Here is a 57418-nt window from a genome sequence, read left to right on the forward strand (position 1 = left end):
GACCCGCAAGAACGAATCGCTCAGTGAGCCGGTACGTTGCTTTTGCGATATCCTGCGGGCCATGGCCGATCACCCCGGCGAGACACCTCAGGCGCCGGTCTAGGCACCATGAACGCCTCTCGACGCGCCGGTTCGGCATGCCCGCCGGGTCGGTGGACGTGGCCCTTGTTGTGACTTGTCGATTTCTCGCGGTAAAGCCGAAAGTTTATTTGCGCCGGTGCAACCTGGATTGTTGCGGGGCAGCGTGGCTCGGCGTATGAAGGTGAGAGGCAGTCGTTTGCCTCCAGGATCGCTTCGCCACACAAAGGAATGTCCTCATGCGCAAGAAACAACCGTTCCCCGCTTTCCCCATGAATCCCGCCGACATGTTCGATGTCTGGAAGGTCGGCATCACGGCTTTCGAGCTGTGGTCCACGTCGCTGTCGACGATCGCCATGCGCAACAACCTCTGGTCCACCCAGGCGCCCACCGACGCCAGGATGATCAGGGAGAACCAGCGCATGGTGACCGAGAAGCTCGAGGCCTGCATGGAGGTCGGCTTCGAGATGCAAAAGGCCATGCTGGGCATGGCCACCGGCCAGTTCTCGCCCTGGTGGATAACCAGCCAGCGCACCATGAAGCCCCTGCATCGGCGCACCACCGCCAATTCGCGGCGGCTTTCCAATGGTCGCTGAATGGCCGATAGGCTGGCGATGTATTGAAGTTTGCGCCTCAGGCCGCCATTGACAGAGATGGACAGCAGTCAATCAGCCAAGGAGAGCGTCATGAAGGTCGTAACACTGCAAAGCCCCGGCGGGCTGGATCGCCTCGAAGTCGCTGAGCGGGACGCACCCGGCGATCCCGGTCCGGGCGAGATCCGCGTGCGCATTCATGCCAGTTCGCTCAACTATCACGACTATGGCGTGGTCTCGGGGGCGATGCCTACCGAGGATGGACGCATTCCGATGTCCGACGGCGCCGGTGTCGTAGAGGCGGTCGGCGAGGGCGTCGAGGAGTTCCGGGTCGGTGACGACGTGGTCTCGGGCTTCTTCCCTTCCTGGCAGACCGGCCCGGCGATGGTCGGCGACTTCAAGACCGTGCCCGGCGATGGCGTCGACGGCTATGCTCGCGAGCAGGTGGTGCGTCCGGCGAGCTGGTTCACCCATGCACCGGCGGGCTACAGCCATGCCGAGGCGGCGACGCTGACCACCGCCGGGCTCACCGCCTGGCGCGCACTGGTGGTCGACGGCGGCATCAAGCCCGGCGACAGCGTGCTGGTGCTGGGTACCGGCGGGGTGTCGATCTTCGCGTTGCAGTTTGCCAAGCAGATGGGGGCGACAGTGATCGCCACCTCGTCCTCCGATGACAAGATCGCCAAGCTGCGCGAGCTGGGTGCCGACCACACGCTCAACTACAAGAGCGAGCCGGAGTGGGGCAAGCGCGTCAAGCAGCTCACCGAGGGGCGTGGCGTCGACCACGTCATCGAGGTCGGCGGTCCTGGCACGCTGCCGCAGTCGATCGAGGCGGTGCGTATTGGCGGGCATATCGCGCTGATCGGTGTCTTGACCGGGCGTGGCGGCGAGGTGCCCACCGCCAAGCTGATGGCCAAGCAGGCCTCGCTCAAGGGGTTGATCGTGGGCAGCCGTCAGGAGCAGATCGAGATGATTCGCGCCATCGAGATCAGCGGCCTGCGGCCGGTAATCGATCGGCGCTTCGCACTCGACGAGATCGCCGACGCGTTCCGCCATCAGGAAGGCCAGAAGCACTTCGGCAAGATCTGCCTGGAATTCTGACCCGTCGCTCCGGGCCGTGGGATCCAGCAGGCAGTGATGCTGGGCAGCTGGCGGCAGAATATCGTGAATGACCGGCAAGGTCCGTGTCTCGACACGGACCTTCGTTGTTTCCACCACCCGCCGACGACTTCATCAAGCGCCTTTATTGATCGCTGGCAGTCGCCGCGGCCTGTCGTTCGGCATGGCGTTCGCTGAGAAAGTGGCCGAGCGGCTCGAGGCCGTCGATGTGCTCGCTGAGCGTCTTGACCGCGACCAGCAGGGGGACGGCGACGATCATGCCGACGACGGACCAGAGCCAGGCCCAGAACGAGATGGTCAGAAAGACCACCACGGTGTTGAGCCGCAAGCTGCGGCCGACGAAGTAGGGGGTGATGAGCTGGCCCTCGAGCGTCGTCAGGAAGAAATAAGTGCCGGCGACGATCGGTGCCCAGCCGATCCAGTCGAACGACACGATGGCGACCATGGTCGCGATGACGATGCCGGCCAGGGCGCCGAGATAGGGCACGAAGTTGAAGAGGAAGGCGATGATTCCGAAGACCAGCGGGCTGGGCATGCCCATGGCCCACATCGCTATCGCGATGACGAAGCCCAGGCCGGCATTGATGACGGTGATCGTGAACAGATAACGCGACAGCTTCCGCTCTATGTCGTGGGTGATCCGCACGGCGCGTTTCTTGTCGCGCAGAGTCGGCATGATATGCACCAGCTTCTCGTAGAACATGTCGCCCGAGGCGAGCAGGAACAGCAGGAGCACCAGCGTGAACAGGAACTGCGTCATGACGGTGGGCACGAGGGCCGCGAGTTTCTGGCTGAGGTTGTCATCCTGCGTTTCGACCTGCTGGACCCTCGATGAATCGGAATCCGCCATCGAGTCGAGCTTTTCCTTGGCTTCGAACAGTTCGCTGAACGGGCCGGTTATCTCGTTGAGTCGGCCTTCTATGCGCATCTCTATCTGCGGCGCATTGTTGATCCAGCCGCTGACGGGCACCGCCAGGGCGGCGGCGATCGCGAACAAGCCGGCGAGTAGCGAGGTGATGATGATCAGTGCCGAAAGCCCCTGGGATAGACCTCGGCGGTCGAAGAAACGGCGTATCGGGCTGAAGACCATCGACAGCAGAAAGGCCAGGACCACGGGCACGAGAAACAGCTGGGCAAAGCCGAGCGCGAATACCGAAAGATAGATAAATATGCCGATGCCGACCCAGGTGGGTAGCGTGCTTGGCCAGCGCTGGTTGGGCGACGGGGTGCTGTTGCTTTCATGGTTGCCGTTGCTAGGTTCTGAAGTCATGGAGCGCTTTCTGGAAAGTGGTTGGCGCGGCCGGCTAGGCCTCGGGTTATCAAGCCGAAGTCTAGCCTAGTTGAACCGACGCGATTTTCACTAGCACAGGATAGGCCGGCGCCCTCTGACCGTGGAATTTATCGAGCATCGCCACCCGCGACATCCCGCAAGCCCGGGCAGGTCGCTGCATGGCGGGGCCAGGACGAGTCATGGTCGCGACGGTTTCGCCGCGAGCCGAGAAATCGGGCGAATGATGCGCCCTGTCTAGAGCGGCTTGCCGGCGGGCTCGCCGTGCGCTGCCAGGGGCGTGCCGGTGGCCGGTGCGGCCTGGCCGCGGCGAATCCCGAACCAGCCCGTCCATGGCCCCAGCAGCGCGAGCAATGCCGAAAACAGGATGCCGGTGTAGTTGAACAGCGCCCAAGGCGCATAGTCGAGGGTGGCCACGCCCAGCGTTGCGGCCATGTACACGGCGGATACGGTCCACGGCGCCAGTGGCTCGGGGATCATGCCGCCATCCTCCAGGCTGCGCGACAGATTAAGCGGATGCAGGTCGGTCTTGGCGTACTGTTGGGCGAACAGCTCGCGGGTCAGGAAGAAGGTCACGTAGCTGTTGCCGGTGGCGAGAATGATGCACATGGCGGCGGCCAGCGAGGCGAGAATCGTGCCGGTCGCCGAACGCACGTATTCCAGCGTCCTGTGCAGCACGACCCTCAGGATCCCCGAGGCCTCGAGCGCCGAGGCGAAGAAGAATGCGCAGAACACGAACAGCACCGAACCGTGCATGCTGTAGATGCCGCCGCGGTTGAGCAGCGTGACCAGCGCCTCGTTGAGCGTGGCGGTCTGCAACGCCGGCTGGGTCGCGCCGAGCATCGCCACGTCAAAGCCTTCCACCGCCGCCTGGGCGATCAGCGCCAGCGGCATTTGCTGGACGGTGAGCGCGAGGAGTACGGCGCACAGTGCGGCCAGGAACAGCACCACCAGGGTGGGTTTCTTCCACAGCGAACCGCCGAGGATGATCAGGGCCGGCAGCAGCAGTATCGGGCCGAGGTAGAAGAGCGACTCGAGCTGCAGGGTGGTCTGCACGATGGTGTCGGGCTTGTCACCGGCGACATCCATGTTCAGCCCCAGCATCAGGTAGACCAGCCCGGCGACCAGGCAGGCTGGCAGCGAGGTGTACATCAGGTGGCGGATGTGCCGGTAGAGGTCCACGCCCACCACCATCGAGGCCATGATGGTGGTGTCCGATAGCGGCGACAGCTTGTCCCCGAAGTAGGCCCCGGAAATGACCGCCCCCGCGGCGATCGCCAGGTTCACGTCCATGGCCGCGGCGATGCCCATGATCGCCACGCCGATGGTGCCGGCCGAGCCCCATGAAGTGCCGGTGCAGGTGGAGACGATGGCGGTGCCGAGGAACGCCATGATGTACAGGTAGCGCGGGTCGATCAGTTCGAGCCCGTAGTAGATGAAATAGGGAATCGTGCCGCCGATCATCCAGGTGCCGATGATCAGTCCGATGCTGTAGAGCACCAGGATGGCAGTCAGTGCGGTGCGGATCTTGTCCGCCATGATGCCCATCACCTCGTCCCAGCGATGACCGTGGAAGAGGGCGAACAGCGTCGCCACCACGCCGCTGCCGATCAGCACCAGTTCGGTCGGGTAGCCGGCGAAGACGATACCGTAGACGATCAGGAAGGCGACCAGCGCCAGCAGTGCCAGGGAGGCCGGAAAGCTTGGTTGTTTTTGTGTCGATGCCGTCATGATGATGCACTCCGTCGGGGTGGGTTACGTGCGGATGGCGTTGAATCCTCGTTGCAGGTCCTCGAGCAACAGTTCGCTATCTTCCAGGCCGACAGCCAGCCGAATCAGCGGCACGCCGCTGCCGTCGGGGCGCAGCGGCGAGATTGCCAGGCTCTCGTAGCCGCCCCAGCTCACGCCGATCTTGAAAATCCGCAGGCTGTCGATGAAGCGCGCGATGCGGGCGTAGTCAGGGGCGGCGAGCTCGAGACTGAGCAGGCCGGCGTAACCGCTGAGCTGGTGCCGGGCGAGGCGCTGCGCATCGCCGCTCAACCGGCTGGGGTGATGGATTCGGGCGACCTCGGGCTGGCGCTCGAGATAGTCGATGACGCGCAGGGCGTTGGCCTGATGCTGCTGCATGCGGATCGGCAGCGTGCGCAGCCCGCGCAGCACCAGGAAGGCGTTGTGCGGCGAGAGGGTGGCGCCCAGCAACTGATGACCGCGTTCGAAGATCCGGTCTATCAGCGCGTGTGGGCCGACCACTGCGCCACCCACCACGTCGCTGTGTCCGCCGAGGTATTTCGACAGGGTGTGTATCGCCAGATCGATACCCAGCGTCAACGGTTTCTGAAACAGCGGGGTGGCCCAGGTATTGTCGATGGCGGTGAGTATGCCGCGCTCGCGGGCCAGCTCGGCGATGCCGCGCAGGTCGGCGACCTGCATCAGCATCGACGACGGGCTCTCGATGTAGATCAGGCGCGTCTCGGGGCGCAGCGCGCGCTCGATCTCGTCCATGCCGCCGGCCGTGGTGTGATACTCGATGCCGAACCCGCGCAGGTGTTCGAGCAGTTCCACGGTGGGGCCATAGGTCTGGTTGACCAGCAGCACATGATCGCCCTGTCCGAGCAGCGTCATCAGCGTCGCGCTGATCGCGCCCATGCCCGAGGCGAAGGCCTTGCAGTGCTCGCCGCGCTCGAGTGCGGCGAGCTTGTCCTCGAGCAGCTTTACCGTGGGGTTGAGCCCTCGGCTATAGACGAAGTGTTCGCGCTCCTTGAGCTGGGAATGGCTGAAGGTCTCGAGATCGGGAAAGGTGAATAGGCTGGTCTGGTAGATGGGCGGGATCATTGCTCCGTGGTGAGCTTGATGATCCTCGAAGGCGTGGGTGCAGATTTCGGAGTCTCGAACGTTCACGCGGGGCCTCGATTGTTTGCCATAGGCTGTCAGCCTGTCTGATAGGTAGAATTAGCACAGCACCGGGCCGGGATCAATTGAACCTGCCGGGATTTGCCGCTAACGTCGGATCGACCATTTCTTCAGCCGCGCCGAGCGTCCAGCCAACAGCATGAAACGACTCTACTTATCGGATACCGTCGCCGGCGAGATCGGCGCCTACATCGCCGAACATCAGTTGGTGGCCGGTGACCGGCTGCCCTCGGTCGGCGAATGGATGAAACGTCTGGATGTAGGACGCTCGACGCTACGCGAAGGACTCAAGAAGCTCGAGGCGGAGAGTGTGATCGAGGTGATCAACGGCAAGGGTATCTTCGTCGCCGAGCAGAAGACTTTCCAGCTGTTCTCGGCGCTCGCGGTGGGCGATGCACGCACTCATCTGCTCGAGATGCTCGATGTCCGCCAGGCGCTCGAGGAAAAGGCGATCGCCCTGGCGACCCGACATGCCAGCGAGGCACAGCTCGACGAGATGGACGGACACTTGAAGGCCTACCAGGAGGCTCGTGAGGCCGACGATTTTCTCGCCGTCCACGAGGCCGATGCCGCGTTTCATCTGGCCATCTATCGCGCCAGCGGCAATCGCGTGCTGACCGAGCTGATCCGCGTGATCCATGCCGAGCTCTACGTTTCCTGGGACGTCCCGGCCGATCGCCATCAGGTCTTCGATGCCAGTTTTCCCCAGCATCTGACCCTGATGGCGGCCATGCGGCGGCGCGATGTGGCGGCGGCCGTCGCGGCGTTCGAGGAGCTGATCGCGGCGACCCGGCGCAATGTCGAGGCGATGGCCTGACGCGGAGAACCCCATCCGGGACCCTCACCGGGCCGGGCGCCCGGTGAGGCAGAGCCTCACAACCGCGAGGCGGGACGCAGGTCGTAGTCGAAGTACTGTTCCATCAGCTCGACGAAGGTGCCGTCGGCGTAGACGCCATCCAGCGCCCGGTTGAACGACTCGGCGAGCGCTTCGTCGCGGGGACGCACGGCGATGGCGTTGCCGCGGCCGAAGATCGATTCGGGGCTGTTGATGCGCGGCCCGACCTGGACGAAGCCGGCGTCGCCCGCGCCGATGTCCAGGGTATCCAGCGCCACCGGGTAGTTGATGAAAGCCAGGTCGATGCGCCCGGATTCCAGGTCCAGGGCGACGTCGGCGGCGGTATCGTAGCGGCGGATGTCCAGGCTGTCGCTGTAGCGCTCGGTGACGTAGTTGTCCTGGGTGGTGCCGCGCTGGATGCCTACCGACAGCCCTTCGAGGGACTGCGGGTCGTCGAGTGCGATGTCATGGCCGGCGCGAGCTACCCACACCTTGGGCGACATGGCGTAGGGATCGGTGAAGCGCACCTGCTTCTCGCGGGCCGGGGTGATGCGCATCGACGACAGGATGGCGTCGTACTTGCGGGCCAGCAGCCCGGGGATGATCCCGTCCCAGCCCTGCACGACCCATTCGCAGTCCAGCTTGGCGCGTCGGCAGAGTTCGTTGCCCAGGTCGATCTCGAACCCTGCCAGCTCGCCGTCGGCGTTGCGGTACTCGAACGGCGGGTAGGGCACGTCGACGGCGATGTGCACATGGCGCTCGTCATCACCCCGGTCGGCGGCGAGCGCCACGGAGGCGCCGGCCAGGGCGGTGCCGACACTCAGGCCGGCAATGGCCAGCTTGAGCGTCGTTGTGGGCGATGGACGTGGGTCCAGCGTGGGCGAGGATGCCATGGCGATTTCCTTGTTGTCTGCGAGGGTGTATTCGAGACGGCCCCCGGGGGCCGGATCAGGCGGTCTGCTCGCTGCGGCGCTGGCGCAGGCGATGGCGAATCGCGAAGGCGACCGACACCGCGGCGAGGATCAATAGCGTCAGCGAGATCGGCCGGGTGAAGAACAGCATCCAGTTCTCGTCGGTCATCAGCGCGCGGCGCAGGTTGGTCTCGGCGATCGGCCCGAGGATCACCCCGAGCACCAGCGGCGCCAGCGGGTAGTCGAGCTTGCTGAGGATATAGCCGAAGATCCCCACCCCGAGCAGCAGATAGATGTCGGTGACGCGGTTGTTGAGGGCGAAGGCGCCGACCACGCAGCACACCAGCACCACCGGCACGATCACCGAGCGGGGCACGTCGGTGACGCGCAGGAAGAAGCGCATGCTGAACAGGCACACCACTAGCACCATGAACGCGGCCAGCAGCATGGCCATGAACATGCCGTAGACCAGGTCGCCGTGGTCGAGGATCAGCCGCGGACCGATGCCGATGCCATGCACCATCAGCGAGGCCATCAGCACCGCGTCGACGGCGCTGCCCGGGATGCCCAGCGCGATCATCGGGATCAGCCCGCCGCCGGAGGTCGCCGAGTTGCCGGACTCCGAGGCGATCACCCCCTCGGGTGCGCCGGTGCCGAACTTCTCGGGGGTTTTGGAGGCGCGTTTGGCCTGATCGTAGGCCAGCAGGTTGGCGATGCTGCCCCCGGCGCCGGGTACCGCGCCGATGAACACCCCGACCAGCGACGAGCGGATCAGGTTGACCGGGTAGGCCAGCGTCTCGCGCAGCGCGTCGAGCGGCTTGAAGACCACGTTGGCGGGAATCAGCTGCTTGCCGTGCTTGATCTGGTCGGCGTCCTCGACCTCCTGGAGCAACTGGCTGACGGCGAAGATGCCGATCAGCACCACCAGGAAGGGGAAGCCGTTGGCGAGCAGGTCGAAGTCGAAGGTGAAGCGTGCCACGCCCATCATCGGGTCGGCGCCCACGGTGGCGATGAACAGCCCCAGCAGGCCGGTCATCAGCCCCTTGAGCATCGACTTGCCGACCAGGCTGGCGACCACCGTCATGGCGAAGACGATCAGCGAGAAATACTCCCAGGCGCCCAGCTTGACGGCGATCATCGCCAGCGGCGGGGCGGCGATGATCAGCACGATTGCGCTGACCAGGGCGCCGAAGAACGACGCCCAGATACCCAGCGCTAGGGCGCGCCCGGGCTGGCCGCTGCGCGCCATCGGGAAGGCGTCGAAGGTGGTGGCCACCGATGACGGCGTGCCGGGAATGCCCAGCAGGGCGGCGCTGATCAGCCCGCCCGAATAGCCGCCGACGTAGACCGCGAGCATGGTCGCCACGCCCTGCAGCGGGTCCATGGTGAAGGTCAGCGGCAGGGTCAGCACGATGGCCATGGTGATGGTGAAGCCGGGAATCGCCGAGGCGATGACGCCGGCGACCACGCCGAGCAGCATGGTGGCCATGGTCGGCAGCGTGAACAACTGGTCCATGCCGGCGAACAGCGCTTCCGTCATGTTGCTTCTCCTCTCGAGGGCGGTCGCGAAGCCGTGTGATCAGCCGGGAATCAGCCGAACGGGCCGCGGGGAAGGCTGATGATGAAGACATCCCGGAACAGCCAGTCGATGCCGAACGAGAACGTCACGGCAATGACCGCGGCGATCGCCAGGCTACGCGGGCGGCGTACGCCGAGCGCGAGCTGAACCAGAACCAGGAATGCCAGCGAGGCCAGGCGAAAGCCCAGCATCGGCACGCCGACGATGTACAGGGCGAACAGCGCCAGCACGCCGAGCGCCAGTCGGTGGCGCCACAGCCAGCGCTTGACCAGCCCCGCTGAGGCACGCGGCGCACCGCGATAGCGTCGCCACTCCTGGGCCATGATGCCCAGGTTGATCACCATCAGGACGGCCAGTACCAGACGCGGAAAGCTGCCCGAACCGAGGGGTTCCCACATCGACGAGGGCAGCGCCCCGGCTTGGACGAACAGCGCGCCGAACAGCACCACCAGCACGCCGTTCAGCAGCAGATGGGCGAGCGCATTGGCGCGCCGGGTATCGGGGTCGGCGACCCGGTCCGACGACCGGGTCTGCTGCGAGGGAGCCTGCGAGCTCATTTGGCCAGCTTCCCTGACAGCCGCTCGATGGTTTTGTCGGTGGTCTCGAGGTAGTCGGCGAACGCCTCGGGGCCTTCGAAGTGCACCTGGGCGCCGGCGTTGTGCACCGCCTGGATGAACTGCTCATCCCCGGAGAGTTCCCGCATGGCGTCGGCGAGCACCGCGACCCTGTCCTCGGGGGTACCCTTGGGAGCGATCAGGCCGCGCACGATATTGAGGCTGAGCGAGTCGTAGCCGAGCTCCTGGAAGGTCGGCACATCGGGGCTTTCTTCCTGCCGTTCGGTGCTGCCCACCGCCAGAAAGCGCAGATCGCCGTTCTTGACGAATTCGCCGCTCGAGGCGATATCGCCGATCGCCGCGTCGATATGGCCGCCCACCAGAGCGCGGATGCGCGATCCGGTGCCCTCGAAGCCGACATAGCGGAACGACAGGTTCTCGGCGTCTTCCATCATTGCCGCGTGGACATGGGGAATGCCGCCCAGCGTCACGCCGACGCGTATCTCGCCGGGGTTATCCTTTGCATAGTCGACGAACTCGCCGAAGGTCTGCCAGGGGCTGTCGGCGTTGACCGTCAGGTACTGCGGCGAGGCGGTCATGGCGGCGACCGGGGTGAAGTCATCCCAGTTGAGCTGGGTCAACTGGGTATGGTTGGCGACCAGCAGGCCTTCGTGGATCTGGCCCACCGTGTAGCCGTCGGGATCGCGCTTGGCAAGCTCCTGGAGCCCGGTGGTGCCGCTGACCCCGGGCATGTTGATCACCGGCATCGGCTGGCCCAGGTACTCCTCGGCATGGTTGGAGATCACGCGCATCAGGGTGTCGCTGCCGCCACCCGGCGACCACGGCACGATGAATTCCACCGGCTTGTCGGGATAGCTATCGGACTGGGCCAGCGCCGTGGCGGTGGCGCCGAGCGCGGTGCCCAGGACCAGGCCGCCGATGGCCAGCTTGAGCCGCGTGGGACGGGGCTCGCTCGGGTGCTGCGGAGTCGGTAATGACATGGCTGTTTTGTCCTTGTAGGTCATCGTATCGATTCATTGCGTCGTTGCTGGCCCTCGAGGGCCTTGCTTGGTTCGTGCGGCGTGCCGCCGAACCGCGAACGGGCCGGTTCCGCTCGCCCTAGCCGAGTAGCAGGGCGCCGTAGCCGAGCCCGAAACACACGACGAGTGCCGGGTGAACCCGGGTCGCCAGGAGTAGAACGCCGGCCACGCCAGCGATGATCGCGGTGTGGACCACGCCGGCGGTGTCCAGCCCTTCGTCGAGAAATCGCCAGGTCAGGTAGGCCATCAGCGTCATCACCACCGGGCGCACCCACTGGCTCATCGACCTGACCTTGACCGAGTCGCGATAGCGGTACAGCGTGCCCAGCGCGACCAGCATCAACAGCAGCGAGGGCGCGACGGTGGCGAAGGTGGCGATCAGCGACCCGGGCACGCCGGCGACGTCGTAGCCGATGTAGCCGGCCATCTTGGTGGCGATCGGGCTGGGCAGGGCGTTGCCCAGCGCCAGGGTCTCGGCGAAGTCCTGGGAACTCATCCAGCCGTAGTGGCCCACCACCTCGTTCTCGATCAGCGGGATGATCGCCGGGCCGCCGCCGTAGCCGACGATGTTGGGAATGAAGAACGCCAGGAACAGCTGCCAGTAGATCATTCGCTCGCCTCGCTGGCCGTGCGGCGCGGCTCGGGGCGCAGCAGCGCGGCGAGCAGGAGCGCTCCGATCACCAGCCCCGGGTGCACGTCGAGCCAGTAGATCAGCCCGCCGGAGACGACGCCCATCGCCAGCGTCACGAGCCAGCCGAGGCTGGCCCGGGACTTGGCGAAGAAATCCCAGGTCAGCTTGGCCATCATCACCATCACCACCGGCACAACGCCCTGGCCCATGCCCTGTACCCAGCGCTGGTCGCCGTGACGGGCGTACAGGCCGAGCAGCGCGATCATCGCCACGATCACCGGCACGATCACCGCGACCACGGCGTTGAGCGCACCCGGCACGCCGCCGACCCGGTAGCCGATGTAGCCGGCCATCTTGGTGGCGATCGGCCCGGGCAGGGTGTTGCCGATCGCCAGCACGTCGGCGAACGCCTCGTCGTCCATCCAGGCGTGGCGCTTGACCACCTCCTGATGGACCAGCGGGATCATCGACGGACCGCCGCCGAAACCGAACAGGCCGATGCGCAGGAAGGCCATGAACAGCTGGGTCTGGGTTCGTAGCATGGTCACAGCACCGCGATGCTGGCATCGGTGCGCGGTTCGGTGCCGCCGCAGTAGATGCCGCTGTCCGGGTCGCGGATGATCATCTGACCGCGCCCGAAGCCGCGCGGATCGTGATCGATCTGCATGTCGTGGCCGCGCTCGGCCATCGCGCGCACCAGCGGCGCCGGGTAGCCGTGCTCGATGCCGATGCGCCTGCCGCCCATCCACTGCCAGCGCGGTGCGTCGAGCGCGGCCTGGGGGTTGAGGCCGAAATCGACCAGGTTCATCACCACCTGGACATGGCCCTGGGGCTGCATGAAGCCGCCCATCACGCCGAACGGCCCGAGCGGCGTGCCGTCGTCGCGGGTCAGAAAGCCCGGAATGATGGTGTGGAAGGTCTTCTTGCCCGGCGCGAGCATATTGTCGTGGCTCGGGTCGAGGCTGAAGTTGTGGCCGCGATTCTGCATCGCGATGCCGGTGCCGGGCACCACCACGCCGGAGCCGAAACCGTGATAGTTGCTCTGGATGAACGACACCATGTTGCCGTCGTCATCGGCGGTCGCCAGGTAGACGGTGCCGCCGGCCTGCGGGGTGCCCGGGGTCGGCTCGAGTGCGCGCTCGCCGATCAGCGCGCGGCGCTCGCGGGTGTAGGCGTCGCCGAGCAGCGCCTCGACGCTGTGGGTCATGTGCTCGGGCTGGGTGATGTGGGTCTGGCCGTCGACGAACGCAAGCTTCATCGCCTCGAGCTGGCGGTGAAGCACCTCGGGGTTGTCGCGGCTGTCGACCTCGAAGCCCTCGAGGATGCGCAGCGCCATCAGCGCGACCAGCCCCTGGCCGTTGGGCGGTATCTCCCAGACCTTGTGACCGCGGTAGTCGGCGGCGATCGGCTTGACCCACTCCGGCTGGTAGCCGGCGAGGTCCGCGGCGCGCAGGTAGCCGCCGGTCTCGCGGGAGAAGGCATCGATGCGTGCGGCCAGTTCGCCGCGGTAGAAGCTCTCGGAGCGGGTCTCGGCGATCGCTTCCAGGGTCTGCGCCTGGTTCTCGCAACGGTGCCACTCGCCGGCGCGCGGGGCGCGCCCGGTCGGCGTGAAGGTCTCGAACCAGCCGGCGGTCGCGGCATCGACGAGGTGTTCGCGGAAGGTCGACTCGGCGCGCTGCCACAGGCTGGCGATCACCGGCGAGACCGGAAAGCCCTCGCGGGCCAGACGGATCGCCGGGGCGAGCAGCGTCTGGAAGTCGAGCTTGCCGAAGCGCCGCGACAGCTCGGCCCAGGCCGCAGGGATGCCGGGCACGGTGACCGGCGTCCAGCCATACAGCGGCATGGTCTCGAAGCCGGCCCCGGCGACCGCCTCCGGGGTCAGCGCGGCGGGTGCGGTGCCGCTGGCGTTGAGGCCGTGGAGCTTGCCCGCCCCGCCGTTGTCATCGGCGATCCACACCAGCGCGAAGGCGTCGCCGCCGATCCCGCAGCCGGTGGGTTCGACCACGGTCAGCGCCGCGGCGGTGGCGATCGCGGCATCCACCGCGTTGCCGCCCCGGGCGAGAATGTCGCGGCCGATCTGGCTGGCCTGGGGCTGGGACGCGGCGACCATGCCGTGACGGGCATAGCTGGCGCTGCGCTGGGAGGGGTAGGGCGTTGCCGGGGAAAAGGGCGTCAACATGCCGTCTCCAATCGATTGTTGTGTTATAAATCGTTTTGAATATAAAAAATCGATTTTCTTGAGATGACTATGGCGCGCGACTTGGCTAACGTCAACACAGGATTCGAGCGGCGCTCCAATAGCGCCACGGAAATCCTGACAGGAGGAGCACCGGGAGCCGCCTTGGACACTGCAACGGGAAGCACGCCATGACCGTATCGCCATCCGCCAGTCGCGACATGGCCTCGAGTCGAATCTTCGAGACGCTCAAGCAGGACTTGATCCGCGGGCGTTTCGCGGCGGGCGAGAAGCTCGCCATCAGCGCCCTCAAGGATCACTATCGGGTCGGGCTAAGCCCGCTGCGCGAGGCGCTCAACCGGCTGGCGGCCTACGGGCTGCTCGAGCAGGTCAATCAGCGCGGATTCCGGGTGCCGGCGATGCGTCTCGAGGAACTCGACGATATCGCCGGGCTGCGCACCCAGCTCGAATGCATGGCGCTGACCCAGGCCTTCCAGGCGGGCGATCCGGAGTGGGAATCGCAGCTGCTGGCGGCGCACCATCGGCTGCGCCGGGCCGACGAACATCCCGATCGGGTGGAGGAGTGGGAACAGGCGCACCTGCGCTTTCACCGCGCGCTACTCGCCTCGTGCGGTTCGCACTGGCTGCTGCGCTTCATCGAGCAGCTGCACGATCAGTTCGACCGTTACCGCCGTCTGGCGCCCCCCAACCCGGCGGTGCGCGAGGTGCTGGACCGTCAGCACGGCGAGCTGGTCGAGCTGGCGCTGAGCCGCGACATAGCGGCCGCGAGGGCGCTGCTGGACGACCATATCCGGCTCTCCCACGGCGTTGCCCGGGGGTGCTGCCAGCCTGCCCCACCGGACTCGGCGGTGTGAGATAGGCGCTTGCGTGGCGCGTATGTAAAGGGGAAGGGGCAGGGAGCGTCGGCGGGGCAGGCTATAGTTAGCATTATCCCCTGCCACGGAGAGCCCCATCATGCACAAGAGCCGATTGGCGTGTCTGGTCATCGACGGTCAGAACGACGTCAACGAGGCGGCCTATTTCTGGTCCCAGGCGCTGGGGTGCGAGATCGCCGAGACCGACGGTCGCTATACCCGGCTGGCTACCCCTGCCGATCAGCCACAGGTGCTCATCCAGCGGGTCACTCACCCCAGCCGGGTGCATCTGGATATCGAAAGCGACGACATCGAGGCCGAGGTTGCGCGCCTGCAGGCGCTGGGCGCCAGCGTGGTGGAAAGGCTGTCCAGGTGGGTGGTGATGCAGGCGCCCACCGGGCATCGCTTCTGCATCGTGGAGCCGCAGCGTGCGGACTTCGCCAGTGCGCCGGGGGTCAACGTCTGGCGCTGACTCCCGGCGACTGACGCGGCTTATTCGCCCTGGTTGGCGCTGCGACCCCGACCGCGACCGCCCCGGCGGCGGCGCGGACGGTCGCCGGCCGGCTTGTCGGCGTTGCCGCGCGGCTGTCCGGCGGGCTTGCGGGTTCCGCGGCGGGCGTCGTCGTTGCGGCGTTGGCGCGGACGCTCCTCCCCGGCCGGCGCTTCCGCCGCGCTGCCCGCCTGGCCGGGCTCGAAGCCGGCAATCGGCGTGCGGGTCAGGCTCTGCTTGATCAGCCGCTCGATGCCGGCGAGTTCCTTGCTCTCGTCGCTGGAAACCAGCGACACGGCCTGGCCGCTGGCGCCGGCGCGGCCGGTGCGGCCGATACGATGCACGTAGTCCTCGGCGACGTTGGGCAGCTCGTAATTGACCACCTGGGGCAATTGGTCGATATCCAGCCCGCGGGCGGCGATGTCGGTGGCGACCAGGACCCGGATCTCGCCGGACTTGAAGCCGCTGAGTGCCTTGGTGCGGGCGTTCTGGCTCTTGTTGCCATGGATCGCCGCGGCCTCGATGCCGGCGCCCTCGAGATAGCGGGTCAGCTTGTTGGCGCCGTGCTTGGTGCGGGTGAAGACCAGCACCTGGTGCCACTCGCGCTCCTGGATCAGATGGCTGAGCAGCGCCGGCTTGCGCTGCTTGTCCACCGGGCAGACCCATTGGGTCACGGTGGTGGCGGCGGCATTGCGCGGGGTCACCGAGATCTCCACCGGATCGTTGACCAGGCCCTTGGCGAGCTGGCGGATCTCGTTGGAGAAGGTGGCCGAGAACATCAGCGTCTGGCGCTTGGCGGGAAGCACCTTGAGGATCTTGCGGATGTCGTGGATGAAGCCCATGTCGAGCATGCGGTCGGCTTCGTCGAGGATCAGCACCTCGAGCTGGTCGAAGGACACCGCCTTCTGGCCGAACAGGTCGAGCAGCCGGCCGGGGGTGGCGACCAGCACGTCGACGCCGCGGCGCAGTGCGTCGATCTGCGGATTGGCCTTGACGCCGCCGAAGATCACCGCCGAGCTCAACGGCAGGTGCTTGCCGTAGGTGGCGACGCTCTCGCCGACCTGGGCGGCCAGTTCGCGGGTCGGGGTGAGCACCAGCGCGCGGACCTGGCGCGGACGGGCGCGTTCGCCGTCCTTGAGTCGCTCGAGCAGCGGCAGGGTGAAGCCGGCGGTCTTGCCGGTGCCGGTCTGGGCAGCGGCCATCACGTCGCGCCCTTCGAGCACGGCGGGAATCGCCTTGGCCTGAATCGGCGAAGGCGTGTCGTAGCCCTGTTCGGCCACGGCGGTCATCAACGGGGCACAAAGTCCCAGGGAAGCAAAGCTCATGAATTCTCTCGGTGGCTGCGGGATGGGGCCGGAAACCGGCGGGGCAGCGGGCCTGCAGCTTAACGGATAAGTGGCCCGGGTGCTACCAAGGTGGAAGGAGCCGGGCTGGAAAGCCGCGCGGGCGACGGTCCCGGCGGGTTGCATGAGCCATGAATATGGGCATAAGTAGTGTCTCGTCACGGCGTCAGGCCGTGTGCCCGGGTATAGAAGAGAAGGACACCATGATCACGATTCGTCATTTCGAGCCGGACGACTGGGCGGGCGTCTGGGCGATCATCGAGCCGGTCTTCCGCGCCGGCGAGACCTACGCCTACCCCTCCGATATCAGCGAGGCGTCGGCCCGGGCGCAGTGGGTCGAGGCGCCGGCAGCGACCTTCGTCGCCGTCGAGGGGTCGAAGGTGCTGGGCAGCTATTACCTCAAGGCCAACCAGCCCGGGCCGGGAGCCCACGTCTGCAACTGCGGCTATATCGTCGCCGGGAGCGCCCGCGGTCGCGGTATCGCCGGGCAGCTGTGCGAACACTCGCAGCGCCAGGCCCGCGAGCGGGGGTTCCGGGCGATGCAGTACAACCTGGTGGTCGCCACCAATGAAGGTGCGATACGCCTGTGGAAGCGCCATGGCTTCGACGAGGTCGGCCGGCTGCCCGGCGCCTTCCGTCACCCGCGGCATGGCTTCGTCGACGCACTGGTGATGTACAAGGCCCTGGGCGAGCCGGGTGGTTGAGCGCTGGACGCTGGGCTCAATCGCTGACCCGGTTGCGACCGGCCTGCTTGGCGCGATAGAGCGCGGCATCGGCGCGGGCGAGTACTGCGCTTGGCGCGTCCTTGGACGGCCCCTGGGCGACGCCGGCGCTCAAGGTGACCACCGACGCCACCGGCGACGCCGCATGGGGTATCGCGGCGTCCTCGACCGCCTGGCGCAAGCCGTCGGCAATCACCAGTGCGGCCGCCTGGCTGGCACCGGGCAGCAGCACGACGAACTCCTCGCCGCCGGTGCGCGCCACGCGATCGACGCTGCGCGCCAACCGCCCGTGCAGGATCAGCGCCACCTGGGTCAGGCAATGATCCCCGGCGGGGTGGCCGTAGCGGTCGTTGTAGGGCTTGAAGTGATCGATGTCGAAGGCAATGACCGCGACGTTGCCGTACAACGGGGTTTCACTCAGGGCTTTCAGGTAGCGGTCGAGTTCCCGGCGGTTGGCGATCCCGGTCAGTGGATCGGAGTGCGACAGGCGCGTCAGTTCGATGTTGCTGGCCGCCAGCTCGGCACGCCGTACCCGCTCCTGCAAGCCGCGCAGGTAACTGTGCCTCAGGTCATGCTCGAGTATGTAATTGGCGAACAGCGTGAACAGCGCGCAGGAACCGAGCGTGACCGTGTTGATCAGTCGCACCGGATAGGCGATGTCGGCGTGCGAACCGAGTACGGCGATATAGGCCACGACGATCGCCAGCGAGGTGGTCAGCGCGTACCAGAAGCGCAGCCGGATGACCACGTTGCCGAAGAGGATGAACAGCGCCAGGCTGGTATGGTAATAGGCCGCCAGCGGCGATTGGCTGAACGAGATGAGCATCATGACGCTGATCGCGGCCAACAGGGTGAACGCCGCTTCGAGCGCTTCGCGCACCCATGGCGACATGCCTCGCTTGAGCAGGGCTATGAACAGCAGCGTCGACGGTGTGACGATGCCGATCCTGACGACTACCGCGCTATTGAAGATGTCCGGCAGCACCAGGTAGTCGGTGAGCAGGAAGGCGTTGTAGAGGATCATCGCCAGCCAGCCGCCGATGATCAGCTGCCGAGCGCGAGCGGCGCTGGTTTCGTGCTCGAACAGCGCTTCCAGGCCCGGGCTGAAGCGCAACCATCGCGGGCCGTCACGCAGCGTGGCATCGACATCGCCACCCATCTGGGCCAGCCTCTGATCGGACACCTGGAGCGGTTCACCGACAGCCGAGGCCCCGGCCCGGGAAGATGTCGTCTGGCAGTTATCGTTGGAACCGATTAGGGGTACAGGGTCTATCAAGGCTCTTTTCATCCGCGTGGCGATGCAGTAGCCGAACCGACGCGCCGGTCGCGTCCATGTGCAGTCAAGCAATTACCGTATCCGCCCGCCTGTCGCGGGGCAAAGCCTTTCTTCCGCTTGCAAGGCTTGCAGTAAACGCTACTCCGGCCCACGGGTACGGGCCGGGCCGAGGGCGTCACGTCGCCTTGTCGGATCTCGCATGGGCCAGGCCGCGACAGGGGGGCCCCGGAGGACGGTGCTTGGTTTCACGCCGGGCGTGCCGGGCAGCGAGGGTTGCCCGACCTCTGTGCGGAACTATGCGAAAATGGACTGTCGCAACTTCTTCGCAACTACTCGCTGGCCTGATTATCGTGTCCTTGCTCATTGCCCCGGCGTTCTTCGCCGTCGTCTTCCTGACCTCCCTGCTGTCCGGCATCTTCGGTATGGCCGGTGGACTGATTCTGCTGTGGTTCTTGCTGCTGGCTTTGCCGGCGAGCGTGGCGATCGTCGTCCACGGGGTCATCCAGCTGTGCGCGAACGCCTCCCGGGCGTGGTTCTCGCGGCACTACATCGATGCGCGGATCGTCGCCATCATCGCCTCGGGCGGGGCGTTGTCGGCGGTCATGCTGGCGTTGATCGGCTATCACCCCAATACGATGATCGTCTCGCTGTTGCTCGGCGTGATGCCGATCCTGGTGTGGATCCCCAAGGCCTGGTTCCATTTCGACGCGGCGCGACCGGGCCACGCCTTCTGCTGCGGCATCGTCGCCGGCGGGTTGACCATCGCCGCCGGCGTCTCGGGGCCGACCATCGATCTATTCTTCATTCGCACCGCCATGGACCGGCGCCAGATCGTCGCCACCAAGGCGGCGGTGCAGGTGATCTCGCATGCCATCAAGATCGTCTTCTACGCCGGCTCGGCGCTTGCCCTGAGCGGCGGGCAATGGGGCATGGTGGCGCTGGCGGTGCCGTTCGCGATTCTCGGCACGCGCTCGGGCAACGCCGTCCTGCGTCGCTTGACCGATGCCAACTTCCGCTACTGGACGCGCTGGATCGTCACCGTGATCGGCGGTTTCTATTTCCTGCAGGGGCTTTGGTTTCTGCTGGCCTGAACGAGCAGGGGAGCCTAGCCGGGGCGTTCGTTGGCTGGGCTGTTGCCGAAATAGCGCTTGTAGTCGCGGCTGAACTGAGACGGACTCTGGTAGCCCACCGCGGCGGCGGTGAGATTGACGTTATGGATGCGCTGCCCCAATAGTACGCGGGCCTTGAGCAAGCGCAGGCGCTTCAGGTACTGCATGGGCGCGAGCTGGGTGGTTCGCTTGAAGTGATGGTGGAAATGCGACGCGCTCATGTTGACCTCGTCCGCCAGCCGCTCCACGGAAACCGGCTCGGCATAATGGCGGTGCAGATAGGCCAGGGCATCGGCAATGCGCGAATACTTGCCGGCGTCCTGAAGCAGTTGCCACAGCGCGTCACTCTGTGGTCCGCGCAGTGCCTCGAACAGCACTTCGCGAACCCGCCCCGGCCCCAGCGCTTCGCAGCACAGGGGATCATGCAGGCACTCCAGCAGGCGCAGCACGGCATTGCCCATAGAGGCGCTCATGGGCACGGCCGCCATGGGCACCGGCGATCTGGCCGGTGGCGTCATGCGCCGCGCCTGCATGGTGCGAACCAGTTCATCGAGCACGAGCCGGTCGATGCCAATCGACACGCCTAGCAGGGGCTGGTCGGGAGACACGAGTGTCTCGCACTCGAAGGGCAGTGGCAGGGCCTGGATCAGGTAGTTGCCGGCACCATAGTGAATGACACGATCTTCCAGATAGCCGATTTTTCGGCCCTGGGCGATCACGATCAGGCTGGGGTCGTAAATCAAGGGTGTGCGCGGCTGGCTGCACTGCATGGCCACGACCTGTACATCGGGCAAGGCAGTGGAAATGAAGCCTTCGCCGGTGGCCAGCGGGGCAATCAGGCCAGCCATGCGTTGGCCCAGGTCATCCGGTTCCTGGGGTGTATCACAGAGAGCGGCGCCGGTCGGTGCAAGCAGCGTGTCCATGAGCTGGCCTCGTAGCGTGAAATAGTCCTGATCGTACGATTGTGCATGAAAAATCCCGCCTTGGGCGGCAGATGTTCGACGGTTGCAGAGAATCGGGCAGAAATGACGCAGGATCCGGCATGGTCGGGAACGCCAGGGATCGTCACACTGCATGGCGTTATTCGTATGGACAAGGAGTCCCGCATGTCACAAGCCAAGGGTTACGCCGCCCACGATGCCACATCGCCTCTGGTGCCCTGGTCGTTCGAGCGCCGCGAGCCGCGCCCCGACGACGTCGCCATCGATATTCTCTACTGCGGTGTCTGTCACAGCGATCTGCACTTCGCCAAGGACGACTGGGGGATAGCCGCCTATCCCGTGGTACCCGGCCACGAGATCGTCGGCCGCGTCACCGGCGTGGGTAGCGAAGTCGGCAACTTCAAGGAGGGCGACCTGGTCGGCGTGGGTTGCATGGTCGATTCCTGCCGTCACTGCCAGGCCTGCAACGACGGCCTCGAGCAGTACTGTGCCGAGGGCTTCGTCATGACCTACGGCAGCCCGGATCGCCACGACGGCAGCCTCACCCAGGGCGGATATTCCGACAAGGTGACGGTCAGCGAGCGCTTCGTGCTGCGCATGCCCGAGGGGATCGATCTCAAGTCGGCCGCGCCGCTGCTGTGTGCCGGCATCACCACCTATTCGCCGCTCAAGCACTACGGCGTCAGGCCGGGCCACAAGGTCGGGGTGATCGGCATGGGCGGCCTGGGCCACATGGGCGTCAAGCTGGCCAAGGCCCTGGGGGCCGAGGTGACCCTGTTCACCCGCTCGCAGAGCAAGGTCGACGAGGCCAAGAGCAATGGCGCCGATCACGTGGTGGTCTCCACCGACGACGCGCAGATGGCGGCGGTCGCCGAGACCTTCGACTTCATGCTCGATACCGTGCCGGTGCAGCACGACGTCAATCCCTACCTGCAGGCGCTGAAGTACGACGGCACGCATATCCTGGTCGGCCAGCTGCAGCCGCTGGAGCCCGCGGTGATGGGTGCCAACCTGATCTTCCGCCGCCGCGTGCTGGCCGGCTCGTTGATCGGCGGCATCGCCGAGACCCAGGAGGTGCTCGACTTCTGCGCCGAGAAGGGGATCACCTGCGATGTCGAGATGATCGACATCAAGGATATCAACACCGCCTGGGAGCGCATGCAGAAGGGCGACGTGCGCTATCGGTTCGTGATCGACATGGCCTCGCTCAAAGACGCCGGCTGATTCCGGCGCTTCCGTGATGCTCCAAGCCGGCGCCCTCTTCGGGGTGCCGGCTTTATCATTACGCTTTGTCTGAAAAATGTCTGCGCCCGCCCATACGGCGTTAAAAATCGACTGGTACGCCAGCCCGGTCAAAATGCTCATTTACGACTTGTAAACTCCGCTTTTTCGTCAATTTTTGCCTTGTCTGGCCATCGCTCGCCGATTTTTCTGACAGAGCTTGATTCCCCGTGACATCGTTGTCGCCGGCGTCGTCACTGCACAGTTGGCGCGCCTGGCCGAGGCGCTCATCTCCAGAGGGTATTCAGGTAGTTGAGTGTCCACGGGAACTGTCCCAGATCATTTACAGTCCTGGCCGTCGGCACATAGTCTGAAAGGGCTCCCACCTGACCCAGGCCATTGGAATGGGTTGGCACACCTGCCCAAACCGGTAAGGACTGTTCGTGAAACCGACTGCGAAAAGTGATTTCCGCCTGATTCCCGCTCTCATCGCGATCGCCATCGGTATTGCGATCGGGTTCATCCCCACACCAGAGGGTGTGTCCTCCCAGGGCTGGTTGATGTTGGCCATCTTCGTGGCGACCATTGCCGCCATCATTGGCAAGGCCATGCCCATCGGGGCTGTGTCGATTGTGGCGATCACGGTGGTGGCTGTCAGTGGTGTCACCAGTGATAACTCCGGCACCGCCATTCGTGACGCACTGGGCAGTTTCAGCAATTCGCTGATCTGGCTGATCGCCGTGGCCATCATGATTGCCCGGGGCCTGATCAAGACCGGCCTGGGCGAGCGTATCGGTTACTACTTCATTGCGCTGTTCGGCAAGCGGACGCTGGGTATCGGCTATGGCCTGGCGCTGTCAGAACTGGTGATTGCGCCGGTCACGCCCAGCAATACCGCACGCGGCGGCGCGATTATCCATCCGATCATGCTGTCCATCGCCAAGAGTTTCGGCTGCACGCCGGACAACGACAACACCAGCCGGATCGGCAAATACCTGGCGCTGGTGAACTACCATTCCAACCCGATTACCTCGGCGATGTTCATTACCGCCACAGCGCCCAACCCGTTGACGGTGAAGCTGATTGCCGATGCCACCGGGGGCGACATCAGCCTTAGCTGGACCACCTGGGCCCTGGCCATGCTGCTGCCGGGCCTGGTGGCCATTGCGCTCATGCCGCTGGTGCTTTATCTGATGTACCCGCCGGAGATCAAATCCACGCCGGATGCCGTCAACTTCGCCCGCGAGCGGCTGGATAGTCTGGGCAAGCTGACCCGGGACGAGGGCATCATGCTTGGCGTGTTTCTGGTGCTGCTGTTGCTGTGGGCGGATGTGCCGGCCTGGATCCTGGGTGATGCCTTCAAGCTGAATTCCACCACCACCGCGTTTGTCGGCCTGTCCATTCTGCTGGTGACCGGGGTCCTGAACTGGAAGGATGTGCTCGCTGAAAAGAGTGCCTGGGATACCCTGGTGTGGTTTGGCGCGCTGGTCATGATGGCCACCCAACTGAACACGCTGGGAGTGATTGACTGGTTCTCCGGAGCCATTCAGCAGGGTATTGTCAGCACCGGTCTTGGCTGGCCGGCTTCCACCGCCCTTCTGGTGCTGGTGTTCCTCTATTCCCATTACTTTTTTGCCAGCACCACCGCGCACATCACCGCGATGATGGGGGCATTCCTGGTGGTCGGCCTTGGCCTGGGCGCACCGCCGATGGCATTTGTGCTGATGATGGCGGCCACGTCCTCCATCATGATGACACTCACCCACTACGCCACCGGCACGTCACCGGTGATCTTCGGCTCCGGTTACGTGGGGCTGGGCGAATGGTGGAAGGCCGGCTTCGTGATGAGCCTGGTGAACCTCCTGATCTGGGTGGTTGTCGGTGGCCTGTGGTGGAAAATCCTGGGCTACTGGTAATAACCGCAGCCCCCTGGATTACTCCACCCCGCCCTCCAACCGGGCCGGGGCGGGTTGCAGGCCTTTCCGGATGATCTGGTGAATATAGGCCAGGCCCAGCAGGCAAAGCCCCAGCCCCATAAACGAGGCGACACGCCACAGGCCGGTCACATCAGACATATCAAACAGGAAGATATTGGCGATCACCAGCATCAGCAACAGCATCGCCGCCTTGTAAAGCGGCTGTGTCTGGAACCGGATGCCGGCGATGGTGCCGGCGACGGCCAACAGCAGCCAAGCCATGGAATAGGTGTAGTGTTCGCCATCGCTAATGACGTTGTTGATGCTCAGTTGTCCCTGCCACAGGTGATGGATCTCAATGGACACAAAATACAGCAGTGCGGCCCCGGTGGTGGCGCCGGCAATTTTGCGGAGCCGGCCTTCAAGCAGGAAATAACTGATGGCGGCAAGAGCCACCGGTAGCCCATAGGCAAGCAACAGGCTATTGAAGATGGGCGTGGAGGCAATTGCCGCGGGTTCCCAGAGCGGGTTCTTGAACAGCAACAGGGCGCCGGCATAGGTCAGGGCTGCGGCGGCGAGCAAAAGGTGCGCACAGACCCGGTAGTAGTTCTGAAAGTGTTGGGCCGCCCTTGCCCGGTACAGGTACACGTTGCCGATCAATCCCCAGGCAGCCATATTGAGGGCCGCTTCCAGATAGCTGTAGGTGTGGCGGAAAATATCGCCATCATACAACTGGTAACGGGTTTCATAGATCAGTGTCAGCGCCAGCAGGTGCAGGCCTGCACCCTGCAACCATGGGCGCAACGGATCCTCCGGCCGGGTGAAGTAGGCCGCCACCCAGACCACCAGGGCGGAGCCCCCGCACACCCACAGGCTCCAGTGGAAATCCGTGGGATAGCTCAGCAGCCAGGGATTCATGGTCAGCCGCACAATGACGACACCCAGCACGATTTTCACGAGGTACGGCAGCACCGGCAGAGTGAACCTCTGGTGGAGCCGCGACAGCGTGACCACCTGAAGGGCCAGCGCCAGGGTGAGGGTCGCTTCCCGCAGGACCATGACGGCCGCCAGTGAATAGGCCAGATGGGCACTGATGACCAGCGCCGCAGTGACCGACACTGGCACCTCTTTGCTCGCCTGCCGGTTTGCGATCGAGAGATAGCCGGCGCCCAACAACAGCATGGCAGCAGCCCACTGCCAGTGTGTGTCCATGTCCGTCAGCGCGATGTAGGCAATGGAGAGGGCTGTCACCGGCGCCAGAAACGCCAGGGATGACCAGTAGCCTTTGTGCTTGCTGACTTTTATGTTCCAAAGAGCCCCGGGGCTGAACAGGCCGACCAGAACGGCGAGGGCGCCGGCGAATTGGCTGGCTTCACTCGCGGACAGTTGGCGCACATGTACGCCAATATCCAGGCTCAGGGCGCAGAGCAGTATGCCGATGGCCGTTGCCGCAAACGTCGGCCAGGCGATCAGGCTGAACCCGGGATTATGACGGCAGATCCAGAGAATGAGTGCCGGCAGGATCGACAGGGCGATCACCGGGGATGGCTCAGACACCGCGATGGATAGACCGGAGGCGGCAACGAAGGTTGCCAGCGTATAGACGTTCCGGGTGAGGCTGGAAAAGAACATGTTCTGGTGGCAACACGCCATCAGGGGTGGCTCTTCGTCCGCCTGGCTATTCACCAGGCGCCAGTCCGAGTCGGGGATCGCCAGGAAACCGTAGGCAACCAGCGCCAAATAGACCAGCTGTATTGAGTGGCCGACAGATGAGGTGAGTGACAGGGCCCACCAGCCGGCTGCGCCCGCCATGATGCCCAGCCAGAGCCAGTGACGATAGACATAACGCAGCAGTGCCAGTGACGAGCCGGTGATCACCAGGCTGTAGATCAAGGCCCCGAGCATGTTCTGGCTGCCGGTGTCGACCAGTATCGGAACCACATAACCGCCGAGCATGCCGAGGGTCGCCAGTACCGGGCCGTGGATGAGTGACAGCCCCATGGTCACCAGGGACACCACCAGCAACAGACTGAAGACCAGCCCGGCAGGCCACAGTTGGTAAAGGTGGAGGGCCGCCAGCAGGGCTGCGTACAGAATAATGCTCGCGCCGCCCGCCAACGCGGCCAGCACGTCGTTGTACTGGTCCAGTTGGCGCCGCTTCCACAGCGCCACACCATGAAAAGCCAGGCCGAACAGGATCGCCAGTGCAATGCGAGTGGTCGGGCCCAGCAGTCCGGCTTCAATGGAGTACCTGACCAGGAAAATGCCAGACAGGCCGACACTGACGCCACCCAGCCACACCATCCAGTTTTCCTTCAGGTGTGCCAGCCAGGGTGCGTAATTCGCGAGGGGGTCAGTGTTGCCGGCACCTGTCTTCCCGGTGTCGGGCTCATGCCCGGAATAAACTGGCTTTTCGGCAGCAGGTTGTGGTGGTACCGGAGGTGGCTCGGGGGGTGGACGTTGTCCCGCCTGAACGTCGCTGACTGTCGTTTCCGGGGACAACGAATTGCCGGCCGGTTGCTCGAGTGACGTCGGTTTCGGCCGGTCGGGAACGGCATTGCGCTCAGGCCTGTTCAACTGCTCCTGCAAAGCCGTAATCTGAACGCGCAGTTCACGTTGTTGAAAAAAGGCGATCCACCCCAGAATCGCCCCCGATATTACTATGCCAAATAGAACAAGGGCAAAGATAATAACCCCTCCCATGGCCACACTCCCTGTCAGTCGGGCAAGCAGTGTACCGAAAGTTACAGTGTGGTGTGTATGTCAGTAAGGAACGGCCCCGGCTTATGAGGAAGGTCGAGCCCGTTGGTTTAACCGGATTGCGGGAGGGCTGTTTGTGTTGGTACGCGTACTGTTGCCCAATACGATCAGGGCCAATGGATAGCAATGAAACTTGTGGCTCCTGAATTCGGGCAATAAGTGCAGCACCGGGGGTAAACAGGCTGACCAGAACGGCGGGCTTTATCGTCAGTTCCCTGTTATCTCTGTCTTGCCGGCGAGGGGCGAGGATGTTTGAGATCGCGCCCCACGTCGGGACGGTGGTCATCGTGGTGCTGGTGCTGTGCGTCGCCAGCCTGTCGCGTGTGTGGCTCCGTCAGCGCTATCCGCAGCGCGACTGGCTGGAACTCAAGCAGCGCATCCGCTCCTGGTGGTGGATGATCGGCCTGTTGTTCGTCGTTCTGTTGTTGAATCGCGAAGCAGGTATCGTCTTCTTCGCCTGCCTCAGCTACCTGGCGCTCAAGGAGTTCTTCTCGATCGTGCCGAAGCGCCAGGTGGATCGCCGCGTGCTGTTCTGAGCCTATCTGGCGATCCCCGTGCAGTACCCGTGGATATGGCAGGCGTGGTACGGCATGTTCAGCATCTTCGTGCCGGTCTACGTTTTCTTGTTTCTGCCGGTACGCATGCTGTTGCTCGGCGACAGTTAGGGGGTCATCCGCGCGGCGGGGGTGATCCACTGGATGGTGATGCTGGCGATCTACTGCATCGGTTACTTGGCGGCTCTGCTGGCGCTGCCGGTACTCAACCCGGCGGCGGATTATTTTCTCGCCAACCGCTGGCTGGCCTGGTTTTCGACCCAGGGCCTCGACATCATTCCGGTCCACCGCGATGGCCGTGGCGACCGGTGCGATCCGCTGGCCGACTGCCGTGCGACGCTGGCGGCGGGCGATATCGTGATCCTGTTCCCGGAGGGAAGTCGAGGCCGGCCCGAAGCGATGCAGCCGTTGAAAAAGGCGTCTTTCATCTGCTCAAGGAGAGCCCCGAGATACCGCTGACGCCTGTCATGCTACGCGGCCTGGGGCGGGCCCTGCCAAAGGGCGAGGCGCTGCTGGTGCCGCGCAATTGCGATGTCGCCGTGGGCGAGGCGATGCATGTCGGCAGCGACAGTGCCGCTTGCATGGCCTCGCTCGAAGCGGCGTTCGAGACACTCAGCAGTGCCGGGGCAGTGCCTGGCTGGACGAATGGCACTAGCCGAGCTTGGTGGCCCCGATATCGAGGATGCGTTGCGGATCGGGGTTAGGGAAACACTGCATAAATGGCTGCGCAGGCAAATCACTTTGTTGTGCGGTGCTGGTGCGCCAGCCCGGGCGGAATCCTCACCTATACCCCATAGGCTCCGGTTCCTGTGCTCCGTACGCCTCGTGCTTTACACTGCTCGCCGATTTATTCAGCGCTTCCTTAGTCGCCTCTACGGTCGGGCGAGCAGGCCAGCGAGGATCACGGGCACCACGGAAATCCCCCTTTCATGGACTGGATCACGACGTCTTGAGCCGGGTCAGCCCTTCCTGGGCCGACGAGGCGACCAGATAGCCCTCGCGGTCGTAGATGCTGCCCCGGGCGAAGCCGCGGCCGCCACCGGCCCAGGGGCTGTCCATGGCGTAGAGCAGCCAGTCGTTGATGCGCACGTCGCGGTGGAACCACAGCGCGTGGTCGAGGCTGGCGATGCGCAGTCGCGGGTCGCCGAACCAGGTGCCATGGGAGATCAGGCTGGTGGTCAGCAGGTTGAAATCCGAGCTGTAGGCGAGCAGGTAGCGATGCAGGGTGGCGTCGTCGGGCAGCTCGCCGGAGAGCCGGAACCACAGGCGCTTTTTCGGCGTGCCGTTCTCGCTGTCGTCGGGCAGGTGCAGGAACTCGATGGGATGCCCGGCGAAGCGTTCGGGCCTGGCGCCCTCGGCGATCAGCTCATCGGGTGTGGCCACCGACGGGCGCGTCGGCTGATGGTGGAAGCCGGACTCTTCGACATGGAAGGAGGCGCTGCAGAAGAAGATCGTCTTGCCGTGCTGGATCGCGCTGACCCGGCGCGTGGCGAAGCTGCCGCCGTCGCGGACCCGGTCGACCTGGTAGATCACCGGATGATGGGGGTCGCCGGCGAGCAGGAAATAGCCGTGCAGGGAGTGGACGCGGCGTGCCGGATCGACCGTCTGGCTGGCCGCCGAGAGCGCCTGGCCGAGTACCTGGCCACCGAACAGCTGCGGAAAGCCCAGATCCTGGCTGTGGCCGCGGAACAGATTCTCCTCGAGGGTTTCCATGCCCAGCAGCTGGACCAGGCCATCGAGTGCTTGAGTCATGCGTTGTCTCCCTACGTATGGGCTGCACATGTAGTATGGGCGGCTCGACAGGATACCCGAGACACCCGTCATGCGCAGCGACAGCTACTACATGCATCGCGCCCTCGATCAGGCACGCGCCGCGCAGGCCGCCGGTGAAGTGCCGGTGGGCGCGGTGGTGGTCGATGACTCGGGCGAGATCGTCGGGCGTGGCTACAATGCCCCGGTAGGCGGCCACGACCCCAGTGCTCATGCCGAGATCCGCGCGCTGCGCGACGCCGCCGAGCGGTTTGCCAACTATCGTCTCGATGGCTGCACGCTCTACGTGACCCTCGAGCCATGCATGATGTGCGCCGGAGCGATCATCCACGCACGCCTGGCGCGGGTCGTCTACGCCGCTGCCGAGCCGCGCACGGGGATGGTCGAGTCGCGTGCCAACCTGTTCGCCCAGCCGTGGTTCAATCACCAGGTGACGGTGGAGGGCGGGCTGTTGGCCTCACAGTCGAAACGTCTGCTGCAGGCGTTCTTCGCCGAGCGGCGGGAAGGCGCACTGACCGGCGAGCGGGGCGTGGCGGGGAAGGGCGCGGGCGACGGGTGTCGCGAGAATCCCGAGCGCCAGGGGCGCTCGGGGTAGGCGGGGTTACTGCTTCCAGTCGATGCGGCTGTCGACGACCAGGCCGGCCTCTTCCATGCGCATGCGCATCACGACGCTGTCGATCCGCTCGAACTGCGCGCGCATGTCGGCGAGCTGCTCCTCGAGCGCCGCGGCGTCGTTGCCCGCGAGGCCGCCGAAGGCATCGGCCAGCTTCAGCCACTTGGCGTACATGTCGCCGGAGAGCTTGAGGTGCATCAGCTCGCCGGCCTCGCCGTCCTGGCCCTGCAGCAGTGTCTCGAGCGTCGCCTGTTCGCCCTCGCCCGTCGCCACGCCGAGCGCCTTGTCGGTCATCGCCAGCCAGGCCGGCGCACCGCCCAGCATCGCGGTGAGCTGCGGTGGCAGCGGGGTCGGTTCGCCATTGCTGGGAACCGCCAGCGTGGCTAGCCCGGGCAAGGTGGTCTGGCCGATCGCCAGCAGCCCGCTGGGGTCGCTGGATGCCACCAGCAGCGCGCCCTTGATCGTGGGCTGGCCGCCCTGTTCGGGCATCGCGAAGTCGTCGATGACCAGGCGCGCGCCGCGCAGGCTACCGAACGGCGGCATGGCCAGCATGTTGGCCTGACGGCCGAGTTCGTCCAGATCGTCGTTGAGCTCGGCGAAGGCCGGGCAGCCGAACGGCGCGCTGCGCACGTGCTGGACCTGCTGGGTCAGCAGCTCGCGCAGGTCGTTCATGGGCAGCGCAAGGGCCAGGTCGAAGGGCGCTTCCAGGGAATCGGCGCCCAGCCCCGGGACCGGCGACACCAGCGAGGCGAACGGCGCGGTGATGTCCTCGGCCAACGCCACGTCGAAGCGCTGTTCGATGCGTTCGGCGTCGAGGGTGGTGTAGCCGGTGCTCAACTGCGGCATGCGCGCTGCCAGGCGTGATGCATCCTCGCGGCAGCTCGCCGGGACCGGCGGGGGCGCCTGGCCCTCGGCCTGTTCGGCGAACGCGCGGAAGGCCTTGATCATCGGGTCATCGCTGCCGGTGAGCAGGGTCGCCAGGCGCGTCGTGTCGAGATAGCCCAGGCCGTAGGGCAGGTAGCCCTTGGCGTCGGCCAGCTCGCTGAGCCGCTGGGTGTCCTGCACGCTGTTCTCCGGCAGGGCGTCACCGACCAGGCCCTGCAGGGTGGCGTCGTCCAGCTCGCTGGGCGCCAGCGCCAGCACCGCCTGGCCGCCATTGACGGCGCTCAACAATTGCAGGGGCACCTCGCCGAAGCGCATGCGACGATACTCCAGTTCGCCTCGGCTTTGTTCCTCGAGGGGCTGTCCGGAAGCCTCGGCGAGACGCTCGAGGAAAGCCCGATAACGCTCGGCATCGCTCACGCTCAGGCGCAGCACCGGGCTCAGGCCGTGGCCGTAGAGGGCGCTCAGGCCGCCCAGGTCGACGCCGACCTGCTCGGCGACCTGCTGATAGCTCGACTTGCCGGCGAGCTCATCGGCGAGCGCCTCGAGCACGTTGGCCAGCGCTTCGGCGTCGTCGTTGCCGCGCAGTTCCTCGGCGAGCTGGCGCAGTTCGCTGCGCTGGCTCGCCAGCGAGGCGTTCGACGAGGCCATGGCGGCTTCGAGGGTCTTCTCGTCGGCCGTTTCGAGGCTGGCGAAGAGGAACGGCGTATCGGCCGGCACGTGGGCCAGCGGCGCGTCTGCCGGGTCCTGGCCGCAACCGGCCAGCAATGCGCTGCCGGCCACCACGGAGGCGAGTAGGGTACGTCGTAGCATGGTCTTCCCTTGCATTCATGAATGATCCCCGGCGCTCGGGCCGGATGGTGTCGGGATCGAAGCGACTCGAGCGGGCACGCGCGCTATCCCCCGCGGGCCCGGGTGCGCCAATGCGGCGCGCCACTCTGAAGGTGGCTATGTCGTTGCCGGACGGTCGACGTCGGACGAGAGCCAATGGTAACCGTTCGCGGCGTTGGAAGCGTGCCCGCCGTGTTCACAGTACCGGCGGCACCACATCGAACAGGCTGCCGTCGTCCGCGCCGGGCTCGCGCTGATTGAGCTGGAAGAACTGCTGCTGGCTGCGCTCGAGATAGTTGAGAATCTCGTAATAGCGGCGAATGTTGCGCACGTAGATCACCGGCTCGCCACCGCGGGCATAGCCATGGCGAACCCGCGAGTACCAGTCGCGCTTCTGCAGCAGCGGCAACGCCTCGCGGACGTCGGCCCAGGCGTAGGGGTCGCCGCCGCGCATCTCGGCGATCTTCTGGGCATCGTAGAGGTGGCCGAGGCCGACGTTGTAGGCGGCCAGCGCCATCCAGGTGCGGTCCGGCTCCTCGATCTCCTCCTGCAGGCGCTGCTTGACGCTCCTCAGGTAGCGCGCGCCGCCGTCGATGCTCTGCGCGGGGTCGAGCCGGTCGGCGACGCCCATCTGTTCGGCGGTCGACTGGGTGAGCATCATCAGCCCCCTGACCCCGGTCGGCGAGGTGGCCCTGGGCTTCCAGTGCGATTCCTGGTAGCCCAGCGCGGCGAGCAGTTTCCAGTCGAAGCCGGTCTCGCGCGCGGCGGCGAGGAACTCGTCCTTGTAGGTGTCCAGGCGCGCATTGACCTGCTGGATGAAGGTCCGTGCGCCGACGTATTCCAGATAGTCGTCGTGACCGAAATAGCGCTCGTCGAGTGCGGCGAGCGTGCCGTCGGCCTGCATGTCGTCGAGGAAGCGGTTGACGCGCTGCAGCAGGGCCAGCCCCCGCTCGGCGGGCAGCGCCCAGGCCAGGCTGAGCGGATCGCCGAGCAGGAAGCCGTTCTCGACGCCGGGAAAGAACACCCGGTTGAGCTTGAACTGGTGGGCATAGATCACCGCCACGTCGAGGTCGCCGTTCTCGACCAGGCTCAGCAGATCGGCGACCTCGAGATCGGCCGACTCCTTCCAGCCCAGCTCGGGCAGCGAATCCCGCTGGAGTTCGCGCAGCACCAGACCGGCGCCGGAGCCTTCGATCACCCCGATCGAACGGCCCAGCAGGTCACCGGGTTCGTCGACCGGTGGCAATCCGCGGCGATAGACCACCAGTGGCTGCAGGGTCATGATCGCGCGGCTGAAGTGGATGCCGGGCAGGGTCGGGTCGAGCGGCAGCGCCGCGGCCCCCAGGTCGGCCGTGCCGCTGCGCACCGCGTCGAGCACCTCGGCGATATTGCCATCGCTGTCCAGCGACAGGCTGACGCCGAGCTGGTCGGCGAAGCGCCGTACCAGTTCGAACTCGAACCCGCTGGGACCCTGCCGGCCCTGATAGTAGGTGGTCGGGGTATTGCGGGTGTCCACCTGCAGAAAGTCGCGGGCGCGGATCGCTTCGAGCAGCGGTTCCTGGAGCGGCGGGTTGCGGGCCGGCCAGCCAAGCAGCACGAGGCCTGCCACGCTGAACACCAATCGACGCGGATGGCGGGCGAAAGCCTGGAGCATGCGTAGCCGTCGGTAACAGTGGACGCATCACCATACCCGCGGGGCTGGGGGCTGTCACCTGACGCCATTCCACGGATTTCTCGAACAAGCGGCTTTCCAGTATCATGGGCTATTCGTTGTCGCCGCCCGCGGCGCCCATTCTTCGGCTTTCATCAGAGGCTTCTTTCGACATGCTCGAACTGAGAGGCGCGCCCGCCCTTTCCGCTTTCCGTCATGCCAAGCTGCTGGCCGCGCTGCGTGCCCGGGTCCCCGAGATCGAGACGCTGCATGCCGATTACGTGCACTTCGTGGACCACGAGGGCGACTGGGCGTCCGGCGAGCGCGCCGTGCTCGACAACCTGCTGGCCTATGGCGCCCAGGCCGGGGCCGAGCCCCCGACGGCGCGCGACGGTCACCTGTTTCTGGTGGTGCCAAGGCTGGGCACCCTGTCGCCGTGGTCGTCCAAGGCCACCGACATCGCCCACAACTGCGGCCTGGCACGGGTCCGGCGCATCGAGCGGGGCATCGCCTATCGCGTCACTCTCGACGGCGTGCTCAGCGAGGCGGCCTTCGAGGCGATCATCGACACCCTGCACGACCGCATGACCGAGTCGGTGCTCGCCAACTCGAGTGACGCGGCCAGGCTGTTCGCGCACCGCTCCCCGGCGCCGCTCGGTCAGGTCGACGTACTCGGCGGCGGGCGCGCCGCGCTGGAGGCCGCCAACGGCGAGCTCGGCCTGGCGCTGGCCGACGACGAGATCGATTACCTGCACCGGGCCTTCGTCGACCTCGAGCGCAATCCCAGCGACGTCGAGCTGATGATGTTCGCCCAGGCCAACTCCGAGCACTGCCGGCACAAGATCTTCAACGCCGACTGGTCGATCGACGGCGAGGCCCAGCCGCGTTCGCTGTTCCAGATGATCCGCAACACCCACGAGCAAGCCGGCGACGACGTGCTCTCGGCCTACAGCGACAACGCCGCGGTGATCCGCGGCAGCCGGGCCGGGCGCTTCTTCGCCGCGCCGCTGGTCGGCGACGACGACGCGGCGCGTGCCAGCTACGGCACGCATCAGGAACCGATCCACATCCTGATGAAGGTCGAGACCCACAACCACCCGACCGCCATCGCCCCGCACCCCGGCGCGGCGACCGGCTCGGGTGGCGAGATCCGCGACGAGGGGGCCACCGGCATCGGCGGCAAGCCCAAGGCCGGGCTGACCGGCTTCGCGGTATCCAACCTGCGCATTCCCGAGTTCGTCCAGCCCTGGGAGGCCTTCGACTACGGCAAGCCCGAGCGCATCCAGAGCGCACTCGACATCATGCTCGAGGCGCCGGTCGGCGGCGCGGCCTTCAACAACGAGTTCGGCCGACCCAATCTCGCCGGCTACTTCCGCAGCTACGAACAGGACTCGGTGGGCGTCGAGGGCATCGAACGGCGCGGTTACCACAAGCCGGTGATGCTGGCCGGCGGCTACGGCAACATCCGCGAGGGTCACGTCGCCAAGGGCGAGATCCCGATCGGTGCCAAGCTGATCGTGATGGGCGGCCCGGCGATGCTGATCGGCCTGGGCGGCGGGGCGGCTTCGAGCATGGCCTCCGGCGTGTCGAGCGAGGATCTCGATTTCGCCTCGGTACAGCGCGACAACCCCGAGATGGAACGCCGCGCCCAGGAGGTCATCGACCGCTGCTGGGCGCTGGGTGACGCCAACCCGATCCGCTTCATCCACGACGTCGGCGCCGGCGGGCTGTCCAACGCCCTGCCGGAGCTGGTCAAGGACGGCGGTCGCGGCGGGCGCTTCGAGCTGCGCGACGTGCCCAACGCCGAGCCGGGCATGAGCCCGCTGGAGATCTGGTGCAGCGAGGCCCAGGAGCGTTACGTGCTGGCGGTGGCGCCCGACGACCTGGCGGCCTTCGAGGCGCTCTGCGCGCGCGAGCGCTGCCCCTACGCGGTGGTCGGCGAGGCCCGCGAGGCGCATCAGCTGACCGTGCACGACGACCATTTCGACAGCACGCCGATCGACCTGCCGATGAGCGTGCTGTTCGGCAAGCCGCCCAGGATGCAGCGCGAATTCACGCGTCAGCCGCGGCCGATGCCGGGCGCCGACTTCGACAACCTCGACCTGCGCGAGGCGCTCGAGCGGGTGCTGCGCCTGCCGGCAGTGGCCTCGAAGAGCTTTCTGATCACCATCGGCGATCGTTCGATCACAGGCCAGGTCGCCCGCGACCAGATGGTCGGCCCGTGGCAGGTGCCGGTGGCCGACTGCGCGGTGACCACGGCAAGTTACGACACCCACGCCGGCGAGGCGATGGCGATGGGCGAGCGACCGCCGGTGGCGCTGATCGATCCGGCGGCCAGCGCGCGGCTGGCGGTCGCCGAGGCGATCACCAACCTTGCCGCGGCGCCGATCGCCAGGCTCGGCGACATCAAACTCTCCGCCAACTGGATGAGCGCCGCCGACCATCCCGGCGAGAACCAGGCGCTTTACGATGCCGTGCATGCGGTAGGCATGGAGCTTTGCCCTCGGCTTGGCATCGCCATTCCGGTGGGCAAGGACTCGATGTCGATGCGCACCGCCTGGCAGGAAGGCGAGGGCGACGCCGCCGAGGACAAGGCGATCACCGCGCCGCTGACCCTCAATGTCACCGGTTTCGCGCCGGTCACCGACGCGCTCGCCACGCTGACGCCGCAGCTGCGCCTCGACCGCGACGAAAGCGACCTGATCCTGGTCGACCTGGGCGCTGGCCGTAACCGTCTGGGCGGCTCGGCGCTGGCTCAGGTCTACGGTCAGATCGGCGACGTCTGCCCCGATCTCGACGAGGCCGAGGATCTCGCCGCGTTCTTCGCCGTCATCCAGGGGCTCAACGCCGACGGCAAGCTGCTCGCCTATCACGATCGCAGCGACGGCGGGCTATTGGTGACGCTGCTGGAGATGGCCTTCGCCGGCCGCGGCGGACTCGAGATCAAGCTCGACTGGCTGGTCGACGACGCCTTCGAGGCGGCCGGCGCGCTGTTCGCCGAGGAGCTCGGCGCGGTGATCCAGGTCGACCGCAAGGAGACCGAGTTCGTGCTCGCCCAGTTCGCCGCGGCGGGCATCGACACCTGCGGCGTCATCGCCCGGCCGCGCTACGACGATCAGGTGCGCGTGACGCTGTTCGAGGAGCCGCTGCTCGAGACCACCCGGGCGCTGGCCCAGCGCAGCTGGGCCGAGACCAGCTATCGTCTGCAGGCACTGCGCGACAACCCGGACTGCGCCAAGGCCGAGTTCGACGACCTGCTCGATCTGCGCGACCCGGGGCTCTCGGCGACGCCCACTTTCGATGTCGACGAGGATGTCGCCGCGCCGTTCGTCGGCGCTCCCTCTGTCAACGTGGCACGGCCGCGCATGGCGGTACTGCGCGAGCAGGGCGTCAACGGTCAGCTGGAGATGGCCGCGGCCTTCGACAAGGCCGGCTTCGAGGCCATCGACGTGCACATGAGCGACATTCTCGCCGGGCGCGTGACACTCGATGCGTTCAAGGGGCTGGTCGCCTGCGGCGGCTTCTCCTACGGCGACGTGCTCGGCGCCGGCGGCGGCTGGGCCAAGTCGGCGCTGTTCAATACCCGTGCCCGCGAGCAGTTCGCGGCGTTCTTCGAGCGTGACGACAGCTTTGCGCTGGGCGTCTGCAACGGCTGCCAGATGTTCTCGCAGCTCAAGGAACTGATCCCCGGCGCCGGGAACTGGCCGCGCTTCGTGCGCAACGAGTCGGAACAGTTCGAGGCGCGGACCTCGATGGTTCAGGTCGAGAAGAGCCCGTCGATCCTGCTCGCCGGGATGGAGGGGTCACGGCTTCCGATCGCCGTGGCGCATGGCGAGGGGCGCGCCGAGTTCCGCGATGCCGGCCACCTGCGTGCCATGCAGGGCAGCGAGCAGATTGCCCTGCGCTATGTCGACAACTACGGCCAGGTGACCACTCATTACCCGGCCAACCCCAACGGCTCGCCGTCCGGGGTGACCGGGCTGACCACGCCGGACGGGCGCGTCACCATCATGATGCCGCACCCCGAGCGGGTGGCGCGTGCCGTCACCAACTCCTGGCGACCGGCGGAGTGGACCCGCGACGGCGCCTGGATGCGGCTGTTTCGCAACGCCCGGGTGTGGCTCGGCTGAGCGTAGTGGCTTGATCTAGGCTCCGTCCTGCAAACGGGCTTGCCATATGGCAAGCCCGTCGATATTTCACCCCTCGGCGAAAGCAGATTGTCGCAAGGGCGCTATAAACCCTTCCGTGGGTGCTACTTTCGCTATCTGACCGCCATGGATGGCGGAAATGCCGGAAAAGTGAGGAACTTATTTCCGGCCATGGCGAAAGACCCTTGCGTTAACCGGCATTCGGGCAACCGGGGTTTTGAAATACGGACTTATTCGGGCCGCACCGACGTGTAGAAGAAGCGCACGCTCGGCTGGCCATCCAGCAGCGGTGCGCTGCCCTCCTTGAAAGGCGCGTAGTGGGGCATCTGCGTGTGGTGTTCGTAGGCGGCGCGGTCGCGGTAGACCTCGTGCAGGATGACCAGCTCCTCGCTGCCTTCCGGTGCCAGCACGTCGAAGGCCAGGCAGCCCTCCTCGTTGGCCAGCGACTCGCTGGCGTCGTTGTGGGCCAGCGCCAGGAAGGCCGGCACCTGGCCCGGCTTGATCCGGAATTCGGCGATGACCACGAAGTGGGCGGTATCGGCCATGACATTCTCCTTGTCGCGATAAGGTCGGGTGGTGCACACGCGTGCGGCCTGCACGGGCATCGGCGGATCAGCCACGCGGGGCTTCGGGACCGTCCGGGGCAGGGCGCGGCGAGGCGTCGTCGATGCCCAGCTTGTGTTCGAGATCGTCGAGTATGTGACGAAAATTGCCGATCAACTGGTCGAAACGACCGAAGTCGTGGCCGCAGTCGTCGCAGAACACATGGTACTGTCCTTCGCGGCCCGGCGGAAAACGCTTCTCGCGGCTACCGCAGTCCGGGCATTCGGGGCCTGTCGGGGCTTGCATGACGGATCACCTCCTTCTTGCTTGCGATATGTGAGCGAAGACGCGACATCCTTGTCGCCGCCCTCTTCCTACCTACCTCGGGGCGGAAATCCGGAATTCAAATGGCGCCCGGGCACGACCCGGGGACACGGCTAGTCGAAGCTGGCGTAAGGCTCGAGTGCGTCCGGCGGCATCGCCAGGTCGCCCTGCCAGGCGCCGAAGCTGTAGCGCAGCGACAGGTTGAAGCCGTTGGGCGCATAGTCCTCGGCCTGCTGCAGGCCGGCGGCGAGCCCGGCGATCCAGTGATCGGCGAGGCGGTATTCGACGCGGCCGCCCAGCGAGAAGCCGAAGCCGCCACCGCTGCCGCCGCCACGGGTGGCGCCGGCATCGGGCAAGCCGGCGACGTCATCGCCGCCCAGCGGGTAGCGTGCGCTGTCGTCGCTGTCGCTCCACGACTGCGAGATCGCGGCGTCGAGCTGCCACGACCAGTCGCCGGTGCGCCGGGTATAGCTCACCGGCAGCGACAGCGAGACATAGCGCTGCGGGCTGTAGTAGCCCCCCTGGCCCAGCGAATAACCGCCGAGTTCGCGGCTGTAGTGCATTGCCAGGCCGCTGACGCCGATACTGAGGCGACGGTGCTCTTCGTTGATCAGCTTGCGGTAGACCCCGCCCATCAGCTGCACCCGGGTATTGTCGGGGACGTTCTCGCCATCGAGGTGGTGCACGCCGAGATTGGACCACACGCCGTTGGGGCCGCCCTGGTCGTAGCCCAGTCCCAGCGAGGCGCCGGTGGCGCGGATACCGCCCCAGGTGGTGCCGGTACGGGGGTCACGGGCGCCGGCGAAGGCGAGCAGCGAGTCGTCGAGCGCGCGACGCGACAGCGTGGCGGTCAGCCACAGCGGCCCGGCGTCCCCAGAATACTGCACCCCGCCGACCCAATCCTCGACGGCGAAGCCCAGCGGCGTGGTCCCCAGGTCCACCCGCCAGGTCTCGTCGTACCAGCCCAGCGCCACGCCGATGCCGCGATCCTGCTGGTGGAAGTCGCCGGTGCAGCCCACCGTCGCGCAGGTGCCGAAGGTCTCGCGGGTCAGGCCGTCGGCATCGCGCGCGAGGCGTCCGGCGTCGAGACTGACGCGATCGAGTCTCAGGAAACCGCGCCCGCCGTTGACCGGCGTGTCGACCTCTAACATGTCGGTGGTGGTGGTCAGCGACGAGACGCCGTCGGTGCCGCTGTCGTTGTCGACCTGCCGCGCCGCGCGTATCCGGGTGTCGAGCGACTGGTAGAGCCTCGCCGATTCACTGCGCAGGCTGTCGGCCAGCCAGTCGTCGTCGGTTCTTCCACGGGTGGCGCGGGTGAAGTCGGTGTCGTCGCTGAGCGTCGCGGCGTCGGCAATGCCGGCGGCGATCATGCCGCGGCGATAGCGCGCCAGCGCACCGGCGCGATCGCCGGCCGCCTCGGCGATGCGCGCGGCGTCGCGCCACAGCAGGGCTGCGTCGTCGCCCACGGGGGCTGTCGGCTGTTCCAGGGCCGTGGCGATCAGCGCTTCGGCGCGTGCCGACTCGCCCAGTGCCGCCCAGGCGTTGGCGGCGCGGCGGCGCTGATTGCCGGCATCCGCCGGCAGTTCGAGCGCCTCGAGCTGGCGACGGGCGAGGCGGGTGTCGTTCATCGCCAGCGCGGCTTCGGCCAGGCCCAGCCGGGCGTCGCGGCTGTCCGGGGCCAGTGCCAGCGCTTGCCGGTAAGGGGGAATGGCGGCGGCCGGCTGGTCGTCGGCCAGTGCCCAGTCGCCCAGGCGCAGGGCGATCTCGACGCTGGCCGGCTGCGCGGCGAGCAGCTCGCGGGCCGCGTCGGACTCGCCGTCGCGACGCAGTTGCTCGGCCCGGGCCAGGGCCCGCTGGCGCTCGAGGCGGGTCGCCAAGGTGCGGATGTCGTCGTCGCGTTGGGCGGCGGGGATGAGCGCGAGGCTTTCGAGCGCGGCCTCGTCCCGGTCGTCGCTGGCCAGGTACAGCGCCTCGGCGTAGTGGCCCCGGGCGCGTGCCGCGGGATCGTCGAGGCGCGCCAGCAGGTCGGAGAAGGCGGCGTCGGCCTGTGGCTGGCGGCCGTCCTGGCGCAATGCCTGGGCCAGCGAGTAGGTCAGCCAGACGTCAGCGGGTGACAGCGCTCGGGCCTCGGTGTAGCGCTCGGCGGCCTGCGACCATTGCTGGGCGTCGGCCAAGCGCTGGCCGGCGGCGCTCAATTGGGCCACGCGCAGTTGCCGCCGGGTATCGGCGAGCGCCCGTCGACTGGCGGCGGGCAGGCCGGCAATGAAGTCGAGCGCGCGCTGCGGGGATTGCTCGGCGTACAACGCGGTCAGGCGTTCCAGCGCCCGGGTGTCGTCGTCGGCAACGCGTCGGGCATGCTGGTAGGCCTGTTCGGCGGAGAGCGTGTCACCGCGACGCTGCGCGACGTCGCCTATGCCCAGCCAGGCATCGGACGAACCGGGCTGCAGTCTACTGGCCCGGCGATAGGCTTGTTCGGCGCGTTGTGGGTGATCCCCGGCCAGAGCCGTGTCACCACGGCTGATGTAGAGCCAGTAACGGGCGGTATCGATCAGGGCTTGCCACTTGTCGCCGCTGAAACCGCTGGTGTCGTTGGCCCGTGCGCGCTGAAATAGCTCCAGCGCCTGGGCATGGCGGCCCTGACGCAGGCGAATGACGCCCAGTGCGCCTAACAGGTCGACGTCGCCGGGGTAAGCGGCCAGCGCACGCCGGATGTCGACCTCGCCGGCGGTCCCGCCCCGGCTCTCGAAACGCGCCAGGCCGCGCAGGCGGGCCCGGTAGGCCGGGTCGGCGAGTCGTTCGCGCTGGTGATCGAGCGCGCGCCGCGCCTCGTCGGCGTACTCGGTGTCGCCGAAGACAGCGAGGAAGCGCTGCCAGGCAGCCGCGTTGGCCTGGCTCGCCGGCCGGTCGCGCAGGGCGTTCAGCCATACCCGCGCACTGGTTTGCCGCGTGCCCGGCAGGTTGGCGAGCCGCTCGAGATGCGTGAAGGCGGCATCGTCTTGGCCGGCGTCGAGCAACAGTCCCGCCAGGGCGAAACCCAGCTCGGGACTTTGCGGATAGCGCTCGTCGAGTTTCCCGAGTTGCTGAATCGCCCGTGATTCACCATCGGGCAGCCGGGCGACGAGTTCCCAGTACTCGAGCGCCAGAGAGAGTGTCGGCAGGCCTTCGGCGAGCAGTTCATCATAGGCTTGCTTGGCCTGATCGACCCGGCCGGTGGCGGCCAGCAGTCGCGCCCGGCTCAATGCCTGGCGCCGATCGGGGCGGTTCAGCGACAGATTGAGTCGGGCCATGCGGTAGGCCTGCGTATCGGGTGCCACCTCGGCGAGGCGCTCGACCAGTTCGCTGGCGCGCTGTCTCTCGTCATTGCGTAGCGCACGTCGTATCCGAGCCTCGAGTACTTCCGGGGCGTCGGGAGCGATGGCGTCGAGCTTGTCGAGCGCCTCGTCGACCAGTGATTCGTCGTGACGGGCCTCGCCGAGGCGCACGCGCTGCAATAGCCAGTCGCGGGGCGAGACGGCCTGGGTGACCGTGGGCGTCGACGGTGTCGGACCGCTCGCCGGGGCGGCGAGCGCCGGCAGCGTCACGCCGGCCAGTAGCAGGCAGACGGGCAACCATCCGCGATGCATCGGGCTCATGGCAACCTCCATGCCGGTTGCAGCCGGCCATCGGCGGCGAATCGATAGCGTCCCTCGTCCCAGCCGCGTCCGAAAAGCGTCAGAACACGAGCATAGTAGGCATCATCCGTCGGCGGATCGGCGGCGAGCCGGCGCCGTTGGGCGACGGCGAGCGGCGTGTCCCCACCCGGCGTGGCGGCGAGGAAGGGCAGTAGGGCGGCGGAAACCCCGCTATTGCCGAGGCCCTGGTGCGTCCCGTCTAGGGCGTCGATGCGTTCCGGGGGGGCGCCCAGTTCGGCGACCAGTTCGCGCATCGGCGCGAAGTGGGCGATCAGGGACTCGCGATGGTCGGCTTCGTCGGCGAGCATGCCCAGCCACAGGTAGATGCGGATCGCGTCGTAGTCGCCCTGACTGCCGTGCTCGGGATCGGGGGTCCAGCCGCCTTCGGATGTCCACTGTGCCCAGTCGGGGGCCAGTCCTCGCGGTGAACTGGCGATCAACAGGCGCGGCACGTTGGCGGCCACTTCCGGCCAAGGCTCGCCCAGCGCGGTGAGGCGCGTGAGCAGTTGCGGCGGCAGGTAGCTGGGATTGACCCGCCAGCTGGCGTCGTCGACAAAGCCGTGGCGCCCGGGCAGCAGCATCCTGCCGAAGCCCGGCAGGTCGGCGACCTCCTCGTCGGCGATGCGTGCAGCGAGACGGGCGCCGAGCACGCGATAGTCGCGACGCTGCCAGAGCCTGCCGGCCTCGAGCAGCGTGTAGGCAAGCCACAGGTCGGAATCCGCGGCGCTGTTGGCGTCCAGCACATCCCAGTCGTCGCCGTCGCGCCCCCACAGCCAGGCGGGCAGGGTGGCGCCCAGGTCGCCTTTGGCGAGATTATTCTGGGTCCAGTCGAGCAGCCGCTGGAAGGTGTCGCGGTCGTCGGCGACCAGGGCGAAGAACAGCGCGTAGCTCTGTCCCTCGGAGGTAGTGATGTGGCGTGGATCGGAGGCGTCGATGACCCGCCCGTCGTCACTGACCAGGGTGTCGCGAAACCGCTCCCAGGCCGGCCAGCGGGCATCGTCGGCATCGATGACGCCCGCGGCCAGGGTCAGGATCAGCATCAGTCCGGCACGCCACATGCTCACGCCTCGTCTTCGTTCAGACGCCGCGCGCCGAGGCGGCGCAGGATCCGCCACAGCAGGAAGGCGACGATCAGCACCGCGAGTCCGGCCACGGCGGCGATCAGCCAGGGATGGCGCGACAGGTGATACCACAACCAGGTGGTCCACGGCAGGTGACCGACGTAGTAGCGCTCGCCGACGGCGTTGCTGGTGATGCCGCTGTCGCGAATCACCGCCACCGAGCCGCTGATCTGGTCGAGTGCCGTCGGCTCGGCCAGGGTGCGGTTGAGCAGGCGCTGATCGGCGGGCCCGGCGGTGAGCAGGGCGACCACGCTGCGCTGATCGAAGAACGGTGACTGCATCCCGAGCACGGCGGCGAGTGGTCCATGGGCGCTGATCGTCACCGAGCGGTCGGCGGGTACCGGGGCGTCATCGAGCGGATTGTGTCGCGCCGTGATCTCGGCGTCGCGACTCGCCAGACGCAGCCGGCTGCGCGCGTCCGGCCCCAGGGCCATAACCGGCGCTCGCTCGCTCAGCGACTCGGGTAGCGAGCCGAAGGCGAGGATATCGGCATCGACCTCGCGAGCCTGCTGCCAGTCGTCGGTGAGGCGCACGGCGACGCCGGGATAGCCGGTCTGGGCCCCGATTCGACCGAGCGTGTCGAACAGCGAGGAGAGCTGTTCCGCCGACGGCGACGCGGGCGTCACCACCAGCGTCTGCGACAGGTCGGCGAGCCGGCTGAAGGGGAAGCCCGCAGTGGCGAAGGTGCGCAGCGCCGGCATCGCCAGGTAGTGCGGGTACCCGGAGAAATCGAGGGTCGAGGACTTGTCGATAGCGGCTCGGTTGGGCACCTGGGTGACGGTGATGCACTTGTCGGGTTCGGCGCCGCCGACGCGATTGGCGTACTGGAAGTCGAAACTCAGGCGATTGGCGGCGCCCAGCCGCAGGGCCGGGATGGCGACCTGGCTGCCCCCGCCGAGCCAGTCCTGGAGTACCGGTACCGCGAGGCCGCTCGGGTCGCCGCTGCCTTCCTCGCTGAGCGGGAAGGAGCGCAGGAATTCGCCGTTGATGGCGACGTCGAGTCGCGAGCCCCTATCGGTGGCCGGCGGAGTATAGCGATAGCCGAGATCCAGATCGATCAGGTCGTCCTCCCAGACGAACAGATCGGGCGGAACCCGCAGGTTGATGTCGATGCGGTCCATTTCCTCGCCCTCGACCTGCAACTGATCGGGGTATTCGACCAGCTCGTCGAAGGATACCGGGCGGTCGGTGGGCACCCATTTCGGGGCATCGTAGGGCTGGCGCGGTTCGAGCGGGTCGATCGCGTCGATGCGCGCGCTCTGGCCGCGCAGCAGCACATCGCCCAGTGCCAGGGCACGGGCCGCCTCGACGAGATCGTCGTCGTCGCGACCGAGGATCAACAGCAGCTTGGCGTAGGGCGTGTCGGGATGACTGATGATTTCGACGGTCGGGCCGTCGACAGGCGGGTAGTCGGCGAGGAAGACCGGCCGGGCGTCGTTGGTCGCCAGTACCACGGCGTGGCGGCGCGGCGGCCGGTCGAAGGTCACCGGGAAATGCTGCCCACGCCAGTCGGCGAGGCTGCCGAACCACGAGGCGACGATGCCGCCGGCGCGCTGCATTGCCAGGTCGGGCGATTCGGGCAGCACGATCGGCAGGTCGAGGACAGCATCGTCGCGGGAGTCGAAGAATGGCCCGGGCAGGCGCGCCAGCGAATTGGCCAGCGGCAGGGCCTGTTCGGTGAGTTCGAGTTGGCTGTCGTCGCCGATGTCGAGCCAGATGCTGGTATGCACCGGGTTCTCGCAGATATCCCTGTAATGGCCGATCAACGACAGCTCGAGACGGTTGTAGTCGCGAATCAGGCGTGGGTCGAGCGAAAGTTCGGCATGCTGTGGCTTGCCGCGATCCGGCTCGAGGCTGACCACGCCGACCACTTCATCGTTGAGATAGACCTTGAGCTGGGAGACATCGTCGAGCAGGGCCGGCGATGGCCTGTAATGCAGATCGAGCACGGCGCGGGTGACCAGGCGATCGCCGCGAACCCCGAAGTCGATGCGCTGCGAGGGGACCAGGCCGGTCAATTCGATGGGCGCCTGGGCCAGCCGGGTCAATGGCAGGGTACGGCGTTCGAGCGGAGGCGCGTCGTCGGGTGTCGTCGCGGTGGCCGCGAGGCTATCCGCGCCGCCGCCGAGCAGCAGAATCAACAGCGAAAACGGCACAAGCCAGCGTTTGCTCATCGGGTCACGGTCCCTTGTCAGTCGGTGAAGCCTCGAACCCGCTGCGCTTCGCGACGCGGCACGAACGAGCCCAGCCAGGTCAATGGTGCGTACAGGCGCTTCGGGGCGTGCAGCAACAGACGCCTGTAGCCTTCCAGCCCGAGCGCGAGAATGTCAGTGAAGCTCTGCATGGGGCGGTCTTCGGGAAACTTGTCCCGCCACAACGTCCAGGTGTCGGCCCGGGCGAAGGTGGCCTGGATGTAGTCGATGTGTTCGGGGAGTGTCATCGCCCCCAGCTCGAGGCCGGCGCGGGCTCCATTGACGTTGGTCACGCGGGCCTCGAAGGCCTGTTCGCGAGTCCCGCGATGCAACAGCAGCGACACCTTCTGGTCGACGGCCAGCAGCCCTGCGCGGGGCACGCTCAGGCCGACCCCGCCCTCGGCGTAGTCGTGCAGAGTGCAGGGGTAGGCATGCCCGTCGGTGAGTTCGATGGCCGCGGGCAGGGCCACCTCGACGCGATGGCGGCGACGTACCTGGCGTGCCTCGGCGGCGACGGCGACGGCGCCGCCGAGGATGATCAGGTTGTAGAGGGTCCAGGCCAGGCTGACCAGCACGGTGGGCACTTCGTCGAAGGGGCCCGCGTAGAGACGCCAGCCGGCGGCCACCACTCCGGCCAGATTGAGGGCGATGAGCAGCAGATAGGGGCGCGATATGGTCCAGTCGAAGTAGTCCTTGCCGATCAGGCCGCCCTTGGCGGTGACGTTGAACGTGCCCTTGCGCGGGTTGAGCAGTGCCGCCGTCGTCGGACGGGCGATGTACCAGGCCAGCACCGCCTCGTAGACCTCGCTCCAGAAACTGTGCCGATAACGGCCCTGGATGCGCGAGTTGGTGATGCCGGAGTGCAGCATGTGCGGGATCACGTAGAGCAGGATGGCCGCCGCCGGCGCGTAGATGATGTAGGCGTGCAGCAACAGGAAGGCCAGCGGCGCGGTGAGGAAGATCAGGCGCGGCACGCCGGCCAGAAAGTGCAGCATGGCATTGAAATAGCACAGGCGCTGGGCCAGATTCAGTCCGGGGCCGGTGAGCGGGTTGTCTAGCCGGAAGATCTGGGCCATGCCACGTGCCCAGCGAATGCGCTGGCCGATATGCGCCGACAGGCTCTCGGTGGCCAGGCCTGCCGCCTGGGGCAGGCGCAGGTAGGCCGAGGTGAAGCCATGGCGGTGTAGGCGCAGCGACGTGTGAGCGTCCTCGGTGACGGTGTCCACGGCGAAGCCGCCGATCGACTCGAGCGCCGAGCGGCGCAACACGGCGCACGAGCCGCAGAAAAAGCTGGCGTTCCAGAGGTCGTTGCCGTCCTGCACCAGGCCGTAGAACAGAGTGTTCTCGTTGGGCATGCGCCGGAAACGGCCCAGGTTGCGCTCGAAGGGATCGGGCGAGAAGAAGTGGTGCGGGGTCTGGACCAGGCCCAGGCGAGGATCCTTGAGGAACCAGCCCAGGGTCATCTGCAAAAACGAGCGCTGGGGGACGTGGTCGCAGTCGAAGATCGCCACGAATTCGGCATTGGTGACGGTCAGCGCGTGGTTGAGGTTGCCGGCCTTGGCGTGCCGATTGTCGTCGCGGGTGATGTAGCCGATGCCCACCGACTCGGCGAAGTCGCGAAACGCCGGACGGCGTCCGTCGTCGAGCAGGTGGATGCGCAGTCTGTCGTGTGGCCAGTCAATGCCCAGTGCGGCGAGCACGGTGGGGCGGACCACGTCCAGCGATTCATCATAGGTGGGGATCATCAGGTCGACGACCGGCCACCGATCGATGTCGTCGGGCAGGGCGGAAGGCGGCCGGTTGAGCGGCCAGATCGTCTGCAGGTAGCCGAGCAACAGGACCAGCCAGGTGTAGGTCTCCGCGCCGAGCAGCAGCAGTCCGCAGATGATGTCGAGCGGATCGTTCCAGTTGAGCGTCGAAGTGTAGCGCCACCACAGATAGCGGCACGACACCGTCACCGACAGCACGATCAGGGTCAGCGTCGCCAGACGCCCGGGAACGCGCTGTACCAGCAGGGCGACGGCCGCCAGGAGCACGACGAAGATCGCCTGGGCGCCCAGCGAGAACGGCTGGGTGATTACCAGCGTCATCATCATGCCGGCCAGCGCTCCCATCGCCCATAACGGCCAGGTGGCGCGTCCGGTGGCGCCCCGGCGGGTGTCGAGGGTGGTGGTATCCAGGCGACGTGTCAGGCCGTCGAGGCCTCGTCGCCAGCCCGACAGGCGGGGCGCAGGAGGCCGTCGGGGCGTTCTGCCGCGAGGCGACGCGGCATCACGGTCACCGACACTCGGCTCCGGTCGCCGGGGTTTCAGGAGTATCAGCCACAGGGCCTGGATCAGGTAACGCAGCGGGTCGGCGATCCCCGGTCGGCGTTGCCGCAGATGACGCAGGGTCGGCGCCAGGCGCAGCGAAAGCCGTTGCCAGGCCGGCCCCTCGAGGCGCAGCAGCGTCCACCCCAGGACCCACAGCGTGCAGTAGAGCAGGGCGGTGACGGGGCCGGCATGGCGCCGGTGGCGCAGGTCGCGGTAATGGCCTCGCAGGCCTTGCAAAAGGCGTGGCTTGAAAAGCAGCGGAATCATGGTGTCGCTCCGCGTGCCTGCAGCCAGGCGGCCAGGCGCTGGACGTCACGTGCCGCCAGGCTGTCGCTGCGGTGACCGATCACGCTGCGCTTGTGGGCCAGCGCCTCGAACATCGCCTCGTCCTGGTGGATCGAGCAGGGTACCAGCCAGTCGTCGTGCTGACGCTGCCAGATGGCCAGCAGGTCGTTCTGCAGCAGGCTGCGTGGCGAGAAGCGACTGACCAGCAGGTACTCGTTGACACCGACCGGCCGCTCGGCGAGCAGGGCATGGCAGGCGGCATCGGCATTGGCTACCGTCAGCCAGAGCGACGCCAGGCGACGTATCTGGCGTTGATGCGACGGGTGGTCGAAGGGGACGTCGATCAGGATCCAGTCATAGCGCTGCGGGTCCAGTTGCGCCAGACGCCGGGACCAGATGTCCGGGACGTCCCGCCAGGCGCTATCGAGGTTTTCGGCGATACCCTCGCCGCGTCCGTAGGGCAGAAACGTCAGCCGCTCACCGAGGCTGAAGGCCATTTCATGCCACGCTGCATCCGCTTGCTCGGCGATGGCCCAACCGCTGTCGTCCTGCCAGGGATGGTTGAAGTGCAGGCGTAACTGATTGCGTGGGTCGAGGTCGATGCACAGCACGCTGTGCCCCGCCTGGGTGAGCGACTCGGCCAGGGCGGCGAGCAGCGAGGTCGTTCCCGTGCCACCACGCAGCCCCTGTAGCGCCATTACCCTCAAGCGTCGGTCTCCGCCGATGAAGCGGCGAGTTCTCGCAGCAGCGGCCAGCGCTCGAGATCGGCGGCAAGGCGTTCCTGCTGATGGATATTGCGGTAGGAGAAGTCGCCGAGCCCGGCGTTGTCTATCAGCGCACGAATGTCATCGTCTGGCTTGGGTGGTGCTGGGGGCAGGCGCGGGGCGATGAGATCCTGAAGCGACATTATGGGTGTACCTGGTCCGCTATTGCTGAGGGCGTTCGGTTGAAGGCGAGAAGTCTAGCCTGTTCGGGACGCTTCCCGTGGGCACTTCTCTGGGAAGCACCTCCTTATCGTGGGGGCACTCCCGACCGTATGATGAGTAGAAAATACTAGTTTTTCTTGCATAAAAATACTTATTTGTCACTATTTGGTCACGGAATGTTATCCAATGAAATCCAGGCGGACACAATGATCGAGCCATCGCCGGCTCTACGACAGCACTTCTCGCTGGCCGTCGAGGGCCTCTGGGCGGAACTCTCGGCACTACGGTGCCCGGGGCAGTATGTCGTGCTTGCCGACCGTGAACCCAGTCTGCGGCGTCTTGCTGCTGGTCTGTTGGTCGGCCTCGAGGCCGACACTCTCGCCGACTGGATCGTCATGGGCGACGAAGACGGCCGACAGCCCCCGGGACTGGAGGACCCCCAGCGCGGTCCGGGCCGCATGAGGCTATGGTCGCTGGACGACAAGGCGCCACGAGCTGCACTCGAGGCCCTGCCCGATGAGCTCGGCCGTGTACATCGATGGCGCCGTCGGCAAGGCCCGCGGCTGGTCCTGCTCAAGCTGCCGGCGACGGCACTCGAGACGCTACGTGGAACGACCCTGGCAGCATGGCTGCGGCGTTGGCAGCGTTGGTGTCGAAAACGCGGGGCCTGCTTGGTGCTGCTCGTGCACGGATCGCGGAGCGTGTCGTTGCGGGGCCGTCTACAGCCGCACAACGATGTGCTCGATGGCCTGGCACATCTGCAGTCGGTGGGCGAGACGGGGCGTTACCTGGTGGTGCACTGGCGCAACGACCTGCGTGCCTGCGGGGGGCACGACATGAGCCTGGCGCCGCTGGGCGACGGCTGGCAGTTGTTGCATGTGGTCGAGCAGGAGGCCGCTGGCGGTAGCGACGAACATCGCTATTTCGTGCAGCGCGCGGCCCTCGAAGAGGCCACGCTGCCCGGCGAGTACTGGCTGGTTTTCGATGATCCCAACGAGGTGGTCGCCCAGGCGGCCGGCGCTCGGACGGCGACGGTCATCCTGGCGCTGGAGCATGCCGATCGGATCGAGGCGGTGGCAGGCATGATGCATGAGTTGCGCCTGCAGTGCGGCGATGCCGTCAAGCTGGTGGTGCGAGAGATGATGCCTTGCCTGCGCTATCGCGACGAGCGTCTGATGGCGCTGAGTGGCGTCAATCTGGTGGTGGGGCACAGTGTGTCGTTCGCCCGTTTCCTTAGCCGTATCGAGGGCATCCAGGGGCAGCGATTCATGCGTTCCATCGATCCCGACTTCGCTTCAGTGACCGCGTCGCTGCGCCCGCTACCCGCCAGCGGCGTGGTGTCGCCGGCGGCGTTCATCGAGCAGATCGCGGATTGGCTGGCGGGCGGTTCGGCCGAGGCGGTGTCGAGCCTGCTGGTCGTGTTGCGGCCGGCCGGTGGGTTGTCGGCTTCCCAGGCGCTGGCTCAGTGTCGGCTCACGCGGCAAGGTGACATGGCCACGCTCATCGAGTCGCGTCTCTACCTGTTTCTGTTCGGCTGCCGTCTGACCGATCTCGACATTGCCCTGACGCGGCTGTTCGGGGTCGCCGACAGCGCACTGTTTTCGAGCCGGCAGGTCTTCGATCGGCGCGAGACCATCGCCCTGGAGCGACGTCAGTTGATCGATCACGGCTGGGATTCGCAGAGCCAGGCGCCTGTTGCAGGTGCCGACGACATTCACGAGGCAGCCGATGCAGTACCGCCGGGGGCTACCCCGGTAGTGCCGCGCCCGGTGTCGCTGGCCCTGAGGACGCCTGCGGAGGAAGTGCCATGAGTCAGGACATGGCAGCACTGATCGGGCTGCTGGTGGGCCTGCTTGCGGGGCTGGGAGGGAGACCGGTGTGGCATTGGGGACGGCGCATCCTCGATCGGCGGCCGCGTTATCTGGTTCGTCTCGGCGTGCGTCGGCGCCGGACGGCGGGCAAGGACATATCCGAACAATGAGTCGCATCGAAACCTCGCCGACCGAGCCGCCGGAACGCGTTGCCGCATGGCGCGGTCTGGGGCTGTGGAACCTGTACTTCATCGTCAAGCTGGCGCTGTACTGGCGTGGGGCGATCGATTTCGACGCCCTGGCCAATCTGGTGTTCGCGGCGTTTCTGCTGGTGCCGCTGCCGCCCCGCTGGTTGCATCGCCTGCGCCACCTCGCGGCGATCCCGGTCGGCGTGGCGCTGTTCTATCACGACACCTGGCTGCCGCCCTTCGAGCGACTGCTGGCGCAGTCGTCGCAGGTCGGCGCCATGAGCCCGTCGTATCTGCTCGAGCTGGCCGGACGCATCGTCAGTTGGGAATGGCTGGGGGTGCTGTTCGTGCTGGCGGTGGGGTACGGTTTCATCGCGCCGTGGGTCCGCGTCAGCGTGCCGGTGATGCTGGGGTTGATATGGCTGGCCGTGGCACCGTTGCTGCCGGTGGCCGGCCCCGTCTCCCAGGAGTCGGCAGTGGCGGCCCTGCCGAGTGTGCCCAATCGGGGGCTGGCCGATGTCGTGCAGGCCGACGAGCCGGTCCCGGCGCCGACCGAGAAAGCCAGCGATGCGGTGCTCGATCGCCGGCTCGAGGCGTTCTATGCCGCCGAACGGCAGCGGCGCACTACCTTCGCCGCGCGACCGGCCGGCGCGGCCCCCTTCGATGTGCTGGTGATCAATATCTGCTCGCTGTCCTGGGACGACATGGCGGAGGTCGGGCTGACCGATCATCCGTTGTTCGACTATCTGGACGTGGTGTTCGACAACTTCAATTCGGCGACTTCCTACAGCGGGCCGGCGGGTATCCGCCTGTTGCAGGCGAGTTGCGGCCAGCGCCCTCACGCGGCGCTGTACGGCGACGTGCCGCGCGAATGCCAGCTGTTCGAGAATCTCGCCGACCTGGGCTTTTCACGGAACCTTGTGCTCAACCACGACGGGCAGTTCGATGGCTACCTCCGTGAGCTGCAGCAGGAGGGCGGGCTCGACGTGCCCAAGCTGGAGATGGACGGCCTGGCGCCGGCGATGACCGCCTTCGACGATTCGCCGGTCTACGCCGATGGTGCTGCGCTGGCCCAGTGGGCGTCGCAGGACGCTGCCGGATCGCCGAGCGCGACCTTCTACAACACGGTATCGCTGCACGACGGCAATCGCTATGTCGGCCAGCGTGGTTTCGCCGATTATCGGCAACGCCTGGTGACGCTGTTCGACGACCTGCTGGCCTTCTTGCAGCGACTCGACCGCGAGGGGCGCCGGGTCGCGGTGCTGATCGTTCCCGAGCACGGCGCGGCGCTGCGCGGCGACAAGATGCAGTTCCCCGGCATGCGCGAGATCCCCAATCCGACGATGACCCACGTGCCGGTGGGGCTCAAACTCACCGGGCTGGCCCAGCCGCGCCAGGGCGAGCCGCTGCGGGTCAGCGAACCGACCAGCTATCTGGCGATCTCCGAGCTGGTCTTGCGGCTGGTGGCGAGCGATGCGTTCGGTGCCGAGCGGGTCGACTGGCCGAATCTGCTGAGCGGCCTGCCGAGCACCGCGCCGGTGTCGGAAAACGAGGCGGTGGTGGTGATGCCCTATCAGGGGGTGCCCTATGTGCGTCTCAGGGGCGATGGCTGGATGCCCTATCCGCAATGATTCTCGCGTCGATTATCATGTTTTCCTTGCAAGCTGTGGCGGATAAAGGGCTGGCGGCAATGGCGCTTAGAATGAATCGGGCCGCTTCAGCGTGGCACCGAGGGCGGTAAAGACCTCGACACGCTCATCGTCGGCATCGGTTATCAGGGTCCAGCGCCGCGGAAAGGGGGTCCAATGTTGCTGGCTGGCACGGCCGAGTTTTGTGGCGTCGGCCATGACGTAGACTTCGGCGGCTCGTGCGATCATGGCTTCCTTGAGCCATGCCTGTTCGGGGCTGGCTTCGCACAGTCCAAGCTCGGTGACACCATCGGCGCTGAGAAACAGCTTGTCTACCGTCAGCCTAGACAGCGCCGCGTGGGCCAAAGGGCCATAAGCCGTCATGCTCGAGGCGCGAAGATCTCCCCCTAGGATCGTCGTGTGGCCTTCGGGGAGCTGCGCGAGACAAGGCAGGGCCGCCATGTTATTGGTCACTACATGAAGTCCGTGGCGTTCATGGAGACGCTTGGCCAGTGCCGCCGTGGTGGTGCCACCGTCCAGTAGCACGGTGTCGCTATCCTTGATGCACGCCAGTGCACAACCGGCCAGACGCGCCTTGACGTCACCCTGACGCATGCGGCGCTGCTCCAGTGTCAGCTCGGGCTCGCGCTGGCCGATCGTCGTGGCTGCACCACCGTAGGTACGCACCAGTAATCCCTCATCCGACAATGCACTGAGATCACGGCGGGCCGTGGCTTCGGAGATGTTGAAGTGGCGACAAAGTGCTTCGATGCTGGTGATACCGGCGTGAACGGCTTCCAACATCGCCTGACGGCGTTTGGCGACTTTCATTGCGGCTCCGGCGAGATATTGGAACCGCAGTATGCTATAGCCCAAGGGGCAGTTGAGGAAGTTGTTCTCAATGTTGCACCTCACCGGGCCCTAAGCGGGTGTACTGGCTACACTGGCGCAAGCGGGTGAGCGCGATACGCAAGCGTGCCATTCGACAACCGTATGCACTGGATTGATGGATGATTGTCAGGCAACTCGATAGTCCAGTGGCGACCGTCCCGAGAGTGGCTGAAGTGGATGTTGTCTGCCAGCGGCTGCCATAGATCGCGTTGAGCTCGATATATCCGGAATTCCTTCCTGAGAGCCGCCGAACCAGGCACACAGCAGGTCACCATTGGGCATTGCGTGAAGGTTCGCGGCGTGGTTCTGCCCGCAGGGCGACGATAGTCGCGCGTTCGGGCGCGCCGGGTCTTCTTTAGCCGGAGGCGATACGTCGTCAAAGGTCACGTTGTTCACAGTAGTCACGCAGACTCCTTGGGCAGATGAGAGGAGGACGCATCATGCCAGCGACAGCTGGTGGCGAGCGGCGATAATGTCGGACAGCTCCGGCACGAACCTGTCACCGTCGCCCTGGGATTCGGCGCTGGCGTAGAGATCGCGAACGGCCCTGGCGACACCGGCCTCCACGTTCATCGCCTCGGCCAGCGAGGCCAGGTAGCGCGTGTCCTTGTGGGCGTTGGCCAGCGTGAAGCGATGGGCGTTGCGGTCGCGCTCCAGCACGTACTGGAAGAAGGTCCGATAGAAGCCGCTATCCATGCGCGAGCCGCGAATGACACTGTCGAAGGTCTGCGGCGTGATGCCGGCCTTGGCACCGATGGTAAGCGCCTCGGCGAAGATCGCCCCGTAGCCCATGGCGAGGAAGTTGTTGAGAAGCTTCATGGTGTGGCCCGCGCCCACCGGGCCGACGTGCAGGATCTTCGCCGCCCAGCTCTCCAGCACTGGACGTACCTTGTCGAGGGTGGCCTTGTCGGCGCCGACGATCGCCTGCAGCTCGCCGGCGTCGGCTTGGGTCGGAGTGCCACCGAGGGGGGCGTCGATAAGCGTGATACCGTCGGCGGCGAGCGATTCGGCCAGGCGCCGGGTCAGCGTCGGCTCGGAGGTGGAGCAGTCGACGATCACCAGGTCCTGGCGATTGGCGCGGCGGGCGCCGGCGCGGATGCCGTCCTCGCCGTCGATGAGTGCCTCGACCTGCGGCGCGCCGGTCACGCAGAGAAACACGATATCGCACTCGGCGCCGAGTGCGGCGGCGTCGTCTACCTCCGTTGCACCTTCGGCAAGGAGTGCCTCGATCGGCTGGCGGTTGCGGTGGGCCAGCGCCTTGAGCGGGTGGCCCGCCTTGAGGATGTTGCGGGCGATTCCGGCGCCCATGAGTCCGAGTCCTGCGAATCCGATGGTCGGCATGTCGTTCTCCTGCTTTGGGAATGGGGGAATTCGGTGTCAGGTCGGCTGCGCGGTTCGGCGGCTGGCGAGCTCGACGGCCTGGCGCAGCGCCTCGATCAGGCTGCGCTCGTCGGCGATGGCCTTGCCGGCGATATCGAAGGCGGTGCCGTGATCGACCGAGGTGCGAACCACCGGCAGGCCGACGGTGACGTTGACGCCCGCCTCGAGCCCCATCACCTTGACCGGGCCGTGCCCCTGGTCGTGGTACATCGCCACCACGCAGTCGAAGTCGCCGCGACCGGCGCGGAAGAACAGGGTGTCGGCGGGCAGCGGTCCTTCGATGTTCCAGCCCCGCTGGCGCAATGCCTTGATGGCCGGGACGATCTTCTCTTCCTCTTCGCCATAGCCGAACAGCCCGTTCTCGCCGGCGTGGGGATTGATGCCGCAGACGGCGATACGCGGGTCGTGAATGCCGGCCCGTGCCAGCGTTTCGTGGGCGCGCTCGATGGTGCGCTGCACCAGCCCCGGTTCGATTCGTGCGATGGCATCGATGATGCCGATATGCGTGGTGACATGAATTACCTTCATAGTTGGTGTCACCAGCATCATCGAGACTTCCTCGGTGCCGGTCAGGTGCGCCAGTAGTTCGGTGTGTCCCGGAAAGAGATGGCCTCCGGCATGCAGCGCTTCCTTGTTGAGCGGTGCGGTGCAGATCGCGTCGAGTTCGCCGGCCTCGATCAGTTCGACGGTCCTGGCGATGTAGCGATAGGCGGCATCGCCGGCAATCTTGGAAACCTTGCCCCAGGGCAGGTCGGCGGGGATCAGCCCGAGATCGATACACTCGAGGGTGCCCCGTTCGAAACGCGCCTGGTCGGGGGTCTCCACGACATGCAGCTCGAGCGTCGAGCCGACGATCTCCATCACCTGGCGCAGGCGTCCGGCGTCGCCGATGACCAGCGGCCGGCAACTATCGTGGACGGTGTCCTGGGCCAGTGCCTTGACGATGATCTCCGGGCCGACGCCGGCGGCATCGCCCATGGTGATGCCGATGACGGGACGATCGGTCATGTGCGTATCCTCTGTTGAGTCTGGAAAGTGGGGATGCAACCGGTGTCGTGCCAGATCCGCACGAAGGCTTCGGTATCGCCGAAGCCGCCCGCCTTGGTGATCACTTCGAGCGTTCGGCCGTCGTGATTCGCATGCAGCCTCGCCATCCCGGTGTCGGGCGCATCGACGAGATCGAGTTCGGTGATCTCTGCCGCCATCAGCAGCGCTCGTGCGGTGGCGCCGCCCGTGGCGATCAGGCGATCGACCGCGGCCAGGTGCAGGGCGAGCATCACGCCGAGCTCGACGCTGAGCCTCGGCCCCTCCGCTGCATCGCGGTCGCCGGGCTGGGTCAGTCGAACCAGCACATCGTCGCCGGCCTGCAGTGTCTGCCGGATGCGATCGTTGCTCGCGGCCCGGGCGGACGTTTGCGAGTCTCCAGAGTGGGGGCTAAGAAGGTCCTCGGCATCGATCTCGACCACCTCGAGCGCGGGGGTGGCGTCGACCAGGGCATCGGCCTGTGCGTGCGAAATGCGACTCATGCTCCCGACCACGATCAGGGTCGGGCGTCGACGCGGGGCAGGCGTCGCTTGGGTCGTGCCCGGCATGCCGGAAAGTCCCAGCGCCCGGGGGAGGGCAAGGCCCAATCCCGCCGAGCCGACCCAGAACACGCGTTCCAGAGGCGCCGACAGCGTTGCCAGTCGCGTCAGGTCGGCATCCGTCAGTGCGTCGCAGACCACGGCTTGGACGCCTTCCTGGCGATATCGGCACAAGGTGTTCGTCACCGCCGCGTCCGCTTCGTGGAGCGCCGACAGGTCGAGCCGATGTGTCTTCAGGCCGGCTCCTTCCAGCATCTCGACCAGATCGGCACGACCGGCGATACCTTCGTTGGTCCAGGCCTCGGTTTCTTCGACCGGGCGCTCGTGGAGCCACTGGCGGCCATCCCGGGTGGTTCTGCCGGTGGCGGGATAAGCCGGCGCGACGATCGCCATGCCGGCGCGCGGCACCAGGCTCGCGATCTCGGCGGCAAGGTTGCCGCGCAGGGTCGAGTCGACCTTCTTGAACAGATGCAGGTAGTGTCCAGTCCACCGGGTCAGGCAGTGATGGTGTCGTGCTACCGCCTCGCCAGCGTCACAGGCGCGCGAATCGAGATCCACCGCGGCGACGTCCGCCACGCTGGCCGCTTCGGCCGACAGCATGACCTGCGTCGCCAGACCGAGCTGCGCGCACCCGACCGCCGAATCCGCGGTGCCGGTCAGGTCATCGGCCAGGATGAGCAATTTCACGGGCACGGATGAAGCTTCACCGGACGCCGGCATCGCCAATGCCGACGGGACTTCAGACGTCGACACGGGAGTACGCCTCGAGAGCCTGCTGCAGCTTGGCGTGTGCCTGCGGCGTCAGCGCCTGGACCGGCGAGCGAGCGGGCCCCGCGGGCATGCCGAGCAGGTCGGCTGCCGTCTTCAGCACGCTCGGCATGGTACCCAACGCGAAGGCGCTGCGCAGGGGCCGCAGCTTCTCCTGGGCTTCGCGGGCGGTCTCGAAATCGCCGGCCTGCCAGGCGTTCCAGATCGTCATCACCACGTCCGGCACCGCGTTGGTGGTAGCCGCCACGGCGCCGTCGCCGCCTGCCATCAATGTCCACAGAATCATCGAGTCGGTGCCGGTGAACACGGCGAAGTCGTCCCGGCGCAGGTGGATCAACTGGACCAGGCGATCGAAGTCGCCGCCGCTATCCTTGATCCCGCGAATGTTGGGAATCCTCGACAGCGTGGCCACGCTCGACACTTCCAGCGTCACGCCCGCCTTGGCCGGAATGGTGTAGAGCAGGATCGGCAGGTCGGTCGCCGCGGCGATGCGCTCGTAGTGGGTGATCAGTTCGGCCTGGGTCGCACCGTTGAAATAGGGGGTGATGATCGACAGGCCGTCGACCCCGACGTCGGCCATGCGGGCGTTGAGCTCGATCACGCCGCGTGTGGCATAGCCACCGGTGCCGGCGTAGACCGGTACGCGACCCGCGGCCTGGTCCTTGACGATGGTGGCGACACGCACCTTCTCCTCGTCGGAGAGCGAGAAGAACTCGCCATTGGTACCCAGGGCGAACAGACCGTGAACGCCCTTGGCGATCAGGATGTCGACCAGGCGACGCAGGCCCGCTTCGTCGATCTCCTCCTGGGAATCGAGCGGCGTGATGAGCGCGGGAACGATGCCTTTGAACTGTGTCATGCGAGTCTCCTCGTGGAAATTGAGAGTGAAAGCGTGCGTCGATCGCTACTGGGCGACCCTGGCGATGGCGTCGGCCAGATTGGTCAGGATGGCGTAGAGCGACCAGAGGCCGATGAGGGA

The 57418-nt window shown here is 66.4% G+C and carries 48 protein-coding genes (2 of these 48 cut by a window edge); 17 read left to right on the forward strand and 31 right to left on the reverse strand.

Features of this window, described 5'->3' with window-relative positions; all coding sequences use genetic code 11:
- The 3 genes from HR9077_RS20630 to HR9077_RS20640 form a co-directional block, all read left to right on the forward strand.
- A protein-coding gene (locus HR9077_RS20630; RefSeq protein ID WP_136069175.1) for a LysR family transcriptional regulator crosses the window boundary here: on the forward strand, positions 1 to 103 show its 3' portion. It extends 863 nt beyond the left edge of the window; 103 of the gene's 966 nt are visible here — the last part of the coding sequence; the start codon falls outside the window, past its left edge; the stop codon is at positions 101 to 103.
- Positions 104 to 317: 214 nt separating this feature from the next.
- A complete protein-coding gene (locus tag HR9077_RS20635) occupies positions 318 to 674 on the forward strand; it encodes a hypothetical protein (protein ID WP_348532940.1) in 357 nt (118 codons plus the stop codon).
- Between the two features lie 90 nt (positions 675 to 764).
- Positions 765 to 1772, forward strand: coding sequence for a zinc-dependent alcohol dehydrogenase family protein (locus HR9077_RS20640; RefSeq protein ID WP_136069176.1), 1008 nt, complete (start codon positions 765 to 767; stop codon positions 1770 to 1772).
- A gap of 142 nt (positions 1773 to 1914) precedes the next feature.
- On the opposite strand, the gene HR9077_RS20645 is transcribed toward HR9077_RS20640, so the two are convergent.
- The 3 genes from HR9077_RS20645 to HR9077_RS20655 form a co-directional block, all read right to left on the reverse strand.
- A complete protein-coding gene (locus HR9077_RS20645; protein WP_136069177.1) occupies positions 1915 to 3060 on the reverse strand; it encodes an AI-2E family transporter in 1146 nt (381 codons plus the stop codon).
- Positions 3061 to 3315: 255 nt separating this feature from the next.
- Entirely contained in the window at positions 3316 to 4809 is a 1494-nt protein-coding gene (nhaC, locus tag HR9077_RS20650) for a Na+/H+ antiporter NhaC (protein WP_136069178.1), read from the reverse strand.
- Positions 4810 to 4833: 24 nt separating this feature from the next.
- Positions 4834 to 5976 (reverse strand): trans-sulfuration enzyme family protein, encoded by a 1143-nt coding sequence (locus tag HR9077_RS20655; protein WP_136069179.1) that lies wholly within the window; start codon positions 5974 to 5976, stop codon positions 4834 to 4836.
- A 151-nt stretch (positions 5977 to 6127) separates the two neighbouring features.
- Between HR9077_RS20655 and HR9077_RS20660 the strand changes: the two genes are divergently transcribed.
- Positions 6128 to 6805 carry a FadR/GntR family transcriptional regulator gene (locus HR9077_RS20660; protein ID WP_136069180.1) on the forward strand — a complete coding sequence of 226 codons (678 nt, stop codon included), beginning with the start codon at positions 6128 to 6130 and terminating at the stop codon, positions 6803 to 6805.
- A gap of 56 nt (positions 6806 to 6861) precedes the next feature.
- Here the strand turns inward: HR9077_RS20660 and HR9077_RS20665 are convergent, their stop codons facing one another.
- From HR9077_RS20665 to HR9077_RS20695, 7 genes are all read right to left on the reverse strand, one after another.
- Entirely contained in the window at positions 6862 to 7716 is an 855-nt protein-coding gene (locus HR9077_RS20665) for a transporter substrate-binding domain-containing protein (protein ID WP_136069181.1), read from the reverse strand.
- A 55-nt stretch (positions 7717 to 7771) separates the two neighbouring features.
- The gene (locus HR9077_RS20670) at positions 7772 to 9274 is read right to left on the reverse strand and encodes a tripartite tricarboxylate transporter permease (RefSeq protein WP_244613393.1); all 1503 of its coding nucleotides are present in this window, start codon (positions 9272 to 9274) and stop codon (positions 7772 to 7774) included.
- A gap of 50 nt (positions 9275 to 9324) precedes the next feature.
- A complete protein-coding gene (locus tag HR9077_RS20675; protein ID WP_136069182.1) occupies positions 9325 to 9870 on the reverse strand; it encodes a tripartite tricarboxylate transporter TctB family protein in 546 nt (181 codons plus the stop codon).
- Positions 9867 to 10868: a Bug family tripartite tricarboxylate transporter substrate binding protein gene (locus HR9077_RS20680; protein ID WP_136069183.1), complete on the reverse strand. Its 1002-nt coding sequence runs from the start codon at positions 10866 to 10868 to the stop codon at positions 9867 to 9869. Before HR9077_RS20680 ends, HR9077_RS20675 begins: the two co-directional genes overlap by 4 nt.
- Positions 10869 to 10986: 118 nt before the next feature.
- Positions 10987 to 11517, reverse strand: coding sequence for a chromate transporter (locus HR9077_RS20685; RefSeq protein WP_136069184.1), 531 nt, complete (start codon positions 11515 to 11517; stop codon positions 10987 to 10989).
- A complete protein-coding gene (locus tag HR9077_RS20690; protein ID WP_136069185.1) occupies positions 11514 to 12080 on the reverse strand; it encodes a chromate transporter in 567 nt (188 codons plus the stop codon). The genes HR9077_RS20685 and HR9077_RS20690 overlap by 4 nt, the downstream gene beginning before the upstream one ends.
- A gap of 2 nt (positions 12081 to 12082) precedes the next feature.
- A complete protein-coding gene (locus HR9077_RS20695) occupies positions 12083 to 13717 on the reverse strand; it encodes a gamma-glutamyltransferase family protein (RefSeq protein ID WP_136069186.1) in 1635 nt (544 codons plus the stop codon).
- A 188-nt stretch (positions 13718 to 13905) separates the two neighbouring features.
- Here HR9077_RS20695 and HR9077_RS20700 point away from each other — a divergent pair, with 188 nt between their 5' ends.
- Both HR9077_RS20700 and HR9077_RS20705 read left to right on the forward strand, forming a co-directional pair.
- Entirely contained in the window at positions 13906 to 14589 is a 684-nt protein-coding gene (locus HR9077_RS20700) for a GntR family transcriptional regulator (protein WP_136069187.1), read from the forward strand.
- 100 nt (positions 14590 to 14689) lie between these two features.
- Entirely contained in the window at positions 14690 to 15061 is a 372-nt protein-coding gene (locus HR9077_RS20705) for a VOC family protein (protein WP_136069188.1), read from the forward strand.
- Positions 15062 to 15081: 20 nt separating this feature from the next.
- On the opposite strand, the gene HR9077_RS20710 is transcribed toward HR9077_RS20705, so the two are convergent.
- Complete coding sequence (locus tag HR9077_RS20710) at positions 15082 to 16404, reverse strand: DEAD/DEAH box helicase (RefSeq protein WP_136069189.1); 1323 nt, start codon at positions 16402 to 16404, stop codon at positions 15082 to 15084.
- Between the two features lie 221 nt (positions 16405 to 16625).
- Here HR9077_RS20710 and HR9077_RS20715 point away from each other — a divergent pair, with 221 nt between their 5' ends.
- Positions 16626 to 17126 carry a GNAT family N-acetyltransferase gene (locus HR9077_RS20715; protein WP_136069190.1) on the forward strand — a complete coding sequence of 167 codons (501 nt, stop codon included), beginning with the start codon at positions 16626 to 16628 and terminating at the stop codon, positions 17124 to 17126.
- Between the two features lie 16 nt (positions 17127 to 17142).
- Here HR9077_RS20715 and HR9077_RS20720 read toward each other — a convergent pair whose 3' ends face one another.
- A complete protein-coding gene (locus HR9077_RS20720; RefSeq protein WP_168381012.1) occupies positions 17143 to 18327 on the reverse strand; it encodes a GGDEF domain-containing protein in 1185 nt (394 codons plus the stop codon).
- Positions 18328 to 18770: 443 nt separating this feature from the next.
- On the opposite strand from HR9077_RS20720, the gene HR9077_RS20725 reads away from it, so the two are divergent.
- On the forward strand, positions 18771 to 19511 hold the full coding sequence (locus HR9077_RS20725; protein WP_136069192.1) for a TSUP family transporter: 741 nt from the start codon (positions 18771 to 18773) through the stop codon (positions 19509 to 19511).
- A 14-nt stretch (positions 19512 to 19525) separates the two neighbouring features.
- Here the strand turns inward: HR9077_RS20725 and HR9077_RS20730 are convergent, their stop codons facing one another.
- The gene (locus HR9077_RS20730) at positions 19526 to 20452 is read right to left on the reverse strand and encodes an AraC family transcriptional regulator (RefSeq protein WP_136069193.1); all 927 of its coding nucleotides are present in this window, start codon (positions 20450 to 20452) and stop codon (positions 19526 to 19528) included.
- A 183-nt stretch (positions 20453 to 20635) separates the two neighbouring features.
- On the opposite strand from HR9077_RS20730, the gene HR9077_RS20735 reads away from it, so the two are divergent.
- Entirely contained in the window at positions 20636 to 21694 is a 1059-nt protein-coding gene (locus HR9077_RS20735) for an NAD(P)-dependent alcohol dehydrogenase (RefSeq protein ID WP_136069194.1), read from the forward strand.
- Between the two features lie 440 nt (positions 21695 to 22134).
- Positions 22135 to 23607, forward strand: coding sequence for a DASS family sodium-coupled anion symporter (locus HR9077_RS20740; RefSeq protein WP_136069195.1), 1473 nt, complete (start codon positions 22135 to 22137; stop codon positions 23605 to 23607).
- Positions 23608 to 23625: 18 nt separating this feature from the next.
- Here the strand turns inward: HR9077_RS20740 and HR9077_RS20745 are convergent, their stop codons facing one another.
- A complete protein-coding gene (locus HR9077_RS20745; protein WP_136069196.1) occupies positions 23626 to 26310 on the reverse strand; it encodes a DUF2339 domain-containing protein in 2685 nt (894 codons plus the stop codon).
- Between the two features lie 305 nt (positions 26311 to 26615).
- Here HR9077_RS20745 and HR9077_RS20750 point away from each other — a divergent pair, with 305 nt between their 5' ends.
- Both HR9077_RS20750 and HR9077_RS20755 read left to right on the forward strand, forming a co-directional pair.
- Positions 26616 to 26903: a phosphatidate cytidylyltransferase gene (locus HR9077_RS20750; protein ID WP_136069197.1), complete on the forward strand. Its 288-nt coding sequence runs from the start codon at positions 26616 to 26618 to the stop codon at positions 26901 to 26903.
- A gap of 162 nt (positions 26904 to 27065) precedes the next feature.
- The gene (locus HR9077_RS20755) at positions 27066 to 27380 is read left to right on the forward strand and encodes a 1-acyl-sn-glycerol-3-phosphate acyltransferase (RefSeq protein ID WP_136069198.1); all 315 of its coding nucleotides are present in this window, start codon (positions 27066 to 27068) and stop codon (positions 27378 to 27380) included.
- 480 nt (positions 27381 to 27860) lie between these two features.
- On the opposite strand, the gene HR9077_RS20760 is transcribed toward HR9077_RS20755, so the two are convergent.
- The gene (locus HR9077_RS20760; RefSeq protein WP_136069199.1) at positions 27861 to 28673 is read right to left on the reverse strand and encodes an acyl-CoA thioesterase; all 813 of its coding nucleotides are present in this window, start codon (positions 28671 to 28673) and stop codon (positions 27861 to 27863) included.
- 70 nt (positions 28674 to 28743) lie between these two features.
- Here HR9077_RS20760 and tadA point away from each other — a divergent pair, with 70 nt between their 5' ends.
- Positions 28744 to 29286 carry a tRNA adenosine(34) deaminase TadA gene (gene tadA, locus HR9077_RS20765; RefSeq protein WP_136069200.1) on the forward strand — a complete coding sequence of 181 codons (543 nt, stop codon included), beginning with the start codon at positions 28744 to 28746 and terminating at the stop codon, positions 29284 to 29286.
- Between the two features lie 6 nt (positions 29287 to 29292).
- Here the strand turns inward: tadA and HR9077_RS20770 are convergent, their stop codons facing one another.
- On the reverse strand, positions 29293 to 30999 hold the full coding sequence (locus tag HR9077_RS20770) for a hypothetical protein (RefSeq protein ID WP_136069201.1): 1707 nt from the start codon (positions 30997 to 30999) through the stop codon (positions 29293 to 29295).
- A gap of 214 nt (positions 31000 to 31213) precedes the next feature.
- Positions 31214 to 32671: a membrane-bound lytic murein transglycosylase MltF gene (gene mltF, locus HR9077_RS20775; protein WP_136069202.1), complete on the reverse strand. Its 1458-nt coding sequence runs from the start codon at positions 32669 to 32671 to the stop codon at positions 31214 to 31216.
- Between the two features lie 170 nt (positions 32672 to 32841).
- Here mltF and purL point away from each other — a divergent pair, with 170 nt between their 5' ends.
- Positions 32842 to 36798: a phosphoribosylformylglycinamidine synthase gene (purL, locus tag HR9077_RS20780; RefSeq protein ID WP_136069203.1), complete on the forward strand. Its 3957-nt coding sequence runs from the start codon at positions 32842 to 32844 to the stop codon at positions 36796 to 36798.
- 248 nt (positions 36799 to 37046) lie between these two features.
- Here purL and HR9077_RS20785 read toward each other — a convergent pair whose 3' ends face one another.
- The 8 genes from HR9077_RS20785 to bcsR form a co-directional block, all read right to left on the reverse strand.
- Complete coding sequence (locus HR9077_RS20785; RefSeq protein ID WP_136069204.1) at positions 37047 to 37361, reverse strand: putative quinol monooxygenase; 315 nt, start codon at positions 37359 to 37361, stop codon at positions 37047 to 37049.
- 67 nt (positions 37362 to 37428) lie between these two features.
- Positions 37429 to 37665: a hypothetical protein gene (locus tag HR9077_RS20790; RefSeq protein WP_136069205.1), complete on the reverse strand. Its 237-nt coding sequence runs from the start codon at positions 37663 to 37665 to the stop codon at positions 37429 to 37431.
- Positions 37666 to 37796: 131 nt separating this feature from the next.
- A complete protein-coding gene (gene bcsC / locus HR9077_RS20795) occupies positions 37797 to 41315 on the reverse strand; it encodes a cellulose synthase complex outer membrane protein BcsC (protein WP_168381013.1) in 3519 nt (1172 codons plus the stop codon).
- Positions 41312 to 42412: a cellulose synthase complex periplasmic endoglucanase BcsZ gene (gene bcsZ / locus HR9077_RS20800; protein ID WP_136069235.1), complete on the reverse strand. Its 1101-nt coding sequence runs from the start codon at positions 42410 to 42412 to the stop codon at positions 41312 to 41314. Before bcsZ ends, bcsC begins: the two co-directional genes overlap by 4 nt.
- A gap of 2 nt (positions 42413 to 42414) precedes the next feature.
- The gene (bcsB, locus tag HR9077_RS20805) at positions 42415 to 44649 is read right to left on the reverse strand and encodes a cellulose biosynthesis cyclic di-GMP-binding regulatory protein BcsB (protein WP_136069207.1); all 2235 of its coding nucleotides are present in this window, start codon (positions 44647 to 44649) and stop codon (positions 42415 to 42417) included.
- 17 nt (positions 44650 to 44666) lie between these two features.
- A complete protein-coding gene (gene bcsA / locus HR9077_RS20810) occupies positions 44667 to 47246 on the reverse strand; it encodes a UDP-forming cellulose synthase catalytic subunit (protein ID WP_136069208.1) in 2580 nt (859 codons plus the stop codon).
- The gene (bcsQ, locus tag HR9077_RS20815) at positions 47243 to 47962 is read right to left on the reverse strand and encodes a cellulose biosynthesis protein BcsQ (protein WP_244613402.1); all 720 of its coding nucleotides are present in this window, start codon (positions 47960 to 47962) and stop codon (positions 47243 to 47245) included. Before bcsQ ends, bcsA begins: the two co-directional genes overlap by 4 nt.
- A 5-nt stretch (positions 47963 to 47967) precedes the next feature.
- Complete coding sequence (gene bcsR / locus HR9077_RS20820) at positions 47968 to 48171, reverse strand: cellulose biosynthesis protein BcsR (protein WP_136069210.1); 204 nt, start codon at positions 48169 to 48171, stop codon at positions 47968 to 47970.
- A gap of 225 nt (positions 48172 to 48396) precedes the next feature.
- Between bcsR and bcsE the strand changes: the two genes are divergently transcribed.
- Genes bcsE through bcsG form a run of 3 tightly spaced genes read left to right on the forward strand, consistent with a single transcriptional unit; the run spans position 48397 to position 51820 of the window.
- Positions 48397 to 50001, forward strand: a complete 1605-nt coding sequence (gene bcsE, locus HR9077_RS20825) for a cellulose biosynthesis protein BcsE (RefSeq protein WP_168381014.1) — start codon at positions 48397 to 48399, stop codon at positions 49999 to 50001.
- On the forward strand, positions 49998 to 50171 hold the full coding sequence (locus HR9077_RS21955) for a hypothetical protein (RefSeq protein ID WP_168381015.1): 174 nt from the start codon (positions 49998 to 50000) through the stop codon (positions 50169 to 50171). The genes bcsE and HR9077_RS21955 overlap by 4 nt, the downstream gene beginning before the upstream one ends.
- Positions 50168 to 51820 (forward strand): cellulose biosynthesis protein BcsG, encoded by a 1653-nt coding sequence (bcsG, locus tag HR9077_RS20830; protein WP_136069212.1) that lies wholly within the window; start codon positions 50168 to 50170, stop codon positions 51818 to 51820. The genes HR9077_RS21955 and bcsG overlap by 4 nt, the downstream gene beginning before the upstream one ends.
- Before the next feature lie 66 nt (positions 51821 to 51886).
- Here bcsG and HR9077_RS20835 read toward each other — a convergent pair whose 3' ends face one another.
- The 6 genes from HR9077_RS20835 to HR9077_RS20865 form a co-directional block, all read right to left on the reverse strand.
- Positions 51887 to 52648: a DeoR/GlpR family DNA-binding transcription regulator gene (locus HR9077_RS20835; RefSeq protein WP_136069213.1), complete on the reverse strand. Its 762-nt coding sequence runs from the start codon at positions 52646 to 52648 to the stop codon at positions 51887 to 51889.
- A gap of 498 nt (positions 52649 to 53146) precedes the next feature.
- Positions 53147 to 54049, reverse strand: coding sequence for an NAD(P)-dependent oxidoreductase (locus tag HR9077_RS20845; protein WP_136069214.1), 903 nt, complete (start codon positions 54047 to 54049; stop codon positions 53147 to 53149).
- Positions 54050 to 54085: 36 nt separating this feature from the next.
- Entirely contained in the window at positions 54086 to 55096 is a 1011-nt protein-coding gene (gene pdxA, locus HR9077_RS20850; RefSeq protein WP_136069215.1) for a 4-hydroxythreonine-4-phosphate dehydrogenase PdxA, read from the reverse strand.
- Positions 55093 to 56364 (reverse strand): four-carbon acid sugar kinase family protein, encoded by a 1272-nt coding sequence (locus HR9077_RS20855; protein WP_168381016.1) that lies wholly within the window; start codon positions 56362 to 56364, stop codon positions 55093 to 55095. Before HR9077_RS20855 ends, pdxA begins: the two co-directional genes overlap by 4 nt.
- Before the next feature lie 46 nt (positions 56365 to 56410).
- A complete protein-coding gene (dapA, locus tag HR9077_RS20860; RefSeq protein WP_136069217.1) occupies positions 56411 to 57298 on the reverse strand; it encodes a 4-hydroxy-tetrahydrodipicolinate synthase in 888 nt (295 codons plus the stop codon).
- 45 nt (positions 57299 to 57343) lie between these two features.
- Positions 57344 to 57418: the end of an Nramp family divalent metal transporter gene (locus tag HR9077_RS20865; protein WP_136069218.1), read on the reverse strand. The gene runs 1296 nt beyond the window's last position; the window shows 75 of its 1371 coding nt (coding positions 1297-1371); the start codon falls outside the window, past its right edge; its stop codon occupies positions 57344 to 57346.

Source organism: Modicisalibacter radicis, assembly GCF_900961225.1.
Lineage (GTDB): Bacteria > Pseudomonadota > Gammaproteobacteria > Pseudomonadales > Halomonadaceae > Modicisalibacter.

Bases quoted from the DNA above. Each gene is read 5' to 3' on its own strand.
- HR9077_RS20660 (WP_136069180.1), top strand. From the start codon at position 6,128: ATGAAACGACTCTACTTATCGGATACCGTCGCCGGCGAGATCGGCGCC.
- HR9077_RS20750 (WP_136069197.1), top strand. From the start codon at position 26,616: ATGTTTGAGATCGCGCCCCACGTCGGGACGGTGGTCATCGTGGTGCTG.
- bcsE (WP_168381014.1), top strand. From the start codon at position 48,397: ATGATCGAGCCATCGCCGGCTCTACGACAGCACTTCTCGCTGGCCGTC.
- bcsA (WP_136069208.1), bottom strand. From the start codon at position 47,246: ATGATTCCGCTGCTTTTCAAGCCACGCCTTTTGCAAGGCCTGCGAGGC.
- purL (WP_136069203.1), top strand. From the start codon at position 32,842: ATGCTCGAACTGAGAGGCGCGCCCGCCCTTTCCGCTTTCCGTCATGCC.
- HR9077_RS20635 (WP_348532940.1), top strand. From the start codon at position 318: ATGCGCAAGAAACAACCGTTCCCCGCTTTCCCCATGAATCCCGCCGAC.
- HR9077_RS20845 (WP_136069214.1), bottom strand. From the start codon at position 54,049: ATGCCGACCATCGGATTCGCAGGACTCGGACTCATGGGCGCCGGAATC.
- HR9077_RS20645 (WP_136069177.1), bottom strand. From the start codon at position 3,060: ATGACTTCAGAACCTAGCAACGGCAACCATGAAAGCAACAGCACCCCG.
- HR9077_RS20670 (WP_244613393.1), bottom strand. From the start codon at position 9,274: ATGACGGAAGCGCTGTTCGCCGGCATGGACCAGTTGTTCACGCTGCCG.
- HR9077_RS20690 (WP_136069185.1), bottom strand. From the start codon at position 12,080: ATGCTACGAACCCAGACCCAGCTGTTCATGGCCTTCCTGCGCATCGGC.
- bcsR (WP_136069210.1), bottom strand. From the start codon at position 48,171: ATGTCGCTTCAGGATCTCATCGCCCCGCGCCTGCCCCCAGCACCACCC.
- HR9077_RS20755 (WP_136069198.1), top strand. From the start codon at position 27,066: ATGGTGATGCTGGCGATCTACTGCATCGGTTACTTGGCGGCTCTGCTG.
- HR9077_RS20675 (WP_136069182.1), bottom strand. From the start codon at position 9,870: ATGAGCTCGCAGGCTCCCTCGCAGCAGACCCGGTCGTCGGACCGGGTC.
- mltF (WP_136069202.1), bottom strand. From the start codon at position 32,671: ATGCTCCAGGCTTTCGCCCGCCATCCGCGTCGATTGGTGTTCAGCGTG.
- HR9077_RS20760 (WP_136069199.1), bottom strand. From the start codon at position 28,673: ATGACTCAAGCACTCGATGGCCTGGTCCAGCTGCTGGGCATGGAAACC.
- HR9077_RS20640 (WP_136069176.1), top strand. From the start codon at position 765: ATGAAGGTCGTAACACTGCAAAGCCCCGGCGGGCTGGATCGCCTCGAA.
- HR9077_RS20770 (WP_136069201.1), bottom strand. From the start codon at position 30,999: ATGCTACGACGTACCCTACTCGCCTCCGTGGTGGCCGGCAGCGCATTG.
- HR9077_RS20680 (WP_136069183.1), bottom strand. From the start codon at position 10,868: ATGTCATTACCGACTCCGCAGCACCCGAGCGAGCCCCGTCCCACGCGG.
- HR9077_RS20700 (WP_136069187.1), top strand. From the start codon at position 13,906: ATGACCGTATCGCCATCCGCCAGTCGCGACATGGCCTCGAGTCGAATC.
- HR9077_RS21955 (WP_168381015.1), top strand. From the start codon at position 49,998: ATGAGTCAGGACATGGCAGCACTGATCGGGCTGCTGGTGGGCCTGCTT.
- HR9077_RS20715 (WP_136069190.1), top strand. From the start codon at position 16,626: ATGATCACGATTCGTCATTTCGAGCCGGACGACTGGGCGGGCGTCTGG.
- bcsB (WP_136069207.1), bottom strand. From the start codon at position 44,649: ATGAGCAAACGCTGGCTTGTGCCGTTTTCGCTGTTGATTCTGCTGCTC.
- bcsQ (WP_244613402.1), bottom strand. From the start codon at position 47,962: ATGGCGCTACAGGGGCTGCGTGGTGGCACGGGAACGACCTCGCTGCTC.
- HR9077_RS20685 (WP_136069184.1), bottom strand. From the start codon at position 11,517: ATGATCTACTGGCAGCTGTTCCTGGCGTTCTTCATTCCCAACATCGTC.
- nhaC (WP_136069178.1), bottom strand. From the start codon at position 4,809: ATGACGGCATCGACACAAAAACAACCAAGCTTTCCGGCCTCCCTGGCA.
- HR9077_RS20835 (WP_136069213.1), bottom strand. From the start codon at position 52,648: ATGAAAGTCGCCAAACGCCGTCAGGCGATGTTGGAAGCCGTTCACGCC.
- pdxA (WP_136069215.1), bottom strand. From the start codon at position 55,096: ATGACCGATCGTCCCGTCATCGGCATCACCATGGGCGATGCCGCCGGC.
- tadA (WP_136069200.1), top strand. From the start codon at position 28,744: ATGCGCAGCGACAGCTACTACATGCATCGCGCCCTCGATCAGGCACGC.
- bcsG (WP_136069212.1), top strand. From the start codon at position 50,168: ATGAGTCGCATCGAAACCTCGCCGACCGAGCCGCCGGAACGCGTTGCC.
- HR9077_RS20745 (WP_136069196.1), bottom strand. From the start codon at position 26,310: ATGGGAGGGGTTATTATCTTTGCCCTTGTTCTATTTGGCATAGTAATA.
- HR9077_RS20695 (WP_136069186.1), bottom strand. From the start codon at position 13,717: ATGTTGACGCCCTTTTCCCCGGCAACGCCCTACCCCTCCCAGCGCAGC.
- HR9077_RS20730 (WP_136069193.1), bottom strand. From the start codon at position 20,452: ATGGACACGCTGCTTGCACCGACCGGCGCCGCTCTCTGTGATACACCC.
- bcsC (WP_168381013.1), bottom strand. From the start codon at position 41,315: ATGAGCCCGATGCATCGCGGATGGTTGCCCGTCTGCCTGCTACTGGCC.
- HR9077_RS20735 (WP_136069194.1), top strand. From the start codon at position 20,636: ATGTCACAAGCCAAGGGTTACGCCGCCCACGATGCCACATCGCCTCTG.
- dapA (WP_136069217.1), bottom strand. From the start codon at position 57,298: ATGACACAGTTCAAAGGCATCGTTCCCGCGCTCATCACGCCGCTCGAT.
- HR9077_RS20665 (WP_136069181.1), bottom strand. From the start codon at position 7,716: ATGGCATCCTCGCCCACGCTGGACCCACGTCCATCGCCCACAACGACG.
- bcsZ (WP_136069235.1), bottom strand. From the start codon at position 42,412: ATGTGGCGTGCCGGACTGATGCTGATCCTGACCCTGGCCGCGGGCGTC.
- HR9077_RS20710 (WP_136069189.1), bottom strand. From the start codon at position 16,404: ATGAGCTTTGCTTCCCTGGGACTTTGTGCCCCGTTGATGACCGCCGTG.
- HR9077_RS20785 (WP_136069204.1), bottom strand. From the start codon at position 37,361: ATGGCCGATACCGCCCACTTCGTGGTCATCGCCGAATTCCGGATCAAG.
- HR9077_RS20705 (WP_136069188.1), top strand. From the start codon at position 14,690: ATGCACAAGAGCCGATTGGCGTGTCTGGTCATCGACGGTCAGAACGAC.
- HR9077_RS20790 (WP_136069205.1), bottom strand. From the start codon at position 37,665: ATGCAAGCCCCGACAGGCCCCGAATGCCCGGACTGCGGTAGCCGCGAG.